The 56,440-nt window shown below is 70.9% G+C and carries 50 protein-coding genes, 2 pseudogenes and 5 riboswitches (1 of these 57 cut by a window edge); of the genes and pseudogenes, 29 read left to right on the forward strand and 23 right to left on the reverse strand.

Going from position 1 to position 56,440, the window contains the following annotated elements:
• Positions 1–651: 651 nt before the first annotated feature.
• The 6 genes from kdgD (at position 652) to IEY81_RS10385 (ending at position 7,317) form a co-directional block, all read left to right on the forward strand.
• A complete protein-coding gene (kdgD, locus tag IEY81_RS10360) occupies positions 652–1,566 on the forward strand; it encodes a 5-dehydro-4-deoxyglucarate dehydratase (protein WP_189118411.1) in 915 nt (304 codons plus the stop codon).
• A 55-nt stretch (positions 1,567–1,621) separates the two neighbouring features.
• On the forward strand, positions 1,622–3,115 hold the full coding sequence (locus tag IEY81_RS10365) for an aldehyde dehydrogenase (NADP(+)) (RefSeq protein WP_189118412.1): 1,494 nt from the start codon (positions 1,622–1,624) through the stop codon (positions 3,113–3,115).
• A complete protein-coding gene (locus IEY81_RS10370) occupies positions 3,112–4,449 on the forward strand; it encodes an enolase C-terminal domain-like protein (RefSeq protein ID WP_189118413.1) in 1,338 nt (445 codons plus the stop codon). The genes IEY81_RS10365 and IEY81_RS10370 overlap by 4 nt, the downstream gene beginning before the upstream one ends.
• Positions 4,450–4,486: 37 nt before the next feature.
• Positions 4,487–5,260, forward strand: a complete 774-nt coding sequence (locus tag IEY81_RS10375; RefSeq protein WP_189118414.1) for a sulfite exporter TauE/SafE family protein — start codon at positions 4,487–4,489, stop codon at positions 5,258–5,260.
• Positions 5,261–5,358: 98 nt separating this feature from the next.
• Positions 5,359–6,387: an extracellular catalytic domain type 1 short-chain-length polyhydroxyalkanoate depolymerase gene (locus IEY81_RS10380; protein WP_189118415.1), complete on the forward strand. Its 1,029-nt coding sequence runs from the start codon at positions 5,359–5,361 to the stop codon at positions 6,385–6,387.
• A gap of 75 nt (positions 6,388–6,462) precedes the next feature.
• The gene (locus IEY81_RS10385; RefSeq protein WP_189118416.1) at positions 6,463–7,317 is read left to right on the forward strand and encodes an ion transporter; all 855 of its coding nucleotides are present in this window, start codon (positions 6,463–6,465) and stop codon (positions 7,315–7,317) included.
• Here IEY81_RS10385 and IEY81_RS10390 read toward each other — a convergent pair.
• Positions 7,303–8,469: an ABC transporter substrate-binding protein gene (locus tag IEY81_RS10390; protein ID WP_189118417.1), complete on the reverse strand. Its 1,167-nt coding sequence runs from the start codon at positions 8,467–8,469 to the stop codon at positions 7,303–7,305. The two genes, IEY81_RS10385 and IEY81_RS10390, sit on opposite strands and share 15 nt — an antisense overlap.
• A gap of 105 nt (positions 8,470–8,574) precedes the next feature.
• Positions 8,575–8,778: riboswitch (cobalamin riboswitch) on the forward strand.
• A gap of 57 nt (positions 8,779–8,835) precedes the next feature.
• On the opposite strand from IEY81_RS10390, the pseudogene IEY81_RS24185 reads away from it, so the two are divergent.
• The 5 genes and pseudogenes from IEY81_RS24185 to bluB all read left to right on the forward strand — a co-directional run.
• Positions 8,836–9,030: pseudogene (locus tag IEY81_RS24185) on the forward strand (ferredoxin-like domain-containing protein); the annotation flags it as partial.
• Between the two features lie 738 nt (positions 9,031–9,768).
• Complete coding sequence (locus tag IEY81_RS10400) at positions 9,769–10,377, forward strand: precorrin-8X methylmutase (RefSeq protein ID WP_229787729.1); 609 nt, start codon at positions 9,769–9,771, stop codon at positions 10,375–10,377.
• Positions 10,374–12,101, forward strand: a complete 1,728-nt coding sequence (gene cobJ, locus IEY81_RS10405) for a precorrin-3B C(17)-methyltransferase (RefSeq protein WP_189118418.1) — start codon at positions 10,374–10,376, stop codon at positions 12,099–12,101. The genes IEY81_RS10400 and cobJ overlap by 4 nt, the downstream gene beginning before the upstream one ends.
• Positions 12,098–12,850: a precorrin-4 C(11)-methyltransferase gene (cobM, locus tag IEY81_RS10410; RefSeq protein WP_189118419.1), complete on the forward strand. Its 753-nt coding sequence runs from the start codon at positions 12,098–12,100 to the stop codon at positions 12,848–12,850. The genes cobJ and cobM overlap by 4 nt, the downstream gene beginning before the upstream one ends.
• Positions 12,850–13,479, forward strand: coding sequence for a 5,6-dimethylbenzimidazole synthase (bluB, locus tag IEY81_RS10415; RefSeq protein ID WP_189118420.1), 630 nt, complete (start codon positions 12,850–12,852; stop codon positions 13,477–13,479). Before cobM ends, bluB begins: the two co-directional genes overlap by 1 nt.
• A gap of 25 nt (positions 13,480–13,504) precedes the next feature.
• Here bluB and IEY81_RS10420 read toward each other — a convergent pair whose 3' ends face one another.
• The 4 genes from IEY81_RS10420 to IEY81_RS10435 all read right to left on the reverse strand — a co-directional run bounded on the left by IEY81_RS10420 (position 13,505) and on the right by IEY81_RS10435 (position 16,844).
• Positions 13,505–14,677 (reverse strand): hypothetical protein, encoded by a 1,173-nt coding sequence (locus tag IEY81_RS10420; RefSeq protein WP_189118421.1) that lies wholly within the window; start codon positions 14,675–14,677, stop codon positions 13,505–13,507.
• A 273-nt stretch (positions 14,678–14,950) separates the two neighbouring features.
• A complete protein-coding gene (locus tag IEY81_RS10425; protein WP_189118422.1) occupies positions 14,951–15,355 on the reverse strand; it encodes a hypothetical protein in 405 nt (134 codons plus the stop codon).
• A gap of 114 nt (positions 15,356–15,469) precedes the next feature.
• Positions 15,470–16,090: a hypothetical protein gene (locus tag IEY81_RS10430; protein WP_189118423.1), complete on the reverse strand. Its 621-nt coding sequence runs from the start codon at positions 16,088–16,090 to the stop codon at positions 15,470–15,472.
• 40 nt (positions 16,091–16,130) lie between these two features.
• On the reverse strand, positions 16,131–16,844 hold the full coding sequence (locus IEY81_RS10435) for a hypothetical protein (protein ID WP_189118424.1): 714 nt from the start codon (positions 16,842–16,844) through the stop codon (positions 16,131–16,133).
• A 335-nt stretch (positions 16,845–17,179) separates the two neighbouring features.
• Between IEY81_RS10435 and IEY81_RS10440 the strand changes: the two genes are divergently transcribed.
• Positions 17,180–18,421: a PucR family transcriptional regulator gene (locus IEY81_RS10440; protein ID WP_189118425.1), complete on the forward strand. Its 1,242-nt coding sequence runs from the start codon at positions 17,180–17,182 to the stop codon at positions 18,419–18,421.
• Positions 18,422–18,424: 3 nt separating this feature from the next.
• Here IEY81_RS10440 and cbiE read toward each other — a convergent pair whose 3' ends face one another.
• Positions 18,425–19,726: a precorrin-6y C5,15-methyltransferase (decarboxylating) subunit CbiE gene (gene cbiE, locus IEY81_RS10445; RefSeq protein ID WP_189118426.1), complete on the reverse strand. Its 1,302-nt coding sequence runs from the start codon at positions 19,724–19,726 to the stop codon at positions 18,425–18,427.
• A 58-nt stretch (positions 19,727–19,784) separates the two neighbouring features.
• A riboswitch (cobalamin riboswitch) is annotated at positions 19,785–19,918 on the forward strand.
• A 24-nt stretch (positions 19,919–19,942) separates the two neighbouring features.
• On the opposite strand from cbiE, the gene IEY81_RS10450 reads away from it, so the two are divergent.
• Genes IEY81_RS10450 through IEY81_RS10465 form a run of 4 tightly spaced genes read left to right on the forward strand, consistent with a single transcriptional unit; the run spans position 19,943 to position 26,215 of the window.
• Complete coding sequence (locus IEY81_RS10450) at positions 19,943–22,042, forward strand: VWA domain-containing protein (RefSeq protein WP_229787668.1); 2,100 nt, start codon at positions 19,943–19,945, stop codon at positions 22,040–22,042.
• Entirely contained in the window at positions 22,042–22,656 is a 615-nt protein-coding gene (cobO, locus tag IEY81_RS10455) for a cob(I)yrinic acid a,c-diamide adenosyltransferase (RefSeq protein ID WP_189118427.1), read from the forward strand. The genes IEY81_RS10450 and cobO overlap by 1 nt, the downstream gene beginning before the upstream one ends.
• Positions 22,650–25,226: a bifunctional hydrogenobyrinic acid a,c-diamide synthase/histidinol phosphate aminotransferase CobBC gene (gene cobBC, locus IEY81_RS10460; protein WP_189118428.1), complete on the forward strand. Its 2,577-nt coding sequence runs from the start codon at positions 22,650–22,652 to the stop codon at positions 25,224–25,226. Before cobO ends, cobBC begins: the two co-directional genes overlap by 7 nt.
• Complete coding sequence (locus IEY81_RS10465) at positions 25,223–26,215, forward strand: cobalamin biosynthesis protein (RefSeq protein ID WP_189118429.1); 993 nt, start codon at positions 25,223–25,225, stop codon at positions 26,213–26,215. The genes cobBC and IEY81_RS10465 overlap by 4 nt, the downstream gene beginning before the upstream one ends.
• A 189-nt stretch (positions 26,216–26,404) precedes the next feature.
• On the opposite strand, the gene IEY81_RS10470 is transcribed toward IEY81_RS10465, so the two are convergent.
• Genes IEY81_RS10470 through IEY81_RS10480 form a run of 4 tightly spaced genes read right to left on the reverse strand, consistent with a single transcriptional unit; the run spans position 26,405 to position 29,605 of the window.
• Complete coding sequence (locus tag IEY81_RS10470) at positions 26,405–26,773, reverse strand: hypothetical protein (RefSeq protein WP_229787672.1); 369 nt, start codon at positions 26,771–26,773, stop codon at positions 26,405–26,407.
• A complete protein-coding gene (locus IEY81_RS24460) occupies positions 26,761–26,892 on the reverse strand; it encodes a hypothetical protein (protein WP_268244494.1) in 132 nt (43 codons plus the stop codon). Before IEY81_RS24460 ends, IEY81_RS10470 begins: the two co-directional genes overlap by 13 nt.
• Before the next feature lie 17 nt (positions 26,893–26,909).
• Complete coding sequence (locus IEY81_RS10475; RefSeq protein ID WP_189118431.1) at positions 26,910–28,607, reverse strand: ribonucleotide reductase barrel domain-containing protein; 1,698 nt, start codon at positions 28,605–28,607, stop codon at positions 26,910–26,912.
• Positions 28,607–29,605 (reverse strand): ribonucleotide-diphosphate reductase subunit beta, encoded by a 999-nt coding sequence (locus IEY81_RS10480; protein WP_189118432.1) that lies wholly within the window; start codon positions 29,603–29,605, stop codon positions 28,607–28,609. Before IEY81_RS10480 ends, IEY81_RS10475 begins: the two co-directional genes overlap by 1 nt.
• 155 nt (positions 29,606–29,760) lie before the next feature.
• A riboswitch (cobalamin riboswitch) is annotated at positions 29,761–29,975 on the reverse strand.
• 88 nt (positions 29,976–30,063) lie between these two features.
• Positions 30,064–30,247: riboswitch (cobalamin riboswitch) on the forward strand.
• 45 nt (positions 30,248–30,292) lie between these two features.
• Here IEY81_RS10480 and IEY81_RS10485 point away from each other — a divergent pair.
• From IEY81_RS10485 to IEY81_RS10515, 7 genes and pseudogenes are all read left to right on the forward strand, one after another.
• Positions 30,293–31,327, forward strand: coding sequence for a FecCD family ABC transporter permease (locus IEY81_RS10485; protein ID WP_189118433.1), 1,035 nt, complete (start codon positions 30,293–30,295; stop codon positions 31,325–31,327).
• The gene (locus tag IEY81_RS10490; RefSeq protein ID WP_229787674.1) at positions 31,327–32,208 is read left to right on the forward strand and encodes an ABC transporter ATP-binding protein; all 882 of its coding nucleotides are present in this window, start codon (positions 31,327–31,329) and stop codon (positions 32,206–32,208) included. Before IEY81_RS10485 ends, IEY81_RS10490 begins: the two co-directional genes overlap by 1 nt.
• Positions 32,205–33,308, forward strand: a complete 1,104-nt coding sequence (locus IEY81_RS10495) for an ABC transporter substrate-binding protein (protein WP_189118434.1) — start codon at positions 32,205–32,207, stop codon at positions 33,306–33,308. Before IEY81_RS10490 ends, IEY81_RS10495 begins: the two co-directional genes overlap by 4 nt.
• Before the next feature lie 74 nt (positions 33,309–33,382).
• Positions 33,383–34,006 (forward strand): superoxide dismutase, encoded by a 624-nt coding sequence (locus tag IEY81_RS10500; RefSeq protein WP_189118435.1) that lies wholly within the window; start codon positions 33,383–33,385, stop codon positions 34,004–34,006.
• Positions 34,003–34,269 carry a superoxide dismutase gene (locus IEY81_RS10505; protein ID WP_189118436.1) on the forward strand — a complete coding sequence of 89 codons (267 nt, stop codon included), beginning with the start codon at positions 34,003–34,005 and terminating at the stop codon, positions 34,267–34,269. Before IEY81_RS10500 ends, IEY81_RS10505 begins: the two co-directional genes overlap by 4 nt.
• A gap of 157 nt (positions 34,270–34,426) precedes the next feature.
• Positions 34,427–34,645 (forward strand): CbtB domain-containing protein, encoded by a 219-nt coding sequence (locus IEY81_RS10510; protein WP_189118437.1) that lies wholly within the window; start codon positions 34,427–34,429, stop codon positions 34,643–34,645.
• A 17-nt stretch (positions 34,646–34,662) separates the two neighbouring features.
• A pseudogene (locus IEY81_RS10515) lies at positions 34,663–35,433 on the forward strand (CbtA family protein); the annotation flags it as partial.
• 105 nt (positions 35,434–35,538) lie between these two features.
• Here the strand turns inward: IEY81_RS10515 and IEY81_RS10520 are convergent.
• The 11 genes from IEY81_RS10520 to pcaH form a co-directional block, all read right to left on the reverse strand.
• Complete coding sequence (locus IEY81_RS10520; RefSeq protein ID WP_189118439.1) at positions 35,539–36,204, reverse strand: (2Fe-2S) ferredoxin domain-containing protein; 666 nt, start codon at positions 36,202–36,204, stop codon at positions 35,539–35,541.
• 50 nt (positions 36,205–36,254) lie between these two features.
• Entirely contained in the window at positions 36,255–37,007 is a 753-nt protein-coding gene (locus tag IEY81_RS10525; protein ID WP_189118440.1) for a cobalt-precorrin-6A reductase, read from the reverse strand.
• Entirely contained in the window at positions 37,004–38,443 is a 1,440-nt protein-coding gene (locus IEY81_RS10530) for a cobyric acid synthase (RefSeq protein ID WP_189118441.1), read from the reverse strand. Before IEY81_RS10530 ends, IEY81_RS10525 begins: the two co-directional genes overlap by 4 nt.
• A gap of 73 nt (positions 38,444–38,516) precedes the next feature.
• Positions 38,517–39,299 carry a precorrin-6A synthase (deacetylating) gene (gene cobF / locus IEY81_RS10535; RefSeq protein WP_189118442.1) on the reverse strand — a complete coding sequence of 261 codons (783 nt, stop codon included), beginning with the start codon at positions 39,297–39,299 and terminating at the stop codon, positions 38,517–38,519.
• Positions 39,296–42,964 (reverse strand): cobaltochelatase subunit CobN, encoded by a 3,669-nt coding sequence (cobN, locus tag IEY81_RS10540; protein ID WP_189118443.1) that lies wholly within the window; start codon positions 42,962–42,964, stop codon positions 39,296–39,298. Before cobN ends, cobF begins: the two co-directional genes overlap by 4 nt.
• Before the next feature lie 34 nt (positions 42,965–42,998).
• Positions 42,999–43,116, reverse strand: a riboswitch (cobalamin riboswitch).
• Complete coding sequence (locus IEY81_RS10545) at positions 43,116–43,676, reverse strand: GNAT family N-acetyltransferase (protein WP_189118444.1); 561 nt, start codon at positions 43,674–43,676, stop codon at positions 43,116–43,118. Its footprint overlaps the riboswitch before it by 1 nt.
• Positions 43,677–43,724: 48 nt before the next feature.
• Positions 43,725–45,149, reverse strand: coding sequence for a phytoene desaturase family protein (locus tag IEY81_RS10550; RefSeq protein WP_189118445.1), 1,425 nt, complete (start codon positions 45,147–45,149; stop codon positions 43,725–43,727).
• 18 nt (positions 45,150–45,167) lie between these two features.
• Positions 45,168–46,319 (reverse strand): bifunctional 3-oxoadipate enol-lactonase/4-carboxymuconolactone decarboxylase PcaDC, encoded by a 1,152-nt coding sequence (pcaDC, locus tag IEY81_RS10555; protein ID WP_189118446.1) that lies wholly within the window; start codon positions 46,317–46,319, stop codon positions 45,168–45,170.
• Between the two features lie 136 nt (positions 46,320–46,455).
• Positions 46,456–47,724 carry a lyase family protein gene (locus IEY81_RS10560; RefSeq protein ID WP_189118447.1) on the reverse strand — a complete coding sequence of 423 codons (1,269 nt, stop codon included), beginning with the start codon at positions 47,722–47,724 and terminating at the stop codon, positions 46,456–46,458.
• An 8-nt stretch (positions 47,725–47,732) separates the two neighbouring features.
• Positions 47,733–48,281 carry a protocatechuate 3,4-dioxygenase subunit alpha gene (gene pcaG, locus IEY81_RS10565; RefSeq protein WP_189118448.1) on the reverse strand — a complete coding sequence of 183 codons (549 nt, stop codon included), beginning with the start codon at positions 48,279–48,281 and terminating at the stop codon, positions 47,733–47,735.
• Positions 48,278–49,066, reverse strand: coding sequence for a protocatechuate 3,4-dioxygenase subunit beta (pcaH, locus tag IEY81_RS10570; RefSeq protein WP_229787676.1), 789 nt, complete (start codon positions 49,064–49,066; stop codon positions 48,278–48,280). The genes pcaG and pcaH overlap by 4 nt, the downstream gene beginning before the upstream one ends.
• A 70-nt stretch (positions 49,067–49,136) precedes the next feature.
• Here pcaH and IEY81_RS10575 point away from each other — a divergent pair, with 70 nt between their 5' ends.
• The 3 genes from IEY81_RS10575 (at position 49,137) to cobS (ending at position 52,154) form a co-directional block, all read left to right on the forward strand.
• The gene (locus IEY81_RS10575) at positions 49,137–49,883 is read left to right on the forward strand and encodes an IclR family transcriptional regulator (RefSeq protein WP_189118450.1); all 747 of its coding nucleotides are present in this window, start codon (positions 49,137–49,139) and stop codon (positions 49,881–49,883) included.
• A gap of 442 nt (positions 49,884–50,325) precedes the next feature.
• Positions 50,326–51,378, forward strand: coding sequence for a nicotinate-nucleotide--dimethylbenzimidazole phosphoribosyltransferase (gene cobT / locus IEY81_RS10580; protein WP_229787678.1), 1,053 nt, complete (start codon positions 50,326–50,328; stop codon positions 51,376–51,378).
• Complete coding sequence (gene cobS / locus IEY81_RS10585) at positions 51,378–52,154, forward strand: adenosylcobinamide-GDP ribazoletransferase (protein WP_189118451.1); 777 nt, start codon at positions 51,378–51,380, stop codon at positions 52,152–52,154. The genes cobT and cobS overlap by 1 nt, the downstream gene beginning before the upstream one ends.
• Here the strand turns inward: cobS and cobU are convergent.
• A complete protein-coding gene (cobU, locus tag IEY81_RS10590; protein WP_189118452.1) occupies positions 52,151–52,690 on the reverse strand; it encodes a bifunctional adenosylcobinamide kinase/adenosylcobinamide-phosphate guanylyltransferase in 540 nt (179 codons plus the stop codon). The two genes, cobS and cobU, sit on opposite strands and share 4 nt — an antisense overlap.
• A 100-nt stretch (positions 52,691–52,790) precedes the next feature.
• On the opposite strand from cobU, the gene IEY81_RS10595 reads away from it, so the two are divergent.
• Entirely contained in the window at positions 52,791–53,579 is a 789-nt protein-coding gene (locus tag IEY81_RS10595) for a metallophosphoesterase family protein (RefSeq protein WP_189118453.1), read from the forward strand.
• 18 nt (positions 53,580–53,597) lie between these two features.
• On the opposite strand, the gene IEY81_RS10600 is transcribed toward IEY81_RS10595, so the two are convergent.
• Positions 53,598–54,377: an SGNH/GDSL hydrolase family protein gene (locus IEY81_RS10600; RefSeq protein ID WP_189118454.1), complete on the reverse strand. Its 780-nt coding sequence runs from the start codon at positions 54,375–54,377 to the stop codon at positions 53,598–53,600.
• A 112-nt stretch (positions 54,378–54,489) separates the two neighbouring features.
• Between IEY81_RS10600 and IEY81_RS10605 the strand changes: the two genes are divergently transcribed.
• Together IEY81_RS10605 and IEY81_RS10610 are read left to right on the forward strand one after the other, a co-directional pair.
• Positions 54,490–55,164, forward strand: a complete 675-nt coding sequence (locus tag IEY81_RS10605) for a response regulator (RefSeq protein ID WP_189118455.1) — start codon at positions 54,490–54,492, stop codon at positions 55,162–55,164.
• Positions 55,161–56,440 carry the 5' portion of an ATP-binding protein gene (locus tag IEY81_RS10610; protein WP_189118456.1) on the forward strand. 163 nt of this gene lie beyond the right edge of the window, so only the first 1,280 of its 1,443 coding nucleotides appear in the window; its start codon is at positions 55,161–55,163; its stop codon lies off the right edge, out of view. Before IEY81_RS10605 ends, IEY81_RS10610 begins: the two co-directional genes overlap by 4 nt.

Genomic DNA, 56,440 nt, shown 5'->3' on the forward strand with positions numbered 1-56,440 from the left:
GTGGGTGGGGTGGTCTCGACAGGCTCGACCTCCGGTGGGCGCCACCGAGGGCTGGCGGCGCGGGTCGAGGGCCTCGTCGAGCTCGACCTCCGAGGACTCAGTTCTCCGCGCCACACTCGGGCCGCCGCCCCGATAGCCAGTCAGATTTTTTCTCGACGTGTCCCGGTGTCCAGGACCGCGAAGCGGCCGGCGAAGCCGGCGGCCGTAGGCCGTCCTTGACTCCGGGGCAGGTCGAGAAGACCCTCAGGAAAGGGTCGGCGGCCCAGACCAGCCTCGGCGACACGTTTCCCGCAGGGAGGTCTCGACAGGCTCGACCACCGGTGCTCACCGGAGGTGGCGGGTGTTGTGGGCGGGGTGGTCTCGACAAGCTCGACCTCCGGGGGTCACTGCCGGGGGCTGGTGTTCCGAGTGGGGTGGTCTCGACAGGCTCGACCACCGGTGGAGGCCACCGGGGGCTGGCGTCGGGTCGAGGGTCTCGACAAGCTCGACCTCCGGTGGGGGTTGGTGTTCCGAGCCAGGGGTCTCGACAGGCCCACCGGGGCCGATACTCCCCACGCATCACGAGATTCAAATTCGGGCTTGGACAGGCATCGCTGAACGTTCCTACCGTGATGGTCACCACCTCGCATCGACATTTGAAGGACGTGTCTCGTGACCGAGTACAGCCCGACAGACCTGGCCGCCCAGCTGAAGAGCGGGCTTCTCTCGTTCCCGGTCACCCACTTCTCTGCGGACCTTCAGTTCGACGAGGAGTCCTACCGCAAGCATCTGAGCTGGCTGGCGCAGTATCCGGTCGCGGGGCTGTTCGCGGCGGGCGGGACGGGGGAGGGGTTCTCGTTGCGGCCGGAGGAGACCGACCGGGTCGTACGCGCTGCGGTCGACGAGGTCGCGGGGGCGGTGCCGGTGCTGGCGCCGGCGACGGGGAGCACCTCGAATGCGATCGCCCAGGCGAAGGCGGCCGAGGCTGCGGGGGCGGACGGGGTGCTGCTGATGCCGCCGTACCTGACCGAGGCGGGCCAGGACGGTCTGGTCGAGCATGCGAGCCAGGTCTGCGAGGCCACCGGGCTGGGGGTGGTCGTCTACAGCCGCGCCAACGCCATCCTGCGTGACGAGGCCGTCGCTCGCCTCGCCGACCGGAACCCCAATCTGATCGGCTTCAAGGACGGCGTCGGCAACATCGAGCAGATGACGCGCACCTACGCGCGCGTCGGCGAGCGGCTCATCTACATCGGCGGCCTGCCGACGGCGGAGACCTTCGCGCTGCCGCTGCTGCAGCTCGGGGTGAGCACGTACTCCTCGGCGCTGTTCAACTTCGCGCCGAAGTGGGCGATCGAGTTCTACGACGCCGTCCGTGCCCAGGACCGCGACGAGGTCTACCGTCGTCTCAACGAGTTCGTGATCCCCTACCTCGACATCCGGGACCGTACGGCCGGCTACGCGGTCTCCATCGTCAAGGGTGGGCTGGCCGCGATCGGGCGGCCCGCCGGCCCGGTCCGGCCGCCGCTGACCGACCTGCGCGAGGACGAGATCGACGAGCTGCGTGACCTGATCAGCCGGATCTCCTGACGCCGATCCGATCCGGAACAGCACCCGAGACCGACCGACCCGATAGGAACGGACCATGAGCTACCGATCGATCATCGCCGGAGCCGACGCCGATCAGCCCGACGTCGCCGCAGCCACCACCGCCGCGGCCGAGGCCTTCGCCGGCTACCGCGCCACCACCCCCGACGCCCGCGCCGACTTCCTCGAGGCCGCCGCTGCCGAGATCGAGGCGGCGCGCGAGGAGATCGTCGAGGCGGCCGTCGCCGAGTCCCACCTGCCCGAGGGCCGCATCAGCGGTGAGGTCGGCCGCACCACCGGCCAGCTGAAGATGTTCGCCGGCGTCGTGCGGCGCGGTGACCACCTGGGCGTACGCATCGACCCGGCCCTCCCGGACCGGACCCCGCTCCCGCGGGCCGACATCCGTCAGCGCCACATCCCGCTCGGCCCGGTCGCCGTCTTCGGCGCCAGCAACTTCCCGCTCGCCTTCTCCACCGCCGGCGGCGACACCGCCTCCGCGCTCGCGGCCGGCTGCCCGGTGGTCGTCAAGGGCCACCCCGCCCACCCGCTCACCGGCTACCTGGTTGCCCAGGCCATCACCCGCGCGGTCGAGAAGGCCGGGCTCCACGCCGGCACCTTCTCCTTCCTCCTCGACACCGATCCGCAGACCGGCATCGAGCTCGGCCAGACCCTGGTCACCGACCCGCGCATCAAGGCCGTCGGCTTCACCGGCTCCCGCGGCGGCGGCCTCGCGATCGTCGCGGCCGCCGCGACCCGCCCCGAGCCGATCCCGGTCTACGCCGAAATGTCCTCGATCAACCCCGTCGTCGTGCTCCCGGGCGCGCTCGAGAACGACACCGACGCCCTCGCCACCGCCTACGTCGGCTCGCTCACCCTCGGCTCCGGCCAGTTCTGTACCAACCCCGGCCTGCTCTTCCTGCCCACGGGCGAGGCCGGCGACGCCTTCCTCGCAGCGGCCGGCCGCGCGACCGCCGAGGCCGTCGGCACCACCATGCTGACCAGCGGCATCGCCAGCGCCTACGAGAAGGGCACCGCCGCTCTCCGTGAGGTCGACGGTGTCACCGTCGTCGGCGAGGGCACCCCCGGCGACACCGACGCCCCCGCGCCCCAGCTCGTCGAGGCCGTGCGCCTCGACGGCGTCACCGACGAGGTCTTCGGCGCCTCCGGGGTCGTCGTCCGCTACGACTCGGTCGAGGAGCTGCTGCCCAGCCTCGACTCCCTCGAGGGCCAGCTCACCGCCACCGTCCACGCCACCGACGCCGACAACGAGGCTGCCGCCCGGGTGGTCGGCGCGCTCGAGCTCAAGGCCGGCCGCATCCTCTTCAACGGCTGGCCGACCGGCGTCGAGGTCGGCCACGCGATGGTCCACGGCGGCCCGTTCCCGGCCACCTCCGACTCCCGCTCCACCTCGGTCGGCAGCCTTGCGATCGAGCGCTTCCAGCGCCCGGTCGCCTACCAGGACGTACCTGCCGCGCTCCTCCCGGAGGCCGTACGCGACGACAACCCGTGGCAGCTCGTCCGCCGCATCGACGGAGAGCTCCAGCTGCCATGAGCGCGCCCACCAACGCGCCCACCATCGGGAAGATCGAGGTCGTCCCGGTCGCGGGCCACGACTCGATGCTGCTCAACCTCAGCGGCGCGCACGCGCCGTTCTTCACCCGCAACATCGCGATCCTCACCGACTCCGAAGGTCGCGAGGGCGTCGGCGAGGTACCCGGCGGTGAGCCCATCCGCCGCACCATCGAGGAGGCCGCCGAGCTCCTCGTCGGCCAGCCCGTCTCCCGCTACCGCAGCCTCCTGCGCCAGGTCGCCGACCGGTTCGCCGACCGCGACGCCGGCGGCCGAGGAGTGCAGACCTTCGACCTGCGTACGACGGTCCACGCCGTCACCGCGATCGAGTCCGCACTCCTCGACCTCGCAGGTCAGGAGCAGGGCGTGCCGGTCGCCGAGCTGCTCGGCGAGGGCCAGCAGCGCGACCGGGTGCCGATGCTCGGCTACCTCTTCTACGTCGGCGACCCCGGGCGCACCGACCTGCCCTACCTCCGTGAGCCGGACGCCGCCGACGACTGGTCCCGCATCCGCCGCGAGGTCGCGCTGACTCCCGAGTCGGTCGTACGCCTCGCCGAGGCCGCCCAGGCCCGCTACGGCTTCGCCGACTTCAAGCTCAAGGGCGGCGTGCTCCCTGGCGAGGAGGAGGTCGCCGCGGTGACCGCCCTCCACGAGCGGTTCCCCGAGGCCCGGATCACCCTCGACCCCAACGGCGGCTGGCTGCTCGCCGACGCCGTCCGGCTGCTCGCGGGCAAGGACGACGTGCTCGCGTACGCCGAGGATCCCTGCGGCGCCGAGGGCGGCTACTCGGGCCGCGAGGTCATGGCCGAGTTCAAGCGCGCCACCGGGCTGCGCACCGCGACCAACATGATCGCGACCGACTGGCGCCAGCTGGCCCACGCGATCCGCACCGACGCCGTCGACATCCCGCTGGCCGACCCGCACTTCTGGACGATGTCCGGCTCGGTCCGCGTCGCCCAGCTGTGCCACGACTTCGGACTGACCTGGGGCTCCCACTCCAACAACCACTTCGACGTCTCGCTGGCGATGTTCACCCACGTCGGGGCCGCGGCGCCGGGGGAGATCACCGCGCTCGACACCCACTGGATCTGGCAGGACGGCCAGGGGCTGACCGAGTCGCCGCTGCAGATCCGTGACGGTGCCATCGAGGTGCCCACCGAGCCCGGCCTCGGCATCCGGCTCGACCGGGAACGGCTCGCCGCCGCCCACGATCTCTACCTCGAGCACGGCCTGGGCGTACGCGACGACAGCATCGCGATGCAGTACCTGGTGCCGGAGTGGACCTTCGACCCCAAGCGGCCGTGCCTGGTCCGTTGAGCAGACCGTTCGGCCCGGCCTCGCGCGCGGCCGCCCGGTGAGCGCCGACCTCGCCTGGCTGCTGCTCGCCGGCATCGGCGCGGGCCTGACCGGCTCGGTGGCCGGCCTGGCCTCGCTGATCAGCTACCCCGCACTGCTCGCCGCCGGCCTGCCTCCGGTCATCGCCAACGTCACCAACACGGTGGCGATGTTCGGCAACACCGCCGGCACCATCGCGGGGTCGCGCCGCGAGTTGCGTGGGCAGGGCCGCCGGATCGCGGCGCTCGCCATCGCCTCGTTCCTGGGCGGCGCGGTCGGCGCCGCGCTGCTCCTCACCACGCCGGCCGAGGCCTTCGAGGCGATCGTGCCCTGGCTCGTCGGCGCCGGTGCGATCCTCCTGCTGCTCCGCGACCGGATCTCCCAGTGGTCGAGCCTGTCGAGACCTCCGAAGAGAGAGGGTGATTCGCGGCGTACGCTGGCTCGCGGGTTCGGCTGGGGCGTGGTCGTCTTCGCCCTCGGCATCTACGGCGGCTACTTCGGCGCCGGCGTCGGCATCATCGCGCTGGCCGTGCTCGTGCTCGAGCGCACCGAGGCGTACGCCGTCACCAACGCGGTCAAGAACGTCGCCACCGGCGTGGCCAACGGCACCGCTGCGGTCGCCTACATCGTGTTCGCACCCGTCGACTGGTCCGCCGCCGTGGCCCTCGGGGTAGGGGCCGTGGTGGGTGGATATCTGGGCCCGGCGATCGTCCGGATCGCCCCCGAGCGGCCGCTGCGCTGGCTGGTCGGGATCGCCGGGCTCGGCCTGGCGCTGCACCTGGCGACCAGCTAGCCCCACCCGGAGCACAGCAAGGGTCCCTTGACAGTCCTGTCATTGTCCTATTGGCTAGTCCACTGACAAAATCAGATATCGGTAGGAAGCAGGAGATCATGGCTCCTCGGAATCGCCTTCTCATGCAGACCGTGCTCGCGGTCGCCACCGTCTCCGCCCTCGCCTCCGGCTGGGCCGCCTCCGCCGCTGCCGTCGGCGACACGAGCCCAGCCACCAAACCGAAACCGCGCGCGGAGCAGTGCGCGACCACCGTCGCCCCCGGCACCACCTGGATCGACATCGACTTCGAGGGCCAGGCCTATCCCGTCCGCGTCCACCGCCCCGACGGTGTCGCCCAGGACGACCCCGCGCCGCTCGTCCTCAACCTGCACCCCAGCGGCGGCAACGCGGACACGATCGCCGCCTACAACGAGTTCGACGCGACCGCCGACGCCAACGGCTTCCTCACTGTGGCACCCAACGCGGTCATCCCGGCCGCCGGCCCCAACCCCGACCAGGTCTGGCTGTGGAACGTCCCGGGCGTACCGACCACCGCCGGCTCCTACCCGCCACCGGACTCGCGCGACGACGTCGCGTTCCTGACCCGGGTCATCGACACCTTCATCGAGCGCGGCTGCGCCGACTCCGACCGGGTCTACCTGACCGGTCACTCGGGCGGCGCCCGGATGTCCTCCGCGTACGCCTGCGCCCACCCCGAGAAGGTGGCCGCGATCGCGCCCGTGGCCGGTCTCCGTGCGGGCCGTCCGTCGCCGGACGCACCGCACGCGATCGAGCTGCAGAGCTGCGCCCCGGGCGAGCCGGTGCCGGTGATCACCTTCCACGGCGACGCCGACACCGTGAACCCCTATGCGGGCAACGGCGACAAGCGCTGGGGCTACACCACCGAGCTCGCCGTGCAGACCTGGGCGCGCTTCGACGGCTGCACCACCGGACCCGAGGTCGCCCAGGTCACCGAGCACGTCAGCACCGAGACCTACTCCGGCTGCGCCGACGGCTCCGAGGTGCAGTTCTACAAGGTCGCCGGCGGCACCCACAGCTGGCCGGGCAGTCCCGTCGACGGCACGGCCACCCAGGAGGTCGAGGCGACCGAGCTGATCTGGGACTTCTTCGCCCGGCACGGCCGCTGAGCCGGGTCACGTGCTCGGAGCCTGCCCCACTAGGCTCTCGGCGCTCTCACAGCGCCACAGGAGGACACCGCGAACATGGTTTCGAGCACGCCCGGCTCCGACACGACCGACCTCGAGAACGCCGGCCTTCGCGGCCGGGTGCGCACGCTGGTCGACAACGAGACCTTCCAACGGATCATCATCGGGGTGATCATCCTCAACGCGGTGGTCCTGGGTGCCGAGACGGCGGTGCCCGCCGGCCTCGCCCATGAGCTGGCGGTCTTCGACAACGTGCTGCTCGGCGTCTTCGTCGTCGAGCTGGCGCTTCGGCTGGTGGCGTACGGACCGCGGTTCTTCCTCGACCCGTGGAACGTCTTCGACACCGTGATCGTGGCGATCGCGCTGGTGCCGGCGACCGGGCCGCTCTCGGTGCTGCGGGCGCTGCGGATCCTGCGCGTGCTGCGCCTGGTCAACTCCGTCCCGTCGATGCGCCGCGTCGTCGACGGGCTGATCGCGGCCATGCCGGGGATGGGGTCGGTCGCGGCGCTGCTGGTGCTGATGATGTACGTCGCGGTGGTCATCTCGACCAACCTCTACGGCACGATCGCGCCGGAGTACTTCGGCGACCTCGGCACCAGCGCGTTCACCCTCTTCCAGACCATGACCGGCGAGGCCTGGCCCGACATCGCCCGCGAGGTGATGGCCGAGGACCCGTCGGCGTGGATCTTCTTCGTCGTCTTCATCCTGGTGATGACCTTCGCGGTCCTCAACCTCTTCCTCGCCGTGGTCGTCTCCGGCATGGAGAGCGTCGAGACGCTCGCCGAGCACGAGGAGGAGTCCGACGCCGAGATGATGGCCATCCTGGTATCGCTGCGCGAGGAGCTCGCAGTCATACGCGACGAGCTGGCCGCCACCCGCGCCGAGCTGCGCGACGGCTCAGGTCCCCGCTGAGGCGATCTTCGACACCACCACGTTGCGCGGCCCCTCGGGGGTGCCCTTGACCACGCGCAGGAAGTAGGACTGCGCGGGGTTGTGCTTGGGGTCGAAGGACCAGTTGCCGCGGGGGCTGATGATGGTGCCGATCGAGCCGAGCGAGTCGGCGATCTCCTCGCGGGTGACGTCGGGGGAGAGGGCGAGCGCCTTGTCGAGCGCGGCGGCGGCGTCGTAGGCCTGGACGGAGTAGACCGTGGGCGTCGAGTCGTACGCCTTGCGGTAGTCCTTCACGAACGCGTCGTTCATCAGCGAGTCCATCGTGTCGCTGTAGTGCAGCGAGGTCCGCACCCCGGTCGCGGCGCCGCCGAGCCCGGTCAGCGCGTCGCCCTCGGTCAGGAACCCGGGGCCGTAGAGCGGGATCTTCCCGGCGACGCCGGACGCGCGGTAGTGCCGCACGAACGACACCGCGTCCGTCCCGATGTAGGCGGCGTAGATCGCGTCGGCCCCCGACTCCTCAGCCTTCTCGAAGATGCCCGACCACTCGTCGGTCACCCCGGCCGGGGTGTAGCTCTGCCCGGAGACGCTGCCGCCGGAGGCCTCGAAGGCGATCATGAAGCTGTCGGAGAACTCGTGTCCTGAGGCATCGTCGGAGGCGATGACGTACGTCTCGCCCAGGTCGGTCTCGCGCGCGACCGCCTTGCCGAGCGATCCGCCGATGCGGGCGTTGGTCGAGGACGTACGCCACAGGTAGTCGGAGCCGTCGGCGAGCCCGTCGGCGCTGGCGCCGGTGATGACCAGCGGGGTCTCGTTCTCCTCCGCGACCTTCTTGGCCCCGGCCGCCGTCTCCGAGCTCAGCACGCCGACGACAGCGTGGACCTCGTCCTCCTCGATCACCTTGGTCACCGCGGGGACCCCGGTCTTGGCTCCTTCGCCCTCGTCGGCCCGGACGAGGTCGACGGTGCGACCGCCGAGCATCCCGTCGTGCTGGTCGAGATAAAGGTCGAAACCGCGGGCCATGTCGGAGCCGATCGACCGGTAGGGGCCCGAGGTGGGCACCACCAGACCGATCGAGACCTCCGTGTCGGAGGCGGTGCCGCAGGCCTCGAGGCCGAGGAGGAGCGCGGAGATGGTTGCGAGTACGGACAGTTGACGCCGAGCCGAGACGGTCACGGGTACTCCATGGTGTGGGAGACGAGTAGTGAGATTTTTCGAGTCACGAACATTGGCACAATCTCGCGCCGGGCGGGGAGTAATTCGGTGACATCTTCGCCAGTGGGTAGTCTCGCCCTGCCAGTCGTACTCCATGCCTGATGGGGTCAGGGAACCCGGTGAGAGTCCGGGACTGACGCGCAGCGGTGAGGATGACGGGCGGGGCACGCTCCTCCTTCGGGAGGGCAGCCACTGGAGCCTCGGCTCCGGGAAGGCGCTCCGCACCGGTCGATTCCGAGTCCGAAGACCTGCTGGCTCTGGCGGCGCCCGCCGCCAGGTCCCCACGTGCCCCGCGGAAGGGCACATGACGCAAGAGCAGGTGTGCTGATGGCGCGAGTCCGAACCGACCGGTGCCCAGGTGTCGGTCGTCCCTGGCCGGCAGAGGACGGGCTGCTGGTGCGGCTGCGGCTGATCGGCGGGTCCGTCTCGACGGCCTCGCTGCTCTCGCTCGTCGAGGTCGCCGAGACCTACGGCGACGGCCGCGTCCACCTCACCGGCCGCGCCAACCTGCAGGTGCGCGGCCTGCCCTCGGACTCCGGGGAGCTGCCGCGGGAGGTGCACGCCGCGCTGGAGGCGACCGGTCTGGTGCCGTCGCAGACCCACGAGCTGGTACGCAACGTGATGGTCTCCCCGCAGACCGGGCTCGCCGGGGGACGGGCCGACCTGCGCGGCGTCGCCGCCGCACTGGATCGGCTGCTCTGCGCCTCGCCCCGTCTCTCCGCGCTGCCCGGCAGGTTCCTCTTCGTGCTCGACGACGGTCGCGGCGACCTGGTCTCGCGCGAGTGCGATCTCGGGCTGGCCGCTCTGTCCGACTGCGAAGGTCAGCTGCGCGTCGGCGACGGCTGGGGGCCGGTCGTGCCGCTCGCCGAGGCGGCTTCGCACCTGGCCGCGCTCGCTGCGCGCTTCCTGGACGTACGCGGCGAGGGGCCGTCGGCTCCCTGGCACGTCTCCGAGCTCCCGTCCCCGGCGCAGGTCGAGCTGACGTCTCCGGTGGTCGAGCCGAAGTCTTCGGTGGTCGAGCTTGTCGAGACCCCAGCAGCCGACCCGCGAGTCCCGCCACCCGTCGAACCTCTGCCATTCGGTCCGGTGCCGGGTGGCGAGCACATTGCCGCCCCCGACGGATCCCTGGACCGCGCCGCGATCCTGGCGCTGGCCGAGCGGGCGCCGACGGTCGTGGTGACACCCTGGCGCGGCGTACTCGTGCCTGCGGAGCAGCCCCGCCCGACCCGTCGCTACGACTACATCGACCAGGGACCGGCGATCTACGTCGACTCCTTCGCGACCATCCGGCGCGAGGCCGACCTCTCCGCGGTGCCGGCCGACGCCGAGCGGCTCGCGGTGCGGATGATCCACGGCAGCGGGCAGGTCGATCTCGCCTCCGACCTGGTCATCCACCCCGGTCTGGTGAAGGCCGCGCGCAGCGCGCTGGAGGGCGGGGCGCCGATCCTGTGCGACGCGACGATGGTCGCGACCGGGGTCACCCGCAGCCGGCTGCCGAGCGACAACGAGGTGCTGTGCATGCTCGGCGACGAGCGCGTCCCGGCGCTGGCCAGGCGGTGGGGGACGACCCGCACCGCGGCCGCGGTCTCGTTGTGGGAGCCCCATCTCGACGGTGCCGTGGTCGCCATCGGCAACGCTCCGACCGCGCTGTTCCATCTGCTGGAGATGATCCTCGACGGCGGCCCGCGACCGGCAGCGATCGTCGGCTGCCCGGTCGGCTTCATCGGCGCCGCCGAGTCGAAGGAGGCGCTCGCTGCCTTCGCCGCCGACCACGGGATCGACATCCCGTTCGTGACCGTACGCGGCCGCCGCGGCGGCTCGGCGATGACCTCGTCCGCCCTCAACGCACTCGCCCAGGAGCAGGAATGAGCGTCCCGACCCCCGGCAGCTTCACCGTCGTCGGCATCGGCCCCGGCGACCCCGAGCTGATCACCCTCAAGGCCGCCCGGCTGATCGGTGCGGCCCCGGTCGTCGCCTACCACGCCGGCGTGCGCAAGCAGTCCCACGCCCGCCGGATCGCCGCCTCGCTGATCCCCGCGGACGCGATCGAGGAGGAGCTGCGCTACCCGGTCACCACCGGGACGACGTCTCACCCCGGCGGCTACGTCGGCGCGATGGCGGAGTTCTACGAGTCCTGCGCGGTGCGGCTCTCCGCCCACCTCGACGCCGGCCGCGACGTGGTCCTGCTCGCCGAGGGCGACCCGCTCTTCTACGGCTCCTCGATGTATCTCCACGACCGGTTCAAGGAGGTCTACCCGACCTCGGTGGTCCCCGGCGTACCCGCCTTCGCCGCCGCCACCGCCGCCGTCTCGACGCCGCTGGTGCGCCAGACCGACGTTCTCACCGTGCTCCCCGGCACCCTCCCCGAGCCCGAGCTCGCCCGCCGCCTAGCCGACACCGAGGCCGCGATCATCATGAAGCTCGGCCGCACCTTCCCGGCTGTACGCTCCGCGTTGGCTGCTGCCGGGCGGCTGGAGGGGTCCTGGTACGTCGAGCGCGCCTCGCAGCCCGAGGAGCGTTGGCTCCCGGTCGCTGATGTCGACCCCGCCTCGGTGCCCTATTTCTCGCTCATCGTGGTTCCGGGAGACACGGCGCCACCCGTCGGTCGAGCCGCGAGCGCCAGCGAGCGTGTCGAGACCAACACGGTCCCCTCGGCGCTCGATGGCGATGTGTTGGTCTCGACACGCCTCCGCCTAGCGGCTCCGGCGGCTCGACCAGCGGGGGAGGTCTCGACAGGCTCGACCACCGATGGCCCACCGGAGGTCGAGCCTGTCGAGGCCCCAGTCTCACCGGAGGTCGAGCTTGTCGAGACCCCCATGGATGTCACAGCAGCAAAGCTCTCGACAGGCTCGACCGCCGTGACCTCCGAGCTCCTCGTCGTCGGTCTCGGCCCCGGCCCCGACGCCTGGCTGACCCCCGAGGTGAGCCAGGCCCTGGCCGAGGTCGACCACGTCGTCGGCTACGCCCCCTACGTCAACCGCGTACCCCAGCGCGAAGGCCTGCGGCGGCATGCCTCGGGCAACACCGTCGAGGTCGACCGGGCCAGGCTCGCGCTGGACCTGGCGCTGGCGGGGGAGCGGGTGGCGGTCGTCTCCGGCGGCGACGCCGGGGTCTTCGGGATGGCCTCGGCCGTCTTCGAGGCCGCCGCGGACCCTGCCTACCGAGACGTACGCATCCGGGTGCTCCCCGGCGTCAGCGCCGTCCAGGCGGTGGCCGCCCGTGCGGGCGCGCCGGTCGGCGCCGACTTCGCGGTGATGTCGCTCTCCGACCGGCTCAAGCCGTGGTCGGTCATCGAGGAACGGCTGCGCGCGGTCGCCGCCGCAGACCTGGTGCTGGCCGTCTACAACCCGGCCTCGCGATCGCGCACCGAGCAGATCGCCCGGGCCCGCGACGTACTCCTCCAGGAGCGCAAGCCCGACACCGTCGTCATCGTCGGCCGCGACGTCGGCCGCGCCGGGGAGTCGCTGACCGTGACCACCCTCGGTGAGCTCGACCCGGCGTCCATCGACATGAAGTGCCTGGTCATCGTGGGGGCGAGCTCGACCCGGGTGACCGAGGCCGGCCAGGTCTGGACGCCGAGGTATGTCCGATGACAGCCCAGCCGACCGTCCACTTCGTAGGCGCCGGTCCCGGTGCGGCCGACCTGCTCACCGTGCGCGCGACGCGGATGCTCGCCGCCGCCGACGTGGTGCTCTTTCCAGGCACCTACCTCGACCCCGAGGTGCTCGCGCACTGCAGCCCCGACGCCGAGCTGGTCGACACCCAGCAGCTCGACCTGGAGCAGATCATTGCCACGATCGTGACCGCCCATCACGACGACAAGCAGGTCGTCCGTCTCGTCTCCGGCGACCCCTCCGTCTACTCAGCCGTCGCCGAGCAGACCCGGCGGCTCGACGCGGCCGGCGTGCCGTGGGACGTGACCCCCGGCGTACCCGCCTATGCCGCGGCCGCCGCGCTCGTCGGGCGGGAGCTGACCGTGCCGCTGGTGGCGCAGTCGGTGGTGCTCACCCGCACCCAGGCTCGCTCCACGGCGATGCCGGCGGGGGAGTCGCTGGCGGCGTACGCGGCCACCGGGGCGACGCTCGTGCTCCACCTGGCGATCCGGCGCACCCGCGAGCTGATGGCCGAGCTGCTGCCCCACTACGGACCGCAGTGTCCGGTCGTGGTCGTCCACCGCGCCAGCCAGCCCGAGGAGCAGATCCTGCGCGGGACCGTCGCGACCATCGCCGACGCGGTCGAGGCGGCGGGGATGCGGCAGGCTGCGGTCATCCTCGTCGGGCCGGCCCTGGCCCGCGACGGGGGAGAGTCCTTCCTCTACGACGCCACCAGAAAGCGTGCCTGATGCATCTCTACGACGCCATCAACCAGCGACGGGACACCCGCTCCGAGTTCACCGGCGAGCCGGTCGCCCCCGAGGTTCTCGAGCGGATCCTCTCGGCCGCCCACGCCGCGCCGAGCGTCGGGATGTCGCAGCCGTGGGACTTCGTGCTCGTCCGGGACCCCGACAGCCTCGAGCGCTTCCACTCCCACGTCGCCACCGAGCGCGACACCTTCGCCGCCACCCTGTCGGGTGAGCGCGCCGAGACGTTCTCGCGGATCAAGATCGAGGGCATCCGCGAGTCCGGTCTGGGCATCGTGGTCGGCTACGACCCGACCCGCGGCGGCCCGGACGTCCTCGGCCGCCACGCCATCGCCGACGCCGGTCTCTACTCCGTCGTCTGTGCCATCCAGAATCTCTGGCTCGCCGCCACCGCCGAGGGCCTCGGCGTCGGCTGGGTCAGCTTCTACCGCGAGGACTTCCTGCGCTCCCTGGTCGGCATGCCCGAGCACGTACGCCCCGTCGCCTGGCTCTGCGTCGGTACGGTCGCCGACCTGCCCGAGGTCCCCGACCTGGAGCGCTTCGGCTGGCGCCACCGTTCCGCCCTCTCCTCGGTGATCCATGAGGAGAGGTACGCAGCGGGGGCGCCGTGATCGGGTGATCGACCGAAGCCGCTACTTACCAGTCCTGGTCCGGCGGCGGGTTCGAAGGCGTAGCGGTATCCGGCGTCTCGGGGGCGGGTAGCGGACACCGTCCTGCAAAGCACAGCGCCAGGTCATCTGGATCAAACGTGAATCCTGGTGTTCCTTGGTGGACGCGCAACGGGTTGTTTGGGCCAGACGCCATCGCGGTAACGAGCGGGTCGAGATCTTCGGCAGCACCGCATCCTTCGAAGGGAGGAATGTCCACGCCCGTCGAGTCCGGCAGCGTTCTGCCCTCATCGTCGTGGTACGGAGACACGAACTGTGTGGGATCGAAGGGCGCCCGCAGAGGAGTGATTGTCCCGCCGCCCTTCTCGTGACCGTCTCGCTGACTGAGGTACCCGCCAGCGAGCGCTTGGTAGCCCTGTTCTCCCCACAGCGCGATGTCGACCGGACGGGACGTCCGACAGTTCGGACCGAGGTCGACAGGCTGGCCGTCGACTTCAAGGTCGTCGAGCCGGATGTCGACCTGCCCTTCGAGCAAGGTGCGGTAGAAGACCGCACAGTTTTTTCCCGGCGGACCCTTGTATCCCGTGGGGTTCCATACGTGCACGGTCCATGGCGGGATCGTCTTCCCTTGCCTGGTCATCGACATCTGTAGTGTGACCGTCGCGGGGATGGACCCGAACGCCAGCAGGTTGACCTCGACTGCCGGGAAAGCGCCGACATTTCCCAGCGGATAGGTGGTGCCCTCCGGTGTGTCCTGAGGTTCAGGGGAGAGAATGACGAACTGGGACCTGACGTATTGGGTGCGCTCCTCCGGCGGCCTGTTGGGAACGCATGAGTCCGGCAGAGGCTCGAATGGCCAGGGCACTCGGAGGAGCCCGCCGTAGACTTCGGGTTCTTGCCCGATCGGGCACCATGCGACGGCGCTGCCACCTTTGCAGGCGTCGAACATCCCGTAGTACAAAAGGCCCCACATCGGATTGTCTGGCCCGATTGTGATGTTCATTTTTGCGCGCTGCGCTGCGATGATCTGGGTCGAGGTGACGGGCCCGCTAGCACTGTGCTTCGTCCGGTCAGGAAGGTTGTCTTCGGGCGCCGCCGCCCCGGTCGGCACCGTCGCCAGCAAGCAGACGACAGCCAGCGCGGCGATCTTCAAGCTCCGGCGACGTCTGACCGGATCGCTGCCGGAGTGCAGTGGGCTCACAGGATCACCTCTGATCGTGCGGGCCCATGAACGACAACTGCCAGCAGGAGGACGTCGACGGCCGCTCTACCGGCGCGTGCTCCGGAGGTGAGGTGCGGGATGCGCATGAACAGTTCCTCAGGTGATCGGGTCCGGCGAAGGACCGTACGGGTGTCCTCCATCAGTAAAGATGGTGGTTGTGGCGACCGCCACAGATCGGGGGAATGACCGAGTCGGCAGCGCAGGAACTTGTCATGCCCGTGACAAATTCCGCGACGTTCATCGGTTTGGCGATCAGGGGTTTGTGATCGAGAGACCAGCGCCACTGAAGGTCCCGCTCATGACTACGGCATCGCCACCTGTGAAGCCGAAGACAGGACAGATGAAACCTGATGGTTCGTCAGCGATAGTCAGATTCGAACCCGTGGGCGTGGAGATGCCGCTGGCATCATCGAGTTTCCCGCTCACCTCGCCTGCAACGTTTAACTCACATCCGGCCATCTGAACGAAGAGCCCCACGTCGGTGAGCCTCGCGGGTGAGACCGAGCCCACCTCGGGTCCGGTGATCGTCAGCGCCCACTCCCCGGTCCCGTCGAACCAAGTTTCTCCCTGGGCCGGGATGGGCATCGCTGCGACGGTCGCCATAGCGAGAGCTCCGGCGGCGAGACTTGTGGGTAGGCGGCTGATGAGTTTTTTCATGACCCTTTTCCTGGGGTGGGTTGATGTCCGAGCAAACCAAAAGGGTTGGGGTCTGTGTAAGTGGCGGATGGCCACCCACACAGACCCCGTGGTGAAACGGTCAGTGCCGGTCGATCACGGGTTGGTGATCGTCAGGCCCTGAGCCGTCCAGCTCCCGGTCACTGAGATGCTCTGCCCCTTGGCGATGCCGAGAAGCGTGCAGATGAAACCCTGCGGGTCGTCGGAGATGACCAGGGTCGACCCGGTGGGCGCGAACACCCCCGTGGAGTCATCGAAGTCACCGGTGACCGTGCCGGCGACGTTGAAGTCACAGCTCGCCGCGGAGACGGACGCGGTCACGTCCCGGAGCACGGCAGGGGAGACCGAGCCGACCTCCGCTCCGGTGATCGCGACGTCCCAGGTGCCGGTCGGCTCGACGACGGTGTCCCCGGCGATCGGGTTGGTGCAGTTGTCGGACGTGAGGTCAGGCAGCGTTCCCGCCGACTCCCCGAAGGCCCGGCTCGTACCGGAGTTCGAGATGCTGCCCGAGAGGTCGAACGTCTCGCAGGTCAGCGTCTGGCCGGCCTCATCGGCGGTGAAGGCCACGTCGTTGCCGACGAAGACGACCGGGTCGGGGCCGGTGGGCGTGTAGGTGTCGGCGGCCGCCTGAGCAGGCGCAGACATCGCGGCGACGGTGGCGCTGGCGAGCGCTCCGGCGGCGAGACCGGTGAGCACGCGGCTGGTGAGTTTCTTCATGACACTTTCTCCTTGGGTGGTGGGTTGATCCCCGAGCGGATCAATCAGTGCCCGCGCGGGGGTTGGAGATCTGAAGGTCAAGGGTGTTGTCGCTGCCCGGCACCAGTGCGTTGACCGCGACCGAGCCGAACCAGGGGAAGAAGCCGGGGATGTCGAAGAAGTTCAGCGGTGCGCACCCGGTGAACTCTCCGATCGTGTAGGTCGAGGTGACCCGGCCACCGCCGTTGACGGTGAAGTACTCACCCTCGGGAGTGCTGGCGGTGATGTTGACCGGCTCCGCGGTGTGGCAGCGGCTGCCGACGGACAGCGGCCACCAGATGCCGAAGATCTTCGCCTCGATGTCGCTGAGCTTGATGTCGTAGGCGACGGTCGAGGTGAGGGTCGACTTGCCGAGCTGATCGGTGGGCACGAGGGCGCCGGTCAGCTCTCCGACCTGGGTCATGGTGACCTTCGCCCGGGCAGGGATCCCGAAGATGTCGAAGGCCATGGTCTGGGTCGGGATCGCGAGGGAACCCCCGACGATGGCGCCGTCGGTGAGGTCCAGGGTCGACTTGAGCACTGAGGGTCCGAGGTCCATCGACGCGTCGACCTGGGCACCGATGTGCGTCGTACCGACGGCGTCGTAGTCGACCTTGAGGGTCGGGTTGTCGCTGGCTTGTGCAGCGGGGGTCCCCGCGAGCATCGCGGTGGCCAGGAGCGCGGTGAACGCTGTGGCGACCCACGTGCGGCGACGGGGTAGAGGCTGGGTTCTCACGGTCTCCCCTTGGGTTCAGGTGGACGTGATCGAGTCGGTGTGACGTCGACCACAACTGCGTTGACGCACCTATTGAGGCGGTGGGCGCCGATCGCTGGCAACCGAGTCGGCCCCGGGAGGTCTCGGAGCGGGTGAAAATTGTCAGATCGGTGACAACTTCGCCTCAGTCCCCAAAAGTTGTGAGGGTCGTCACAACTTTTCACCCTTGTCTCGGCTCGTGCGCAGATCGCTCTGGACGACGGGTCGGCGGGGCCCTTCACTACAGGTGGGATGACGTCCCCCGCGCGGCACCCCACGTCGCGGCAGAGCGAGGGACGGATGTGGAGGAGAGTTACGTGACTTCGACGACACGACCGAACAGGGACACGTTCACGGGCCTGATCCCGAGGAGGCCCCATCCGACGCTGCGGATCAACCTGTCACCGCCACCGAACGCGATCGCCCGGGAGATCGTGGTGGCCTGCCGGCCGCGGGCACGGCGCCTGTCGAACCGCATCGCCGGCCGCATCTGCCACGAGGTCGCCGCTTTCGGCGACCCGCGGGTGCACGACCTGATCGAAGAGGCGCTGGGCGAGGCGGTCGCGCTGTTCATCGACGCGATGGCCGGCGCTCCCGTACGAGGCACCACCGTCGCGGACATCTATCAGCGGCTGGGCAACCGGGAGGGGCGGGCCGGGCACAACCTCGACGCCATGCGGGCCGCCCACCACATCGCGACCCAGGAGTCGTGGCGGGAGCTGTCCAAGATCGCCGAGGAGCTCGACCTGCCGGTCGCCGCGGTCGGCTATCTCGCCGAGGCGCTCCTCGACTACCAGCACCAGCTCCTCGAGCACGCGATGCGGGGTTTCGCCGAGCCCGCGCCGCCCGCCGACCCTCGCTTCCAGCTCTTCGCGTCGCTCATCGGTGCCGTGCCGACCACCGACCTGGCGGCCCTGGCCGAGCGGGCCGGCTGGACGACCACCGACCGGGTGGCCGTCGCGGTCGTCCCCGGCGAACCCGTCTCCGCCGACCTCACCGCCCCCACCGCCCGGCTGATCACCGGCCGCAGCGAGGACGCCACCATCCTGATCGGCCCCGCCTCCGAGCTGCACCCGCGCGCCACCGCGATCGCGGCGGCCACCGACCGTCCGGTCGCGGTCACCTGGGAGGTACGCCTCGCCGACACCCACCACGCCGTACGTTGGGGTCAGCGCGCCCTCGCCCTGGTCGCCGAGCAGGTCATCCGCCCCGCCGAGGACGGCGTCGTGTGGTGCGCCCAGCACCAGTCGGAGCTGTGCCTGTACGCCGACCCGAAGCTGCGCCGCTTCGCCGACGAACAGCTCCTCGCGCCCCTACTGGACGAGACCCCGAAGCGCCGTCTGGCACTGGCCGAGACGATGCTCGTCTGGCTGCGTACCCGCCCCAGCGCTCCCGCCGTCGCCGAGCTCCTCGCCGTCCACGAGCAGACCGTCCGCCACCGCCTCAAGCGCATCAAGGAGCTCTTCGGCGACCGCCTCAGCGACCCCGCCGAGACCGTCGGCCTCCTCGCCGCGCTGGAGTCGACCACTCCCCGGTGGCGCCGGGAGATCGCGTGTTGACCCTCACCGAGCCCACTGCACGACCGCGCGCTGGGGCGCCCAGCCGCGGAAGGTGCCGATCGAGTCGACGGACTCGACCGAGATCCGGGTCAGCTCGCCGCCTCGCTCCGCGTGCTGCCGCGCCAGGAGCTGCTCGGTCTCCAGGGTGACGCCGTGGACGACGATCCGGCCGCCGGGGCGGAGGGCGGCGAGGCAGGCGTCGAGCACGCCGGGGCGGGTCGCGCCGCCGCCGATGAAGATCGCGTCGGGTGGTCGGAGGTCGGCGAGTGCGTCGGGGGCTCGTCCTTCGACGATCCGTAGTCCTGGGGTGCCGAGCCTCGCCGCGTTTCGGGCGATCCGGGAGGCCCGCTCGGGGTGGCTCTCGACGGCGGTGGCGGTGCAGGTCGGGTGGGCCCGCATCCACTCGATCCCCACCGATCCGGCACCTGCGCCGACGTCCCAGAGGTGCTCGCCGGGGGTCGGGGCCAGCCGGGCGAGGGCTGAGGCGCGGAGGTCTCGTTTGGTCAGCTGGCCGTCGTGCTCGAAGGCGTCGTCGGGGAGGCCGGGGGTCCAGGAGGTGGGGAACGACTGTGTTGGTCTCGACACGCCTCCGCCTAGCGGCTCCGGCGGCTCGACCGGCGTGGAACCCTCACCCCCGCTGGTTGAGCCGGACCCGCGAGGAACGAGCGGGTCCGTGTCGAAACCAACACGGTCGCGTACGCATTCGATCGCCACGATGTTGAGCTTCGGCGACTCGGCGGCCCACGCCTCAGCGACAGCCGTACGCCTGCTCTCCGAAGTCGCTCCGAGGTCACCCAGAACGGTCATCACCGAGGCTCCGAAACCGGTTCTGACCAGGAGCTCCGCGATCTCGGCCGGAGTCGACCCGTCCGACGAGAGAGCCAAGATCCGACGCCCCGGCGCGAGCTCCCGAGCGACCAGCGCCACATCCCGACCGACCACGCTGACGACCGTGCACGACTCGGCCGCCCACCCCATCCGCGCACGAGCGAGCGAGACGGAGGAGACGGCCGGCTCGATGCGTACGTTCTCGCGACCGAGCAGGTCGATCAGGGTGGTGCCGATGCCGGAGACGAGCGGGTCTCCTGAAGCCAGTGCCACCGCGTCGCCGAGGCCTTCGAGCAGGTCGGGAAGGCCCTCGCGCAGCGGCGACGGCCACGGCTCCCGCCGCTGCCCAGGCACGTCGGGGACCAGGGCGAGATGGCGCTTACCCCCCAGCAGGACCGAGGCTTCCCGGATCAGCTGCTGGTGACGTACCGGAATCTCGTCCCAACCCCCGGCACCGATGCCCACCACGACGATCATGGGGCCAGACGCTACAGTGACCGCACAGACGCGAGGTGCCCTGACTGCCCAGCCATCGCCAGACGGTGAGGACGGTGGGACGGGAGAATCTGGGAAGCCGGTGAGATTCCGGCGCAGGCCCGCTGCGGTGAACCGAGCCCCATCACGGGGACTCGGCAAGTCCGAAGACCGGCCCCGCGTCCGCCCATTGAACGCGATAGGGAGCGGGAGCCTCTCATGCCGGTGCACTACCCATTTTCTGCTGTCCTCGGCTGCGCAGCCGACTCGGCCACAGACCTCGACGACATGGGCCTCGCGCTCGTGCTCACCACGATCTCGCCGGAGATCGGCGGCGTCCTCGTCCGTGGCGAGAAGGGCACGGCGAAGTCGACAGCCGTACGTGGCCTGGCGGCCGTGCTGCCGTCGATCTCGGTCTACGCGGGAGACCGGTTCTCGATCGATCCCGACGACCCGTCCGCGGAGTCGCCGGACGGTCCGTTCGGGCCGGGCGTTGCGGTGGAGAGCCGCCCGGTGCGCCTGGTGGAGCTCCCGGTGGGCGCCACCGAGGACCGGGTCGTCGGCTCGCTCCACCTGGAGAGCGCACTCTCGCGCGGCGCGATCGAGTTCGAGCCGGGGCTGCTGGCGCGCGCCCACCGCGGGCTGCTGTACGTCGACGAGGTCAACCTGCTCCACGACCACCTCGTCGACCTGCTGCTCGACGCCGCCGCGATGGGCCGGGTCTCGATCGAGCGCGACGGTGTCTCGATCGAGCACGCCTCGCGCTTCGTGCTGATCGGCACCATGAATCCGGAGGAGGGCGAGCTGCGCCCGCAGCTCCTGGACCGCTTCGGGCTCACCGTCGAGGTCGCCGCGCCTCGGGACCCGGCGCTGCGCGCGGAGGTGGTACGCCGCCGGATGGCGTTCGACCTGGACGCTGCCGCTTTCGCCGAGGGCTTCGCTTCTGCCGAGCGGGAGCTGACTGCCCGGATCGTCGCCGCGCGTGGGCTGGTCGGGAAGGTGCGGCTCACCGAGCCCGGGCTGCTCAAGATCGCCGAGGTCTGCGCGGCATTCGAGGTCGACGGGCTGCGTGCCGACATCGTCACCGCCCGCACCGCCGTCGCCCACGCGGCCTGGGCCGGCCGCTCCGAGGTCACTCGTGCTGACATCCGGCGGGCTGCGCTGCTGGCTCTGCCGCATCGGCGTCGGCGGAATCCGTTCGATGCGCCCGGGCTCGATGAGGAGCTGCTCGATCGGATCCTCGGGGATGACGAGCTGCCGCCTGATCCGCCGGAGGGGCCGGACGACCCGGAGGTCGAGCCTGTCGAGGCCGCTCCTCAGGAGACCTCGACCACGGACGAGGTCTCGACAAGCTCGACCAGCGATGACGCCCCGTCGGTCGAGCCCGGCGAGCGCCAGCGAGCCGGTGTCGAGACCAACACAGACGCTTCCGAGGACGATCAGCCCGGGGTCTCGACAAGCTCGACCTCCGGTGGGGACGGCTCGACCACCGCCGCCGCCCCCGCCTACCGCCCCCGTCTCCTGACGGTCACCGGCGTAGGCACCGGAAGGACCGGTGGCCGCAGCAAGGCGATCGGCACCACCGGCCGCCGGATCGGCGCGGACACCAGCACCCACGGCTCGCTCCACCTCGTCGAGACGCTCAAGGCGGCCGCCGGGAAGCAGAGCGCCCGACCGCGTACCTCTGCGCAGGTCGAGCTCCGACCCGAGGACCTCCGCACCGCGGTGCGCGAGGGGCGGGAGGCCAACCTGGTGCTGTTCTGCGTGGACGCGTCCGGGTCGATGGCCGCGCGCAAGCGGATGGCGCAGGTGAAGGCGGCGGTGCTCTCGCTGCTGCTCGACGCCTACCGGCGCCGCGACAAGGTCGGCATGATCACCTTCCGCGGCGAGGACGCCGAGCTGGTCCTGCCGCCGACCGGCTCGGTCGACCTCGCCGCAGCGCGCCTCGACGAGGTGCCCGCCGGAGGACGTACGCCATTGGCCGAAGGCCTCCTCGAGGCCGCCCGGGTGCTGCAGCGCGAGCGGCTTCGCGACCCCGATCTGCGGCCGCTGCTGGTTGTCGTCACCGACGGGCGTGCCAACTCCAAGGCACACGGCAAGGAGGCGGTCCGACGCTCGCAGCAGGCCGCCGCGTACGTCGCCGGCCTGGGGGTCACCACCGTCGTCATCGACTCCGAGAGCGGGCCGATGCGGCTCGGGCTGGCGCGTGAGCTGGCCGGTCATCTGGGCGCGGAGCACGTGCCGGTCGCCGAGGTGAGTGCCGAGGCGCTGACCTCCGCGGTGCAGAGCCGCACGCAGACCTGGAAGGGAGCGGCCTGATGCCGAAGGGACAGCCGCTCGTCGTACCGGACGACGGGCTCACCACCCGCCAGCGTCGCAACCGGCCGCTGCTGATGGTCCACACCGGGCCCGGCAAGGGGAAGTCGACCGCGGCCTTCGGGCTCGCGCTGCGCGCGTGGAACCAGGGATGGCGGATCGGGGTCTTCCAGTTCGTGAAGTCGGCCAAGTGGCGCATCGGCGAGCAGACGGTGCTGGAACGCCTCGGTGCGCTGCACGAGGAGACCGGCGAGGGCGGGCCGGTCGACTGGCACAAGATGGGCTCCGGCTGGTCCTGGTCGCGCAAGCAGGGCGACGCCGAGGACCATGCCGCGGCGGCCGCCGAGGGCTGGGCCGAGATCAGACGGTGCCTGGCGGACGAGCGTTACGACCTGCTCGTGCTCGACGAGTTCACCTATCCGATCAAGTGGGGTTGGGTCTCCGCCGACGAGGTGGCCTCGGTGCTCGCTTCGCGGCCCGGGCGTCAGCACGTCGTGATCACCGGTCGGGATGCCGATCCGGCGTTGCTCGAGGTCGCCGACCTGGTCACCGAGATGACCAAGATCAAGCACCCCATGGACGCCGGTCAGAAGGGCCAGCGGGGCATCGAATGGTGAGCCTGCCCCGGCTGGTGGTGGCTGCCCCTTCGACCGGGTCGGGGAAGACGACCGTCGCCACCGGGCTGATGGCCGCGCTGCGTACGTTCTCCGGGTTGACGGTCAGCGGTCACAAGGTCGGCCCCGACTACATCGACCCGGGTTACCACGCGCTCGCCACCGGGCGGCCGGGACGCAACCTCGACCCGCATCTGGTCGGCGAGGAGCGGGTGGTGCCGCTGCTGCTCCATGGTGCCGTCGGCGCCGACGTCGCGGTCGTCGAGGGCGTCATGGGCCTCTACGACGGGCGCCTCGGCACCTCCGGGTTCGCCTCGACCGCTCATGTCGCCGCACTGACCTCCTCGCCGGTGGTGCTGGTGCTCGACGTCGCCCGGATGTCGCGCTCCACCGCCGCGATCGCCGCCGGGATGGCGGTCTTCGACCCGTCCGTACGCATCGGGGGAGTCGTGCTCAACCGGTGTCGTCCGGGGAGGAACGCCGACGAGATCACCGGCGCTCTGGAGCACGTCGGGCTGCCGGTGCTCGGGATGCTGCCGCCCGATGACTCGCTCGCCACCCCGTCGCGCCACCTCGGGCTCGTGCCCGTCGACGAGCGGGCGGAGTCGGTCGCGCTGATCGAGCGGCTGGGGGAGCAGGTCGCCGCTCATCTGGATCTTGCCGCGCTCATGGAGGTCGCGCGGTCTGCCCCGGGGCTCGAGGGAGATGCCTGGGATCCGGGGCTGGCGTTGGCAGTGGCCGGGGGCGGGCAGAATCCCGCCATGGCGGGAAAATGGGCCTCCCAGGGTAGCGATGTGGTCCCATTTTCCCGCCATGGCGGGAAAATGCACGGCTCGGCCGGATCACGGCAACGGGAGCGCCCGATCATCGCCGTCGCCGGCGGCCGCGCGTTCACGTTCCGCTATCCCGAGACCGAGGAGCTCCTGGCGGCAGCAGGCTGCGACGTACGCTCCTTCGACCCGCTCACCGACCCCGCGCTCCCCGAGGGCACCAGCGGGATCTACCTCGGCGGTGGCTTCCCCGAGATGTACGCCGCCGAGCTCGCCGCCAACCGGTCGCTGCTCGCCGACCTCCGGACCGCGGTGGAAGCCGGGATCCCGACGGTCGCCGAGTGCGCCGGGCTCCTCTATCTGGCCGAGTCGCTCGACGGCACCCCCATGGCCGGCGCCGTGCCCGCCCACGCCGCCATGAGCGAACGGCTCACTCTGCGCTACCCCGTCGCGACCGCCGCCTCCGACTCCCTCCTCACCCGCGGCGGCGAGGAGGTCACCGGCCACGAGTTCCACCGCACCACCACCTCACCCGCCGCCGGATCCGAGGCTGCCTGGACCATCGACGGCGCACCGACCGGCTTCAGCAGCGACACGGTGCATGCGGCGTACCTGCACGTGCACTGGGCCGGATATCCCCATCTGGCAGCTCGTTTCGCGGCTGCGGCTCATGAGGCGAGGGCGCATTTTCCCGCCATGGCGGGAAAATGCGCCGCAGAGACCGCTGACTCGCCCGCAGAATCCCGCCATGGCGGGAAAATCACCTCCCCCGCACCAGCCACCCCCGACAGCCCGCCGAACGACCCGCTGCGACATCACGGAGATGTCGAAGTCGGCGACGACCTGCTCGACTTCGCGGTGAACGTCTACCCGGGCGAGCGGCCGAGCTGGCTCGACGAGGCGCTCCACGAGTCGCTCGCCTCGGCCGCCTATCCCGACGAGGAGCCCGCCCGCGCTGCGCTGGCCAAGCACCACGGCCGCGAGCGTGCCGAGGTGCTGCCGACGGCGGGGGCGGCGGAGGCATTCACTCTCGTCGCGCGAGCACGGCCGTGGCAGAAGCCTGTCGTCGTCCATCCCCAGTTCACCGAGCCGCACGCGGCGCTCGAGCAGGCCGGCCACCAGGTCACCGAGGTGCGTCTGAGCGCCCGGGACGGATTCTCACTCGACCCGGCCGCGGTGCCCGACGACGCGGACCTGGTCATGATCGGCAACCCGACCAACCCCACCGGCGTGCTCCACCCGGCCACCGCCATCCGAAAGCTCCTCCGCCCAAGGCGGCTGGTCGTCGTCGACGAGGCGTTCATGGATGCGGTGCCCGGCGAGCCGGAGACGCTCACCACCACCCGCGACGACGGCCTCCTGGTCATCCGCAGCCTCACCAAGCACTGGTCGATCCCGGGCGTCCGTGCCGGCTACGTCGTCGGCGACTCCGGGGCGATCAACGACCTCGAGGCCGTGCGTACGCCCTGGTCCGTCTCGTCCACGGCAGCCGCCGCAATGCTCGCCTGCGCCACCGAGCGCGCGAGCGCCGAAGCCCGCGAGCGCGCGGACCGGATCGGCGCCTGGCGCGACCACCTCGAGGCGGGTCTCAGAGCGCAGCAGATCGAGCACGTCCCCTCGACGGCCTCCTTCGTCCTCGCCCGCCCGGGAGTAGGGGTCCGCGAGCTTCTGCGCGACGAAGGCATCGCCGTACGCCGCGCCGACACCTTCCCCGGCCTGGGCCCGGAGTGGGTGCGGATCGCCGTACGCCCGGTGGAGCAGACCGACCGACTGCTGTCGGCGCTGAGAAGGTGCAAGCGATGACGCCGTGTGCTGCCCAGCGTGCGCCCAGGCGCACCTCTGGCAGCACACCGCGAGCGGTCGGGATTCTTCTTGGGTTTGCAATCGATCGTCTTGTCGGGGATCCGCGTCGGTTTCATCCGGTTGCTGGGTTCGGCACGGTGGCGGATCGGGCCGAACGGGCCTGGTATGCCGACTCTCGGGCTCGAGGCGTCCTCCACACCGTCACCATGGGCGGGGGAGCGGTGGTACTCGGCGCCGCGGCCGAGCGGGTTGTTCCCGGCCGGGGCGGACGGATGTTGCTGACCGCCGCCGCGACCTGGGCGGTGCTGGGCGGGCGCTCGCTGGAGCGGGAGGCGTTGGCCGTCCATGCGCATCTCGCCGCCGACGACCTGCCAGCGGCGCGCGAGCAGGTGACCCGTCTGGTGGGTCGCGACACCGCCGCCCTCGACGCCTCCGAGGTGACCCGCGCGGTCGTCGAGAGCGTCGCCGAGAACACCTCCGACGCGGTCGTCGCGCCGCTGGTCTGGGGAGCGATCGGGGGAGTCCCCGGCCTGCTCGGCTACCGCGCCGCCAACACCCTCGACGCCATGGTCGGGCACCACAACGAGCGCTACGAGCGCTTCGGCTGGGCCAGCGCCCGGCTCGACGACCTGCTCAACCTGCCCGGCTCCCGGCTGTCGGGCGTGCTCGCGATGGCTGCCGCGCCGAGCAGTGCGGGCGATGCCGTACGCGCCTGGCGCCGTGACGCCGCCCGGCACCCCAGCCCCAACGCGGGCGTCGTCGAGGCCACCTTCGCGGGCACGCTGGGGGTGCGGCTGGGCGGCACCAACACCTACTACGGCAATCGCATCGAGCACCGCGCCGTCATGGGCGACGGCCGCGCGACCGAGCCCGCCGACATCCCCCGCGCCACCCGGCTGGCCCGCCGGGTCGGCATCGGTGCGGCGCTGGTCGCGGCGGCGTACGCAGTGTCCGGCCGGATCCGCTGGTCGAGCCGCCGGAGCCGCTAGGCGACCGAGCGAGGCCGGCTGGCGAGCTTGCTCGTCCGGTTGTGCCGAGCGTGGGAGCCCCGAGCGAAGCGAGGGCGGCGGAGGCGTGTCGAGAGCAACACAGTCCTATCGAGCGCGGCAGGGGACTGTGTTGGTCTCGACACGCTCGGCCGCGGGCGGCCTCGCGGCTCGACCAGCAGTGGCGGTTGCTCAGCGTCCGTGACGGAAGGCCCGCGCCAGCACGGCGGGCGGGGCATCAGCGATGCCTGGTCCGCCGTCGCCGGCCCAGCGCGCCAGGGCGTCGGCGACCCGTGCCGTGCCGACCCGGGCGACCCAGACGGGCCGGGCGCCGCGCCGCCGGCCCTCGGGCGAGGGTCCGACGACCACGACGTCGGCCTTCTCGCAGGGGCCGAGGCAGTCGGCGACGCGTACGGTCGCCGACTCCCCGGCCACCTCGTTCAGGGTCGCCAGCACGCCCTCGTGGTCGACCCCGGGCGACTTGCGCTCGGTGCCGCAGCAGCATCCGCGGCAGACCGTCAGCGTCGGCCTCCCAGCAACGGGGCGGGTCACCCCTCGCACGCCTCGCAGTCTGGCCCGTTCTCGATCGCGCAGACCTCGGCGTCGCTCCAGTCGTCCCAGCTCAGGTCGTCGATGGCGTCGGTGGTGGTCGTGGTGGTCGGGTTCTCGTTCATGGTCATGCCTCTCGTGAGCCGGATCAGTTCTTGGGGGTCTGCTTGCTGGCCTGGATGCCGGCGCGCGAGCGCAGGTAGTAGAGGCTCTTGATGTTGGGGTCGAGCAGCGCCAGCTTGTGGATCTTGCTGATGTACTGCGGGGTCGCGTCGGCCTGGAAGAACAGGTTGAGCGACTGCGACTGGTCGATGTAGACCTGCCGGTCGGAGGCGCGAGCGAGCAGGATCTTCTGGTCGATCTCGTAGCCGGTCTTGAAGACGTCCTTCTCGTGCTCGTCGAGCCAGTCCACATGGGCCACGGAGCCGCCGTGGTCGATGATGTCGTCGATGTGCGCCTGGTCGTAGACCCCGCGCTCGGTCATCACCTCGACGAGGTTCTGGTTGGCCCGCGGCATCTCGCCGGCCGAGGTGGTCTGGTTCCAGACGTTGGCGACGTACGGCTCGATGCCCTGGCTCGTGCCGCCGACGATCACCGCCGTGCTCATCGTCGGCGCGATCGCCATCAGGTGGGAGTTGCGGCGGCCGACGCACCACTCCGGCACGCCGGCGACCGAGCCCATCCACCGCGACGCGGCGTCGGCACGCGCGGAGATCCGCTCGAAGATGTCCTTGTTGAGCGCCGCCGCCTTGTCGGACTCGAACGGCACCCGCTGCTTCTGCAGGTAGTCGTGGTAGCCCATCACGCCCAGGCCCAGGCTGCGCGCCTTCTCGGTGTAGCGCACCGCCCGCTCCAGCCCGCGCACCGTGCGGGCCTTGCGCAGGAACGCCTCGGCGACCGCGTCGAGGAAGACGGTCGCGACGTACGCCGTGTCCTGGTCCTTCCACTCGTCGTAGGTCGAGAGGTTCAGCGAGGAGAGCACGCAGGTGTAGGAGTGGTGCTCGTCGGAGAAGAGGGTGATCTCCGAGCACAGGTTGGAGGCCTTGTTCTCCAGCCCGTTGGCCTTGTACGACGCGGTCTGGGCCGCGTTGACGGTGTCGACCTTCCAGATGTAGCCCTTGCCGAGCACCACCCGGATCTTCAGCACCCGCTGGTAGCGCTCGAGCGCGTCGCGATCCCCGGCCAGCATCCGGTCGATGAAGGCCTGGCTGAAGATCCAGCCGATGTTCTTGTTGGCCGGCTCGCGGAAGATCAGATCGGCGAGCTCGTAGAAGTCGGGGTGGTCCACCGGCAGGTAGCCAGCCCAGGAGCCGCGGCGGGTCGCACCCTGGCTGATCTGGTTGGTCATCTCGACGAAGTTGCAGAAGACCGGCACGACACCGTTGGCCTTGCCGTTGTCGGAAAACTTCGCGCCGCGAGGGCGTACGTCGCCGAGGTAGGCCGAGGTGCCGAACCCGTTCTGCGACAGGATCGCGGCCTCCTTGAGGGTGTCGTAGAAGCCCCACACGGAGTCCTCCACGTACGAGCCCTCGCAGGAGACCGGCAGGCCGCGGTCGGTGCCCAGGTTGGAGAGCACCGGGGTCGACGGCGAGAGCCAGCCGTTCCAGATCGCGTCGAAGAACATCGACGTCCACGAGGTGCCGTCCTCACGGGCGTACATCTCGTCGGCCAGCCCGCCGGCGGTGGCCGCGATGGTCTCGTAGCGCTCTCGGACGCTCTGACCCTCGACGGTGTATTTCGCCTTGAACATCGCGTAGCCCGCGGTGGTCATGAACGCAGGCACGGTGCCCGAAGCCTGCAGCGCCTTGCGCTCGGCGGACAGTGCTTCCCAGCTGTTGCTGCCCATCAGAACTCAAACTCCGTCTCGCCGATGTTGCGGTTGTATTCGTTGCCCGTGACCTGGAAGAAGTCGTGGAACTGGGTGCCGTTGATGCCGTTGTAGAACCACTCGGCGATCGGGTTCGCCTCCTCGCCGAAGAGCGGCTCCATCCGCATGTTGGCGAGCGTCATGTCGACCCGCGACCTCACGAACGCCTCCAGGTCGGCCTGGTCGATGCCGGGGATCGGCCCGTCGGCGAAGAGCATCTCCACGATGCGCGCCTCGTGGGCGTAGAGGTGCTCGGCGACGCCGCGCACGCGGGTGAAGAGGTCGTCGCGCTCGGCCTCGAACTTGTCGGCAGGCACGGTGGCGGCGTACTCGTCGAGGGTGGTGTTGAAGAGCCAGGCGCCGCCGGTGGCGTGCAGGTTCTCGTCGCGGGCGGAGAAGTTGATCCCGCTGATCACGTTCTGCAGCAGGTTCTTGCCACCGGACTGGAAGTGCTTGAGGAAGGCGAAGTTGGAGTAGAGGACGAAGTTCTCCATCAGTGTGAATACGCTGAGCGCGTAGAGCAGGTCCTCGTCGGCGATGGCGTCCCATACGAACGCGATCCGCTCGGCCAGCACCGGGTCGTTCCTGTAGGAGTCGTAGAACTCCTCGGTGTCGATCATCAGCGTCTTGTTGAGCTTCGCGTAGAACGGCGCGTGCATGTTGAGCTCGGCGAACGAGAACGCGTTGGTCATCATCTGGATCTCGGGCCGCGGGAAGGCGTGGAAGAGCCGGTCGCCCCACACCTCGCCGCCGAGGATCAGCTCGTAGATGGTGAACAGCTTCAGCGTCGTCTTGACCGCGGCCTGCTCGGCGTCGGTCATGTTGACCAGGAAGTCCTGCTTGTCGTTCTCGACCGGGATCTCCTCGGCAGTCCAGAAGATGCTCCGCTGCTTCTTGGCGAGATCCTCGGCCATCGGATAGTCGAAGACGTACGCCGACTTCTCGGTGCGGATCGGTAGACCCTCGGTGTCGATCATCTCGTGCCCCCTTCGTCCACGGGCCGACCCGGCCCGCTCGGATGTGTTGCTCGTCCGCGCATCGAAGAGGAGAGGAGGTCGGTGTCGTGCCGGGCTGACCGGCAGCGAAGACCTGATCCCCTGACCTTCCCTCGAGGTCGCGGACCACCGCACCCGGCGGGTGCGGCGCGCTGGCAGGTCTTCGGACTCGTGGGCGTCGTACGCGGTCCTAGTGGCCGTCGCTTCCCAGGAGACTGGCTTGCTCCCAGTGCTGTGTGACGGCGGTCGTTCCCACTCACCGCTGCGGGGCAGTCCCGGAGTCGAACCGGGTTCCCTCTTGCCTCTCCCGCCCCGTCGCCGAGGAGGGAGAACCAGCTGCGGGCACCACTATATGCGGGAACTACAGCAATGCAACTTCCTAGATCTAGTGTTTCGCCGGGCCGCTGACAGGGCAGCCGAAAGGCCTCGAACCGCCGTGCTAGCCTCTCCTGCGAGTCGAACGCATCCTGATGGATGCCAGGGAACTCCGGTGAGAATCCGGGACTGGCGCGCAGCGGTGAGGGAGACGACGACGCTAGGAAGCCACTGGGGCCCGAGGCCCTGGGAAGGCGGCGCCGTCGGTTGATCCCGAGTCCGAAAACCTGTCGGCTCAGATGTACGTCACGGCCCTCGCGATCTGGGGCCAGAGGACCTGAGAGGCCGAGAGCCGTGCGAACCACCCGCCGTGTCCCGTTCGTGCCGCTGGTCGTCGCGCTGGTGCTGGCCTGGGTGCTCAGCGCCGTGGTCTCGCTCGCGTTCGGGTCGGAGCGGATCCCGGTCGGCGAGGTCGTCGCGGCGGTCGCCGACCGGCTCCAGGGCGTCGAGCCCGGGAAGTGGGACGTGATCATCTGGGAGCTCCGCATGCCCCGGGCGCTGATGTCGCTGGTCGTCGGCGCGGGCCTCGCGGTGGCCGGCGCCGGCATGCAGACGCTGGTGCGCAACCCGCTCGCCGACCCGTTCCTGCTCGGGATCAGCTCCGGCGCCTCGGTGGGGGCGACCGCGGCGATCACCACGGGCGCGCTGGCTGGCTTCGGCATCTACGCCGTCTCCACCGGAGCGCTGCTCGGGGCGATCGGCTCGGCCCTGCTGGTCTGGCTGGTGGCGACCGCACAGGGCGGGCTGACCCCGATCCGGCTGGTGCTCTCCGGCGTGGTGCTCTCCTCGGGGCTCTCCGCGATCGCCTCGTTCCTGGTCTTCATGAGCGACGACCCCCGCGCGGCCAACTCGGTGATGTTCTGGATGCTCGGCAGCGTCGGCGGAGCCACCTGGGAGAAGCTGTGGCTGCCCGCCGCCATCACCCTCGTGCTCGGCGTCGGGATGCTCGCTCTGCACCGCTGGATGGACGCCCTCGCGGCCGGCCCCGAGACCGCCGCCTCGCTCGGCGTGAACGTCGCGGCGCTGCGTACGACGCTGTTCGTCGGGTTGGCGGTGCTGGTCGGCGTGCTGGTCGCGGTCAGCGGAGGGATCGGGTTCGTCGGGCTGATCGTGCCGCACGCCGCGCGGCTGCTCGTGGGGGCCAGACATCGGGTCGTCATCCCGGTCGCGGCGCTCGGTGGCGGGCTCTTCCTGCTCTGGGTCGACGTGGTGGCCCGGCTGGTGGCGCGACCGCAGGAGATCCCGCTCGGCGTGGTCACCGGCGTGGTCGGGGCGCCGCTGTTCCTGCTGTTGCTGGGCCGCGGTCGCTACCGGTTCGGGGGCCAGTGATGAGCCCAGCGATGAAGGGTGGCGGCCTCCGCCCCGTGCTGCGTCTGCGTGGCGTCGGGGCCCGGCTGGGGGAGCGCGAGGTGCTCCGCGACATCGACCTCGACGTGCCCGCCGGCACCAGTCTCGGCATCGTGGGGGTCAACGGCGTGGGCAAGTCGACGCTGCTGCGCATCATGGCCGGTGTGCTCCGCCCGACCACCGGCACGGCCGAGCTGGCCGACACCTCCGGCCAGCTCCACGAGATCGGGCGGGTCGGCTCGCGCGAGCGCGCCCGCCGGCTCTCCTACGTGCCCCAGGAGGAGGTCGCCTCCGCCGAGCTGCTGGTCGGAGAGATGGTCGCGCTCGGCCGAGTGCCGCGCACCCGGCCGTGGTCGCGCGGCGGCACGCAGGAGCGCGAGATCGTACGCAGCGCCCTGGATGCGGTCGGGCTGGCCGACCGCATCGACGACCCCTGCGAGCGGCTCTCCGGTGGTGAGCGGCGGCGCGCGGTGCTGGCCCGTGGCCTGGCCCAGCGATGCCCGGTGATGCTCCTCGACGAGCCCACCAACCATCTCGACGTCGCCTGGCAGCTGAGGCTGCTGCAGACCGTCGCCGACCAGGCCGAGACGCTGGTGGTCACCATCCACGACCTCGATCTCGCGCTCCGCTCCTTCGACCGGCTGGCGGTGCTGGGCCGTCACCCGGGCAGCGACCCCGGCGGCGACGCCGCCGGCGATGAACAGAGCGGCCCGGCCACCGTCGTCGCCCACGGGCCGCCGGCCGAGGTGCTCGACACCATCGGCGTCGACCTCCACTTCGGCGTCGGCTCCGTCCAGGTGCCTCATCCCCACCTGGAGCAGCCCCATCTGCTCATCCACCCGCGTAAGGACCACTCGACATGACCGCCCCCATCTCCCTGCGCCGCGCTCAGGTCACCGCTCTCGCGGCACTCGCCTTCGGCGCCACCGTTCTCACCGCCTGCGGCGCCGAGGAGACCAGGTCGGCGGGCGTGGCCGGAGACGGCGCGATCACCGTCGAGAACTGCGGCGAGACGCTCAGCGTCGACGCGCCGATCACTGATCTCTACGCCTACGACGGCGGGATCATCTCCATCGCGCTCGCGGTGGGTGCCCGCGACGAGCTCGCCGCGGTGACCGGGATCGCCCGGGACAAGCAGCTGCTCGAGCTCGCCTATCCCGAGGACCGGGTCGACGAGCTGAAGGTCGTCGGCGACGACCAGCCGACCCTGGAGACCGTCCTGGCGCTCCAGCCGGAGCTGATGTTCGCGGGCTGGAACTACGGCTTCAGCGAGGCGCGCAACCTGACGCCGGCGAAGGTCGAGGAGCACGGCATCGAGACCTACCTGCTCAGTGAGTCCTGCCGGCAGAAGGACGGGGCCCGAGGCACGATGGAGCCGTGGACGGCGCTGCGTACGGACCTGCTCAACATCGGTGAGCTGACCGGCCACGGACCGCAGGCGAAGCGGGTCGCGGCCGACATCGACGAGCGGCGCAAGGCACTGAAGAGTGCGCCGAAACCGGCGAAGAAGCCGACCGCGTTCCTCTTCGACTCCGGCACCGACGCCATCTTCACCTCCGGCTCCTTCGGCGCCCCGCAGGCCATCTTCGACACGGCCGGTGTCACCAACGCGACCGCCGACGTCGAGGACACCTGGACCGAGGTCGGCTGGGAGCGGTTCGCCGCGGCGAAGCCCGACGTCATCTACTTCGTCGACTACCCCGGTCAGTCCTACGCGGAGAAGGTCAAGGTCTTGAAATCCAACCCGGCCTCGCGCGACCTGCCCGCCGTCAAGGAGAACAGGTTCGTGAACCTGCCCTACGCGATGTTCGTCTCCGGCCCGCTCAACATCGACGCAGCCGAATGGGTACGCCGCTCGCTGGAGCACTTCGGTCTCGCCCCCGACTCGGGCATCGATCCGAGCCTCGACATCCTCGACATCACGAAGCTCACCAATCTCACCGGCAACGAGTGGATCCGCTGAGGCTTGCCTTACCTCGGCGCTGTCGCGGTAGGTGCGTTATTGCAAATTACTCGCAATAATGAGGAGCCCGACCCGTGTCCGTGTACGCACTTCCCGATCTGCCCTACGACTACGCGGCGCTGGAGCCCTACATCTCCGGCGAGATCATGGAGCTTCACCACGACAAGCACCACGCGACGTACGTCGGCGGGATCAACACCGCGGTCGAGCAGCTCGAGGAGGCGCGGGAGGCGAAGTCCTTCGGCACCCTCTCGACGCTCGAGAAGAACCTCGCCTTCCACCTCGGCGGCCACGTCAACCACTCGGTCTTCTGGCCGAACATGTCCCCCGACGGGGGTGACAAGCCGACCGGCGAGCTGGCTCAGGTGATCGAGGAATACTTCGGCGGCTTCGACTCGTTCCGTGCCCACTTCGAGGCCAACGCGCTCTCCGTGCAGGGTTCGGGCTGGTCGGTGCTGACGTGGGACATGGTCGCCCAGCGGCCCTACATCATCCAGCACTTCGACCACCAGGGGAACGTGCCGATCTGCATGGTCCCGCTGCTGATGCTCGACATGTGGGAGCACGCCTACTACCTGCAGTACAAGAACGACAAGGCGTCCTTCGTCAAGGGCTGGTGGAACATCGTCAACTGGGCCGACGTCCAGGACCGGTTCGAGAAGGCGCGTACGCAGACGACCGGGCTGATCGTCCCGTGACGGGGGAGAGCCAAGACCCGCGGCTGGAGATGGTCGACGCCGCGCAGCGCGCCGCTGGTGTGCTGGCGGCGCGGGCGCGAGGCGACTTCGAGGACGCCTCCTCGCTGATGGCCTCCTTCGAGGACTCGATGACCCTCGCCGGCGGCTCGATGCTGCTCGCCGAGCTGGCCCTCGGGCTCTACGAGCGGGAGTCGGGGATCTCCCGCGACGCATGCCTGGCCGAGCTGACTGTCCGCCTGGAGGCCAGTGTGCGTGCGGGCTGAGGCCGGCGTGGGTATGATCCCGTCAACGGGCACGAGGAAGCCGGTGGAACTCCGGCACAGTCGCGCTACTGTGACATCGCCTTGCGGCGGTGGAGTCAGACCCGAGTGTCCGTCCAACCCCAACGAACAGGGACGCACGTATCCCTGAGGAGGACATGTGTCGCAGTCTGCTACCGCGCCCGTCGCCGGAGCCCCCGAGATCCCTTCGATCCCGCTCCGTGAGCTCGCCCCGTGGGCGCTCTTCTTCGGCCTGCTCGGGCTGCTGGTGATCTTCTTCATCAGCGCCGACCAGGGCGCCGTCTCGATCCCGTCCGGCACGCTTATCCACGAGTGGGTCCACGACGGTCGCCACCTGCTCGGCTACCCCTGCCACTGATGAGCGCGCGTGCATTCCTTGTACGCGGCCTGCTAGCTGGACTCCTCGCCGGCATCGTCACCTTCATGGTGGCGTACGCCGTCGGTGAGCCGCAGGTCGGTGCTGCCATCGCGCTCGAAGAAGCCGGCGGCGACGGACACTCCCACTCGCATGCCGAGGGCGGTGAGGAGGGCGGTGACGAGGGCGGTGAGGAGGCCCCTGAGGTCTCCCGCACCAACCAGAGCACCTGGGGTCTGCTGACCGGCACTCTGGCCATCGGTGTCGCGCTCGGCGGCATCGTCGCCCTGGTCGCGGCGGTCGCGCTTGGCAGGATCGGACGGCTCTCACCAGGGCAGTCGACCGCGCTGGTCACGCTGATCGGCTTCGTCGCGTTCGCGCTCGTGCCGTTCCTTAAGTATCCCGCCACGCCACCGGCGGTCGGGAGCGGCGACACCATCGGGCTGCGTACGTCGGTCTACTTCGGCTACCTGCTCGTCTCCGTGGTCGCGGCCGCGCTCGCCACCTACGGTGCCGTGCGGCTGCGGGAGCGCTTCGGCACGTACGCCGCCGTGGTCGGTGGCACCGCCGCCTACCTGGTCGTGGTCGTCGTCGCCGGCCAGCTCTTCGCGACCGTCAACGAGATCGGCGACTTCCCGGCCGACACGCTGTGGTCCTTCCGGCTCGCCTCGCTGATCACGCTCGCCACGATGTGGGGTGTGCTCGGAGTGGCGCTGACCGGCCTGATCGGTCGACTCCACCGCCAGCAGCAGGCCGTCGCCGAGCGCAAGGCGTTCGCCGCCAGCCTCTGAAACCCGCCGAGTCGGCTCGTTCTGACACAGAATCGCGTCGAGTCGGCTCGTTCTGACCAATTCGTACGTCGAGTCGGCTCGTTATAACGAGCCGACTCGACCGGGTCAGCGGGGGAGGCGGTGGGTCTCCAGGGGGTGGCCGTCGGCGAGGTGGTCGTGCACGATCGCTTGGGCGGCGAGGGCGTCGACGTGGCCGTACCAGACGTCGTCGGGCTGCACGTTGACCACCGGCGCCTGGTTGCACGGGAACTGGCAGCCGGTGTGGGTGATCAGCAGGTCGTCGTCGCCGAGACCGGCCTCCATCGCGCCCAGGATGAGGGCCTTCGCGGTCTCCTCCGAGCCCTTGGCGGTGCAGCGCGGTCCGCGGCAGATCAGCACCTGGCGTACGTGGTCGGAGACCTGTTCCCAGGCGGGCGAGGTGAGTCCGGGCTCGGTGCCGGTGAGCGGGCGGGTCTGTGCCCACATCTCGGCCCACAGCTGAGGGAGATCCTCGAGCGAGTTCGCGAGACGGGTCGCGACCTGGATCTCGGGTCGGGTGCCGGCGCGTTCCCGCCACCAGTGCGCGGCGATCCTGCGCAGCCACGAATGGCCGGGCGCGAGCGGGCCGAGGCTGACGCCGACGAGCGTGATCGTCTTCTCTCCCAGGTCTGCCAGGCGGGTCAGCTCGGCCGACAGCGACGGGTCGCCCATCTGGAGGAATGCAAGGCTCGCGTCGTGGCTGCGGGCCAGGGCGAGCAGCTCGTCGCGTCGGTCGACGTCGGTGACGGACATCCCCACCAGGATCCGTGCCTGTGACGGAGGGTCCGACCTGGTGAATCCGTTCACAAGCTCGGACCCTCTGTCACAGTGCCCTCGAACCCCATCACCCAGGTCAGCGCCGCGGAGACGTCGTCGACGGTCCGGACCCCGGCGGGGCTCTGCGGCCGACGTACGACCACCACCTCGATGCCGAGCCGCCCGGCCGCCTGCATCTTCGGCCAGGTGTAAGTGCCGCCGGAGTCCTTGGTGATGAGCACGTCGCTGCGGTGCTCGCGCATCAGCGCGAGCTCGCCGTCGAGGTCGTACGGCCCGCGGCTGGTCAGCAACGTCCACGGCTTTGGCAGGTCGATCTCGGGACGGTCGACCACGCGGGCCAGCGCCTCGTGCCCGGCGAGCGCCGGGACGAACCGGGCCAGCTCCTGACGTCCGACGGTGAGGAACGGACGCTTCCCCAGGGTCGCGGCGAGCGTGGCGGCCTCGTCGTGGGTCTCGACGTAGGTCCAGGCCGGGTCGGCCGGCCAGCCGGTCCGAGCCAGCCGGAGCAGCGGGTGGCCGGTCTCCGCGCAGGCCGCCGCCGCGTTGGCAGAGATGCCCCGGGCGAACGGATGGGTGGCGTCGACCACGGCGTCGAACTCCGCGAGCGCCGAGATCAGCCCGTCGACCCCGCCGAACCCGCCGATCCGCACCGCACCCACCGGCAGCCGCGGTCGCGCGACCCGGCCCGCCAGCGACGAGGTCACCTCGACCCCGGCGTCGATCAGCCGCGCGGCCAGCTCCCGTGCCTCCCCGGTCCCACCCAGGATCAGCAGCCTCATCGGCTCTCCCGGGCGAGGTCGAGCAGCGCGTCGACGTCGAGGTGCTCCTCGACGAGGTCGCCGATGAGATCCAGACGACGTTCGCGCGCGGCCTGGAAGGAGACGTCGGATGGTGCCCGCCCGAGGGTCTCGGCGAGGAACGCGCCGCGCAGGGCGTCGCCCTCCAAGGATCCGTGCCACATCGTCCCGAAGACGTTGCCGGAGCGTGCTCCTCCCAGGAACTCCTCGGCTCCGTCGCCGCGGCTGATCCGGCCGTGATGGATCTCGTAGCCGCTCGCCTCGACACCGAGCGCCGACCCGGTGGGCAGCCGCAGCGCCTTCTCCGGGGCGAAGTCGGTGCGTACGTCGAGCAGACCCAGCCCCTCGACCTCCGCGACCGATCCCTCGACACCGTCGGGGTCTGCGATCACGCCACCGAGCATCTGGAAGCCACCGCAGATCCCGAGGAGCGGGCGGCCGCGGCGTACGTGCTCGGTGATGGCCACGTCGAGACCGCGCGAGCGCAGCCAGGCCAGGTCGCTGATCGTCGAGCGGGTGCCGGGCAGCACGACCAGGTCGGCGTCGGAGAGGTCGTGGGGCGAGGAGGCGAAGACGACGTCGAGGTCGGGTTCGAGGCCGAGCGCGTCGACGTCGGTGAAGTTGGAGATGCGGGGGAGGCGTACGACCGCGACCTTGCGGGTCGCTCCCGCCTCCGCGCGGCGCCCTTCCAGGTCGAGCGCGTCCTCCGAGTCGAGCCACAGCGACGGGTCCCAAGGCAGCACACCGAAGACCTGGCGCTCGGTCAGCGACTCCAGCGAGTCGAGCCCCGGCTTCAGCAACGAGGCGTCGCCGCGGAACTTGTTGATCACAAAACCGCTGATCAGCGCTTGGTCTGCGGGCTCGAGGAGGGCCAGGGTGCCGTACATCGCGGCGAACACGCCGCCTCGGTCGATGTCACCCACGACGATCGTCGGCAGCTCGGCGTGCCGGGCCAGCCCCATGTTGACGTAGTCGCCCGCGCGCAGGTTGATCTCCGCCGGGCTCCCGGCGCCCTCGGCGACGATCACGTCGAAACGCGAGGCGAGATCGTCGTACGCCGCATGAGCAGCCGTCGCCAGATGTCGGCGTCCCGCCTCCCAGTCGCGTGAGGAGACCTCACCCGCGGGCCGGCCCATCAGCACCACGTGGCTGCGCCGGTCGGAGCCCGGCTTGAGCAGCACCGGGTTCATCGCCGGCTCCGGCGTGACCCGCGCGGCCCGCGCCTGGACCCACTGCGCCCGGCCGATCTCGGCCGTCGTCCCGTCCGGGGCCCGGCAGACCATCGAGTTGTTGGACATGTTCTGCGCCTTGTAGGGCGCGACCTTGACGCCGCGACGCGCGAAGGCCCGGCACAGGCCGGTGGTGACGATCGACTTGCCGGCGTCCGACGTGGTGCCGGCGACGAGCAGGCCGCTCATCGGGTGCCCTGGGTGTGGGATACCCGGTCAACCGGGTATCCCTGGGGCGCGCGGGACCACAGTGACTCATGAGTCATCGCGGAGCCCGCAGGAGGTAGATGTCCATGACCCACCCAGCCGCATCGCGCAGCCGGGAGCGGGCCTCCTCGATCGCCGGGAGCACCTCGCCGACGGTGCCGGCGACGAGCTCCTCCTCACGGGTGCCGAGGTTGCCGCCCCACCAGATCCTCCAGTCGTCGAGCCCGGGCAGGTCGACGACGCGGTTGAGCATCACCACGATGTTGTCGTGGCCGGCCTCGACGGCGTCGAGCGCCGCGCGGCCGGTGGTCACGTAGAGGGGCCGGCCGACCTCGTGGAGGACGATCCGGTGGCGGGCCGCGAGCAGCTGCACCGAGGAGATGCCGGTGATGACGTCGACCTCCACCTCCCGTTCGGCGGCGATCTGGTCGACGACCCGGATCGTGGAGTCGTAGAAGGCGGGGTCGCCCCAGACCAGGAAGCCCACGTCGCCGGGGTGCTCGTCGAGGATCGCGAGGTAGCGCTCCACCCGGGCGCGGTGCCAGTCGGCCACCGCTTTCTGGTAGTCCGCGTCGGTGCCGGTGAACTCCGCGCGCCGTTCACGAGGAGCGTCGTCGACCTTGACCACCCGCGCCGGAGCGGAGAGGTGTCGGTCGAGCAGCTCCTCACGGGCCCGCACCAGCGGATCGGGCATCCCGCCCTTGACCGTGCCCGACTTGTCGGTGACCAGGAAGTAGTCGACCGATCGCATCGCGGCGACGGCCTCCAGGGTGACCTGGTCGGGGTCGCCGGGACCGACGCCGATGATCTTGATGCGGCGCTTGCCAGAAGTCGTCATTCCTCCTCCAGGTCACCCTCGATGTCGAGATAGATCTCCTGCATCTTCGCCATCACCTCGGGGTCGGGTTCCTCCCACAAGCCGCGCTCGGCCGCCTCGTGCAGCCGCTCCACGATCCCACGCAGCGCCCACGGGTTCGAGGCCCGCATGAACTCCTGGTTGGTCTCGTCCAGCACATACTCGTTGGCGAGCTTCTCGTACATCCAGTCGTGCACCACGCCGGCGGTGGCGTCGAAGCCGAAGAGGTAGTCGACGGTCGCGGCCAGCTCGAAGGCGCCCTTGTAGCCGTGGCGCTGCATCGCCGAGATCCAGCGCGGGTTGACCACCCGGGCGCGGAAGACGCGGTTGGTCTCCTCCTGCAGCGTGCGCGTCTTGATCGCGTCGGGCGAGGTGGAGTCGCCGACGTACGCCTTCGGCTCGCTGCCGGTCAGCGCGCGGACGGTCGCGACCATCCCGCCGTGGTACTGGAAGTAGTCGTCGGAGTCGGCGATGTCGTGCTCGGCCGAGTCGACGTTCTTCGCGGCGACCTTGATCCGGCGGTAGTTGGCGCGCATGTCGTCGGCCGCCGGGGCGCCGTCGAGATCACGGCCGTACGCGAACCCGCCCCACGCCGCGTACACGTCGGCCAGGTCCTGGTCGGAGCGCCAGTTGCCGGCCTCGATCACCTGCAGGATCCCGGCACCGTACGAACCGGGCTTGGAGCCGAAGATTCGCGACGTCGCGCGGCGTTGGTCGCCGTGCTCGGCCAGGTCGGCGAGCGTGTGCGCGCGGACGAAGTTGACCTCGGCGGGCTCGTCGAGATCGGCCACCATCCGCACCGCGTCGTCGAGCATCGAGACGACGTGCGGGAAGGCGTCGCGGAAGAAACCGGAGATGCGTACGGTCACGTCGATCCGCGGCCGGCCGAGCTCGTCGAGCGGCACGACCTCGAGGTGGGTGATCCGCCGCGACGCCTCGTCCCACTCCGGTCGCACCCCGAGCAGCGCGAGCACCTCGGCGACGTCGTCGCCGGAGGTACGCATCGCCGACGTCCCCCACACCGACAGCCCGACCGAGGTCGGGTAGTCGCCGGTCTCGTCGAGGTAGCGCTGCAGCAGCGAGTCGGCCATCGCCTGCCCGGTCTGCCACGCCAGCCGCGACGGCACTGCGCGGGGGTCGACGGTGTAGAAGTTGCGCCCCGTGGGCAGTACGTTGACCAGCCCCCGCAGCGGCGAGCCCGACGGCCCCGCGGGGACGAAGCCACCGTCCAGCGCGTGCAGGACGGCGGACAGCTCGTCAGTCGTCCGCGCGAGCCGAGGGACGACCTCGGTCGCGGCGAACCTGAGGACGCTGCGTACCTCCTCGCTCTCGTGGAGGCCGTCGACAGCGGCGACGTCCCAGCCGGCCTTGTCCATCGCCTCGACGAGCGCCCGAGCCTCCGCCTCGAACGTGTCCGTCTCTCCGGTGGTCGAGCCTGTCGAGACCATCCCGAGCGCCGCCCGCAGCCCCGGGACCGCCCCACCGACACCACCCCACACCTGCGCGGCCCGCAGGATGGAGAGGACGAGGTTGACCCGCGCCTCACCCTCCGGCGCCGCTCCGAGGACGTGCAGTCCGTCGCGGATCTGGGCGTCCTTGATCTCGCAGAGCCAGCCGTCGATGTGGAGCATGAAGTCGTCGAACTCGTCGTCCTCGGGCCGTTCCTCCATGCCGAGGTCGCGGTGGAGCTCGGCGGCCTTCATCAGCTGCCAGATCTCGCCGCGGATGGCGGGCAGCTTGGCCGGGTCCATCGAGGAGATCCGGTCGTACTCCTCCATCAGCGACTCCAGCCGCGCGATGTCGCCGTAGGACTCCGCGCGCGCCATCGGCGGCACCAGGTGGTCGACGATCGTCGCGTGCGCACGCCGCTTGGCCTGGGCGCCCTCGCCGGGGTCGTTGACCAGGAACGGATAGATCAGCGGCAGGTTGCCGATCGCCGCGTCCGGGCCACAGCTCGCCGACAGCGCGGCGTTCTTGCCGGGCAGCCATTCCATCGAGCCGTGCTTGCCGAGGTGGACGACCGCGTCGGCGCCGAAGCCGCCGTCTTCCTCGGCAATGCCGAGCCAGCGGTAGGCGCCGATGTAGTGGTGCGACGGCGGCAGGTCGGGGTCGTGATAGATCGCGACCGGGTTCTCCCCGAACCCGCGCGGCGGCTGGATCAGGATCACGATGTTCCCGGCCTGGAGCGTGGCCAGGACCAGCTCGCCCGACTCGTTGACGAAGAGGTTCCCCGGCGCCGGACCCCACGTCTCCGCCATCTGTTCGCGCAGGTCAGCGGGGAGATCGGCGGTCCAGCGGTCGTAGTCATCCGGCGAGATGCGTACGTGGGCGTCGGTGAGTTGCGCGTTGGTCAGCCACTCCTCGTCCTGCCCTCCGGCCGCGATCAGCGCATGGATCAGCGCATCCCCCGCAACCGTGTCGGCACCCCCGGTGGTCGAGCCTGTCGAGACCACGTCAGAGGACACATCCCCGGAGCCCGCGTCGAGAATCCGTATGACCTCGTTGTCCACCCCCAGGTCGTACCCCTCCTCCCGCAACCGCCGCAGCAGCCGGATCGCCGAGACCGGGGTGTCCAGGCCGACCGCGTTGCCGATCCGGGAGTGCTTGGTGGGGTAGGCGGAGAGCACCAGCGCGAGCCGCTTCTCGGCATTGGGCTTGTGGCGCAGCCGGGCGTGGTTGACCGCGATCCGGGCGACGCGGGCGGTGCGCTCGGGGTCGGCGACGTAGTGGGGGAGCCCCTGCTCGTCGAGCTCCTTGAACGAGAACGGTGCGGTGATGATCCGGCCGTCGAACTCCGGGATCGCGATCTGCGAGGCCGAGTCGAGCGGGGTCACACCGTCGTCGGAGGCCTCCCACTCCGCACGGGACGAGGTCAGGCAGAGGCCCTGCAGCACCGGGATGTCCAGCGCCGCCATCCGCTCGACGTCCCAGGCCTCGTCCTCGCCTCCGGCGGAGGCCGACGCCGGCACCGAGCCACCGGCGGCGAGCACGGTGACGACGAGGGCGTCGAGGGTGCCGAGCGCCTCGTAGAGGTCGTCGGGTGCGGAGCGGAGGGAGCCCGCGAAGACGGGTACGCCGGTGGCCTCTCCGGTCGCGTCGATGGCATCGGCCAGCGCGTGCGCGAAGGCGGTGTTGCCGCTGGTCTCGTGGGCCCGGTAGTAGAGGATCCCGATCCTCGGCCGGGTCTCGACAGGCTCGACCTCCGGGGTGCGGTCCGCGAATCCCCACGCAGGTACGGAAGCCGGTGGCTCGAACCCGAACCCGGTCAGCAGGACGGTGTCGGAGAGGAACGCATGCAGCTGCGCGAGGTTGGCCGGCCCGCCCTCGGCGAGGTAACGGTGGGCCTCGGCCGCGACCCCCATCGGGACGGTGGAGTGCTCCATCAGCTCCGCGCTCGGCTGCTGCTCACCGCCGAGGACGACCACCGGGGTTCCGCGCTCCGCGACCGCGGCGAGGCCGTCCCACAGGTCGTGAGGCGAGCCGAGCAGCCGGAAGACGACCAGGTCGGCGTCGGCGACGACGGCCTCGAGATCGGTCGCCCGGGACGGGTTCGCCCAGGCGTAGTCGGCGCCGCTGGCACGAGCCGAGAGAAGGTCGGTGTCCGAGGTGGACAGAAGCGCGATGCGTACGCGGGCAGGGTCGGCCATGCCGGGTTCCTCCTAGGGGTTCTCGCCCCATCGATCGGTCGGATCGCCCGCGGCCAGTGTCTGGCTGTGCCCGCGCGGGTGCGCGAACATCACAGTGGCGGAACCGCCCCGGAGTCTCACCGGGTTCCTGCACCGCGAACGTGCTCGAAGCCTACCCCGCTCGCCGACCGAGCCAGGTCTCGCGGGTGATCTCGTACTCCACCTCACCCTCCGCGTGCCCGGCGAGCGGCTCCTCGAACTCCTCCTGGAACGCCCGCACGAAGCTCATCCCGACCGACGTCATCGTCGCCCGCGACCCCTCGTTGACCGCCATCGTCTGCGCGATCACCCGGCTGAGACCGAGGTCTTCGAAGGCGTGCCGGAGCAGCTCCAGCGAACCCTCCTTCGCGAACCCCTTGCGCCAGTGGCGCCGCGGGAGCCGGTAGCCGAGCTCGGCGGCGTCGTCGTCCGTCGGGTGGGAGGGAGGCTCGAGCATGAAGAGGGCGACCGGCTCCCCGTCCGCGAAGCCGATCCACTTGCCCTGCTCCGGTGTCGCCTCCGCCTCGCGGATCCACCCGCGCGCCCGCTTCTCCGTCTCCTCCGCGGTCAGCGCGCGGGTGTAGAGATAGCGGACCACCTCCGGGTCGGAGTTGAGGTCGACCAGGAACGGCAGATGCTCCTCGGTCAGCGGGACCAGATCGAGACGTTCGGTGCGCAGTCGTGCTTGGGGCATGCTGCGACGTTAGCCAGGACGTACGCCGGCTGGCACCTGGTTTCTGCTCTAGCCGGTCTCGTCCAAGTGACGCAGCGCCCGGCGGGCGGCGTGATAGCCGCACATGCCGTGGACGCCGGCGCCGGGCGGGGTGGCGGCGGAGCAGAGGTACATCCCCGCGATGCCGGTGTCGTAGGTGGCCAGCGAGGGTCGGAGGATGAGCTGGCGCAGCGTGTTCTCGCCGTTGGAGATGTCGCCGCCGACGTAGTTGCGGTTGTAGGCCTCGTAGCCGGCCGGCGAGGTGACGTGGGTGGCCACGATCCGGTCGCGGAAGCCAGGGGCGAACCGCTCGATCTGGTCGAGGATCGCATCCGTGGCGTCACCGTCGTAGGCGTGCGGGACCTGGGCGTAGGCCCAGACCGGATTGAGGTCGCCGGCCGAGCGGGAGGGGTCGGCGACGTACTGCTGACCCAGCAGCACGAACGGCCGCTCCGGCATCCTGCCCGCGGTGATCTCCCGCTCGCTCAGCGCCACCTCGGCGAACGTCCCGCCCAGATGGACGGTGCCGGCGCGGCCGATCTCCGGGTCGCGCCACGGGATCGGACCGCGTACCGCCAGATCCAGCTTGTACGCCGCGGGCCCGTGCTTCCAGCGCCGCATCGCCCGCCGCTGGCGGCGGGGGAGGTCCGAGCCGACGATGTCGGCGAAGCCGCCGGGGCTGGTGTCGAACATGGTGATGTCGGACTCCGGCAGGTCGGCGCGGCTGCGCACGGTCGTGCCGGTGACGATCGTGCCGCCGAGCTCTTCCAGCAGCCCTGTCATGGCGTCGGTGATCGCCTGGGTGCCGCCCTCGGCGACGGGCCAGCCGTGGGTGTGGCCGCTGACCGCGAGCATGGTGCCGACCGCGGCGGTGCCCGGCTTCTCCAGGGGCCGGAACGCGTGCGCCGCGCAGCCGCCGAAGAGCGCTTTCGCCCTCTCCCCGCTGAAAGCGCGGGCGAGCAGGGCGGCGGGCGGCGCGGCCCGCATCCCGAACGAGGCCAGCAGGAACGGGTGTCGCGGAACCCGGATCATCGGCCCCAAGATGTGGTCGGCGATCGAGTCGAAGTGACGGGCGACCGGGCCGAAGACCTGTCGCCAACGCCGGCCGTCCTCGCCGAGCCCGTCGGCGGTGGTGTCGAGGGAGCGGTAGAGCAGTGCGGTCGGCTCGTCGTCGAGCGGATGGGCGAGGCCGATCTCGGGATAGAGCCAGTTCAGGCCGTACTTCTCCAGCTCCAGCGAGCGCAGGAACGGCGAGGAGACCCCGAGCGGGTGGATCGCCGAGCAGACGTCGTGGCGCAGGCCGGGCAGGGTGAGCTCGGCGGTGCGAGCACCACCGCCGACCGTGTCCGCGGCCTCCAGGACGGTGACCTGCACGCCCTGCTGCGCCAGCGCGATCCCCGCGGCCAGGCCGTTGGGCCCGCCGCCGACGACGGTGGCGAGATGTGGTCTGGGCAAGGTCGGCCTCCGAAAGGGCTATTCGTTCAGGACACGATTCGCGACCGCGAACGCGGTGTTGGCAGCCGGTACCCCAACATAGATCGAAGCTTGCAGCAGCACCTCGATGATCTCCTCGCGGGTCAGCCCGTTGGTGAGGGCGGCACGCAGGTGGAACTCGAGCTCGTCGAAGTGGCGCCCCGCGACCAGGGCGGTGAGCACGCCGATCGAGCGGTCGCGGCGGGCCAGGCCGGGCCGGGTCCAGATCGAGCCCCAGGCGTAGCGAGTGATCAGGTCCTGGAAGTCGCGGTTGACGTCGGTGATCGCGGCGGTGGCCCGGTCGACGTGGGCGTCGCCGAGCACCTCGCGGCGGACGTTCATCCCCGCTGCGTACGCCGGGTCGGCCGCGGTCACGTGCGCGGTGATGAGGGTGGCGACCGCGTGCGGTGCCTCGGCGGGCGCGAGATGGCCGACGGCGTCGAGCGCGACGAGGCGGCCGTCGCGTACGCCCGAGGCGATCTCGGCCAGCAGCGAGGGCGGGGTGGGGCCGTCGTCGACGCCGGCGATCGCCAGGACCGGCGCCGCGATCTCGGCGAGCCTGCCGCGTACGTCGTGGGCCGCCAGCGCGTCGCAGACCAGCGCGTAGCTCTCCGCGTCGGCGTCGCGCAGCGAGTGGAGCAGGGTGCCGCCTCGGGCCGGCTCGCGCTCGAGGAAGCCGGGGGAGAACCAGCGCTGGCTGGAGCCGGCGATCTGGGAGGCGGTGCCGGCGCTGCGTACGGTCGTGGCACGGTCGTTCCAGCCCTCCGGCTCGCCGATCTTGGCGCCGGTGTTGGTGAGCACCGCAGCGCTCACCCGGCTGGGCGCGTCGAGGAGGAGCTGGAGGCCGACGGCGCCGCCGACCGAGTCGCCGGCATAGGCGAAGGTGCCGTGCCGCTCACCGCGGTCGGTGAGGATCCGGTCGACGCAGGCCAGCACGCCCGCGGCCAGGTCGGCGATCGTGAACGCGTCGGTCGTGGGCGTGCCGTGCCCGTGCCCGGGCAGCTCCCAGCCGACCACGTGGAAACTGTCCGCGAGCAGCTCCGCGGTCGCGCTCCACAGCGCGGTCACCGAGGTGCCGAGGGACGGGCCGACCACCAGGATCGGCTTGCTCGAGTCCCCGGCCAGCTCGACAGGGGTGATCCTCGGCGTCATGACAGGTCCTTCCAGATGTTGGTGGTCGAAGTTGGGGGTGTGGGATACCCGGTCGACCGGGTATCCCTGGACTTGACGGGCACTGAAACACCCGTCAAGTCCACAAAGTGCCCGTCAAGTACCGCCGATACGTCCATCAGTCGAGACGCTTCCGCGTCTCGCGCGCCCGGGCGATGGCGGTGTCGATGAGTGCGTCAGCGGCGCCGAGGTAGCCGTCGAGGCCGGAGACGGCGTCAGTGAGTACGCCACCCCCGAGCCCGCTCACGAACTCGGCCAGTGACCTCTGCTCAGCGAGCAGGCCGGCCCCCGCGGCCTCGGCAGTGGCCCGCATCCGGGCTCCATCGACCCGCAGCCCGGCGAGCAGCTCGGTGACCTGCGAGGCGGCGACGACGCTGCGGCGGGCGAGGATCTGCAGGGTCTCCCACTCGACGTGCCAGGCGCCGTCGGGGCGCTCGTCGACGTAGCTCGCGGCGGCGGTGTGCAGGGTCGCGGCGAGCAGGGGAGCGGCGAGGGCGTGGCGCCGGATGAGCACCGAGAGCACCGGGTTGGATTTGTGCGGCATCGTCGAGGAGCCGCCCCGACCCTCACCGGCCGGCTCGGCGAGCTCGCCGATCTCCGGACGGGTGAGCGCGGCGACGTCGGAGGCGAGAGACCCCCAGCCGTCGGCGGCCCCGACGAGCGCGTCGGCCGCGGCCACGAGCGGAGACCGGCTCGTGTGCCAGGGACTACGGGAAGCCAGCCCGAGGGCGGTCGCAACCGCCGAGGCCGCAGCCTGCGCGACCGCGACCGGATCGTTGAGACCCCGCAACCGCGCCAGCTCCACGATCGCGGCCAGCGTCCCCGCAGCGCCACCGACCTGGGCCGGCAGAGCAGCCCGCGCGCGGCGCAGCGCCTCGGCGGCATCGACGACCCCGGAGAGCCAGGTCGCGGCCTTGAGCCCGAAGGTGATCGGCACCGCGTGCTGGGTCAGCGTGCGGCCCGGCATGACGGTGGAACGGTGCTCGCGCGCGAGCCCCACCAAGGAGGAAGCCTGCGCCCCGAGCTCGTCCTCGACCCGGTCGAGCACGTCGGCCAGACAGAGGACGAGCGCGGTGTCGACCACGTCCTGGCTGGTCAGCCCCTTGTGCAGCCAGCGGGCGGCGTCGGGCCGGTCGTTGAGCCGGTCACGCAGCAGCTTCACGAGGACGATGACCGGGTTGCCCCCGCCCTCCGCACCCGAGGCCAGCGCAGCGACGTCGGCCTCGGAGACGAGGCCGCCCAGCTGCGTACCCGCCTCTGAGGGGGCGATCCCGGAAGAGACCAGCGCGGCCAGCCACGCCTCCTCGACCCGCACCATCGCGGAGAGGAAAGCCGACTCGGAGAAGAGGTCCCCAGCACGCTCCGCGCCAGGCCACAGCAGCGACATCGCTCTCCTCAGCTGTAGGTGAGAAAGGTGGTCTCGCGGTCGCCTTGGAGATGGATGTCGAATCGCAGCCCGGTCGCGTCCGCAGTGGCCACCAGCGTCGCACGTTCGTCATCCGACAGCGACACCAGCAGGGGGTCGCCGGCGTTGGCGGCGTGTTCGGGCAGGTAGATCCGGGTGTGCAGCTTGTCGAGCAGGCCACGGGCGAAGAAGGTGAGCGCGAAGAACGGCGCCTGCCCCTCGGACGCAGACCCGGGAAGCACCGTCGAGAACGAGTAGTGCCCGTTCAGGTCGGTGGCCGCACGGCCCCAGCCGGTGAAGGTCCAGCCGTCGCGGTGCAGCGACCCTTCGGTCTGCGGGACGTTGCCGTCGGCGTCGGCCTGCCAGATCTCCAGCAACGCGTCGGGGATCTGGTTTCCGGCGCCGTCGTAGACCCAGCCGTGCAAGCGGATCGCGTCCGCGCGCCCGGGCGGCACGAGGTCGGCGTCGCCCTCGTAGGGCAGCGCATAGCCGAAGAACGGCCCGATCGTCTGACCGGGCGTGGGCAGCGGGGTGGTCACAGGTCGCCCTCCTCGGGCTCGGTCCAGGTGCGGCTCGGGCCGGTCAGGACGATGTCCCAGCGGTAGCCCATCGAGTACTCGGGGACGGACAGGTCGTGGTCGTACGTCGCGACCAGCGCGTCCCGGTCCTTCTGCGACGTGATCGACTGGTAGATCGGGTCGAGCGCGAAGAGCGGGTCGCTGGGAAAGTACATCTGCGTGATCAGCCGCTGCGTGAAGGCGCGGCCGAAGAGCGAGAAGTGGATGTGCGCGGGGCGCCAGGCGTTGAGGTGGTTGCCCCACGGGTACGGTCCGGGCTTGATCGTCTGGAACCGGTAGCGCCCCTCGGAGTCGGTGATGCAGCGGCCGACGCCGGTGAAGTTGGGGTCGAGCGGTGCCGGGTGCTGCTCGTGCTTGTGGATGTAGCGGCCGGCGGAGTTGGCCTGCCAGACCTCGACGAGCTGGTTGCGCACCGGCCGGCCCTCGCCGTCGGTCACCCGCCCGCTGACCGTGATCCGCTCGCCGATCGGCTCGCCGCTGCCGGCGATCGTCAGGTCGGCCTCGAGCGGGTCGACGTCGGAGTGGCCGAAGCACGGCGCCCACAGCTCGATCGTCTCCGGATCGGCGTGGCGCGGGTCCTTGGTGGGGTGGCGCAGGACGCTGGAGCGGTAGGGCGGGTAGTCCAGCAGAGGCTGAGGTACGTCCCCGCCCTCCGCGGCCGCCTTCGCGCTGCGCGTCTCGAGGTCGGCGATCTCGGCCGAGAGGTCGGCCTGGGTCTCGACTGGTTTCGGAGTGGGCGCTGTCACGTCCCGAACGCTAGGTGTCGAGGGCATACGATGAAAGCGCGAACTTCCACTGAGCGAAAGGGGTTGCGGAATGGCAGGAGGCAGCGGCGGCCGTACGGTCACCTCCCGGGTCCTCGGGCTCATCGGCGCCTTCGAGGCCTCCCACCGCCGACTGACGCTCAGCCAGCTGGCCGCTCGCGCGGACCTCTCGCTCCCGACCGCCCATCGTCTGGTCGGTGAGCTCGTCGAGTGGGGCGCGCTGGTGCGCGAGGAGGACGGGACGTACGTCATCGGCCGCCGTCTCTGGGACGTCGGCCTGCTCGCGCCCGTCGCCACCGACCTGCGCTCGGTCGCCTCCCCGTTCCTCCACGACCTCTACGGCGCGACGCTGGAGACGGTCCACCTGGCGGTCCGCGAGGACGACCACGTCCTCTACCTCGAGACCCTGCGCGGCACCCGCAACGTACCGATTGTCTCCTCGGTCGGCTCCCGCCTCCCCATGTACTCCACCGGCGTCGGCAAGGTCCTTCTCGCGCATGCGCCCGAGGCCGTACGCAGCCAGGTGCTCTCCGCGCCCCTCAAACCCTTCACCCGCCACACCATCACCCGCCCGGGCCTGCTCCACCGCCAGCTCGATCGTGTGCTCACCGACGGCTACGCGACCACCGTCGAGGAGATGACCCTCGGCGCCTGCTCCGTCGCCGTCCCCATCGCCACGTCGGACGGGACCGTCGTCGGCTCCCTCGGCATCGTCGTCTCCGACCTCCGCCGCCACCGCCTCCGCCTCGTCTCCGCCCTCAAGGTCGCCGCCCAAGGCGTCTCCCGCGCCCTCTCCTGACCCCGTACCCCCCCCGGAGGTCGAGCTTGTCGAGTCCCCTCGCCCCCGAAGACCGAGCCGGCCGACCCCCGCAGCCACCGGCGGTCGAGCTTGTCGAGACCCCTCGCCCCCGAAGACCGAGCCGGCCGACCCCCGCAGCCACCGGCGGTCGAGCTTGTCGAGACCCCGCTGGGAGGACCAACCAACTGCCCCGCTGGTCGAGCCGCCGGAGCCGCAAGGCGGAGGCGTGTCGAGACCAACACGGTCCCATCCCCGCTCGATGAGACTGTGTTGGTTTCGACACGCTCGCTGGCGCTCGCGGCTCAACCAGCGGGGGCCATGAGCAGCAGCCTCCGGTGGTCGAGCTTGTCGAGACCCCCTTTCCGAAGTCCGATCACCCCCGCCGCTCCTCGAAAGTGGTCTCGACAAGCTCGACCACCGGGGCGTGGGGTACCTTGCCGAAGTGACGATCCAGACCCCCGACGCCGACGTACGAGCCCAGGCAGCCGACAGACTCGCCGCTCTGGCCACGCCTCCAGGTGCACTTGGCCGTCTGGGCGACATCGCCGTCTGGGTCGCCGCGTGCCAGGGCGAGGTCCCGCCGCGGCCGCTCGACAACGTACGCCTGGTGATCTTCGCCGGGGACCACGGCGTCGCACAGCACGGCGTCTCGGCGTTCCCGTCCGCGATCACCGGCGCGATGGTGCGCACGTTCCTCGGCGGCCGTGCCGGCGTCAGCGCGCTCGCCAAGGCCCACGGTGTCCAGGTCCGGGTGCTCGACCTCGGTGTCGACGAGGAGTTCGCCGACCTCGACCCGAAGACCCGGGAGGCGCTGACCAGCCACAAGGTCCGTCGGGGGAGCGGTGCGATCCATCTCGAGGACGCGCTCACCGCAGCAGAGACGAGCGCCGCCCTGGAGGCCGGCGCTGCCGTCGCCCGCGAGGAGATCGCCTCCGGCGCCCAGCTGCTGATCAGCGGAGACATGGGGATCGGCAACACGACCCCGGCCGCCGCGATGGTGGCCGCCGGGCTCGGCCTGCCCGCGAGCGAGGTCACCGGCCGCGGCACCGGCATCGGCGACGACGCGCTGCGCACCAAGACCAACGTGATCACCGCCGCCCTCGCCCGCGCCGGTGACCGCACCGACGACCCGATCCAGACCCTTGCCGCCCTCGGCAGCGCCGACCTCGCCGCGACGACCGGCTATCTCCTCGAGGCGGCCCGCAGCGGCACCCCGGTCCTGCTCGACGGCCTGATGAGCGTCGCCTGCGCGCTCACCGCCGACCGGATCGAGCCCGGCGCCGCGTCCTGGTACGCCGCCGGCCACCGCTCCACCGAGCCCGCCCAGTCGATGGCCCTCGAGAAGCTCGGCCTCAGCCCGCTGCTCGACCTTGACCTCCGCCTCGGCGAGGGGTCGGGTGCGGTCGCGGCCGTCCCGGTCGTACGCAGCGCCGTCGCTCTGCTGCGTGACGTCGCGCTGCTCTCCGAGCTCGGCGGTCCGGGGGACCCTGCCTGATGCTCGTGCGGGACGCGTGGCGTCTCGCGGTCGGCACCCTGACCGCGATGCCCGTACCTCCCCCTGACGTCGTCGACCGCCGACGCGCCGCGCTGGCGATGACCCTGGCACCCCTTGCGACGCTGCCGCTCGGAGTGGCCGCCGCAGCGGTCGTGCTGGTGAGCCGGCTCGCGGGGCTGCCCGGCCTGGTCGCCGCGCTGCTCGCGGTCGGCGTGGTGGTCGCCGGCAACCGCGCACTCCACCTCGACGGCCTCGCCGACACGGTCGACGGGATGGCCGCCTCCTTCGACCGCGAGCGCTCGCTGGCCGTCATGAAGACGGGCACCTCCGGCCCGGCCGGCGTCACCGCGATCGTCCTGGTGCTCGGCCTCCAGGTCGCCGGCCTGGCCTCCGTCCTCGGGGGAGAGAGCGGATGGCGTCTGGCCGTGCTCGCGCTCGTCGCCGTCTGCGTCTCCCGCTCGGCGCTGAGCCTGTGCTGCGTACGCGGCGTCCGACCCGCCCGCGAGGACGGCCTCGGCCGCACCTTCACCCAGACCGTCTCGCCGCTGGTGGCCGCGATCGTGTGGATCGGATCGGCCGCGGTGCTGGCCGCGGCGGCATGGTGGGCCGGCATCGAGTGGTGGCGCGGTGCGGTCGCCGCGTTCGTCGCAGCGGTCGTCGTCGGACTGGTCCTGGCCCGAGCCGTCAAGCGGTTCGGCGGAGTGACCGGCGACGTCTTCGGTGCCGCGGTCGAGGCCGCCCTGGCCGCCGTCCTGGTCGCCCTGAGCAGCAGTTAGAGCTTCAGCACCCGCCCCGCGACGACGAGGTGCACCTCGTCGCACGCCTCGGCCAGCCGCTGGTTGACCATCCCCAGAAGATCGCGGAACAGCCGCCCCGAACGGTGCGCAGGCACCACCCCGAGCCCGACCTCGTTCGTCACGAGCACGACGTCGGTGTCGCCCCGATCGAGCACATCGGCAGCTTCCCCGGCCAACGCTGAGACCACTGCCGAGGCCTCATCGGACGACGCCTCCCACAGCCCCCGCGAGTCCATCACCGCGGTCAGCCAGGTGCCCAGACAGTCCACGATCACCGCATCGCCTTCGGCGGACGCGATCTTCAATGCGCCAGCGAGATCCCGAGACTCGACCGTCCGCCACCCCTCCGGTCGCCGCGCCCGATGCGAAGCCAGCCGAGCCACCCAGTCCGGATCCGGCTCCTCCTCGGCCGTAGGCCCCGGCGCGACGTACGCCACCGAAGCCGCCTCGCTGAGCAGCGACTCGGCATGTCGAGACTTCCCCGACCGCACCCCACCCGTCACCAGAATCTTCACCGCCTCAGCCTAGGTCCCGCCCGCGGCCCTCGGTGGTCGAGCCTGTCGAGACCCGTCCTGCCCGGGCACGGAGTTGATCCGATCCTTTACCCTGCGACCCATGACCCTGGAGCGCATCGCGCTGATCTCGGACGTACACGGCAACCTCACTGCCCTCGAGGCGGTGCTGGCTGACATCGACGCCCGCGGGATCAGCAGGATCTTCAACCTCGGCGACTTCGTCGGCAAGGGGCCGCGGGGACGGGAGGTGGCGGAGATCTGCCGGGAGCGCTGTGAGGTGAACATCCTCGGCAACTGGGAGGACTTCCTGCTGGCCCCGGAGCCCGACTTCGGCCGCGAGGCTGTCGGATTGATGTGGTGGCGGCTGCAAGCGTGGGAGCAGGCCGAGTGGCTGCGTACGCTCCCGTTCCACCACGACTTCACGATGTCCGGGCGGCGGATCAGGCTCTTCCACGCCTCGGAGGAGACCGTGCACCGCCGGGTCAGGTTCGACCACGACGAGCAGGAGTTCCTCGGGCTGTTCCAGAACACCGAGGCGACCGGGTTCGACAGCCCCGAACCCGACATCGTCGGCTACGCGGACACCCACGACCCCTACTACGAGACCGACCGCGGCAAACGCACCGTCTTCAACACCGGCAGCGTTGGCAACTGCATGAGCGACCCGACGCCGGTCTACGTCATCCTCGAGGGCGAGATGGACAGCGAGGAGGAGGCACCGTTCGGCATCCAGTGGGTGCGGGTGCCGTACGACGCCGAGGCCGAGATCGCGTACGCGGCGGAGGTCGGCATGCCCGAGCTCACCGAGTACATCTACGAGCTGCGCACCGGCTTCTACCGGGGCAACCTGCGGGAGGGCGAGGAGCCGACCTACCACCGCAAGCGGTGAAGCCGGCCCCACGGACCCTCAGCAGCCGCGGAAGTTCTTGTTCGAGGTCCATCCCGTCTCAGCCCACTCCGAGGCCTCGGCAGGCTCGAAGGCGGGCTCGAGCTCGGCGAGCTCGTCGAGCAGCCACGCGGTGAACCGGGCCGCACCCTGCGGGCAGGTGTGGATGCCGTCCTTGCTGCGATCGATCTCGCCGTCGCGTACCCGCTGATAGCGGTCGCCCCAGACCTCGCCCGCATCCAGGAACTCCACGCCGTCGGCCTCCTCGGCGACCGACCGGGCGACCTCGGCGGCCCTGGCGAGCTCGCTCATGTGGGGCTTGTAGAACGAGTCGGGCCTGATCGGCGGCATCGTGACGAGCACCAGGTCGGCGTCCGCCTTCTCGGTCTCGGCGGCCAGTCGTTCGTACGCTTCGCGCTGCTCGCTCTCGCTGCCCCAGTCGTACGTCGTCAGCTGATAGATCACGGTGCCGCCCTCGGCCTTCGCCAGGGTCTTCGGGAGCCGTTTCCACTGCGCCTTCGCGTTCGGGCCGGTGACGTTGCCGCCGCCGGTCGAGGTCGCGTCGACGAACTTGGCCCCGCTGGCGGCCACGGCCTGGGTGAGCGGCGCGGCCTCGCCGGCGGCGACGGAGTCGCCGAGGAGGACGATGGGGGAGAGGCCGGCCTCGACCGCGGCCTCGGACTCGTGCCAGCCCTTCTCGGAGGCGGCCGAACCGGCACCGCACGCGGTCAGACCGAGCGCGAGAAAACCGGTGGTGACCAGCAGGAACGGACGGATTGCGGATGTGGTGAAGATGTTCATGCGACCACCATCCCGACCCGATGTCGCGGCCTCCTGGCGGTGATGTCGCAGTTGTGTCGCAGCCCGGCGCCGTAGGCCCCGAGCCCCGACGAGACGCTCTAAGGTCGTGGTCGTGCCTGAGCTGCTGCTGATCGAGGACGACGCGATGGTGCGCCGTGGCCTGCAGCTCGCCCTGCAACGTCACGGCCATGCGGTCGTCGGCGCCGAGACCGGCGAGGTCGGCCTGGCGACCTTCGCCGAGCGCACCCCCGACCTGGTCGTGCTCGACCTGATGCTCCCCGGCATCGACGGTTTCGAGGTCTGCCGCCGCGTCCGGCAGACCTCGCAGGTGCCGATCATCATGCTCACCGCGCGCGGCGACGACTTCGACGTGGTCACCGGTCTGGAGGCGGGTGCGGACGACTACGTCGTCAAGCCGGTCCAGCCGACCGTCCTCGACGCCCGGATCCGTGCCGTGCTGCGCCGAGCGGTCGGTGAGGAGGAGGGCGTACGCGCCCACGGCGGCCTGCGGATCGACACCGACTCGCTGGTGGTCTCCGTCGACGGCGCGGAGGTGAGCCTCACCCCGACCGAGCTGCGGCTGCTGCTCGTGCTCTCGCGTGCCCCGGGCCGGGTCTTCAGCCGACAACAGCTCCTCGAGCAGGTCTGGGAGCAGGGCTATCTCGGCGACTCCCGGCTGGTCGACAACGGCGTGATGCGGCTGCGCACCAAGATCGAGGCCGACCCGTCCTCGCCGCGCTACGTGCAGACCGCGCGCGGGTTCGGCTACCGGTTCGGTCCGGTATGACCACCCGCCGATCCTGGTTGCGTGGTCTGCGGAGCCGGCTGATCGCGGGGTTCGTCGTGGTGACGGTGCTCGGTGCCGGCGCGGCGGTGTGGGCAGGGGTGCGGCAGGCGAGCGAGGCGCTGGTCGAGTCGAGCCAGTCCCAGCAGGTCACCAGCCTCGTCAGCCAGATCACCGCCACCGCGCCTTCGGTCGCCTATCCGCTCACCGACCAGTCCATCGAGCAGCTCCGGGTCGCCGCCGGCACCGACTCGCTGGTCGTCGCCGAGGACCGAGCGTCCGGCGACGGGGTCCTCGCAGACGGCGTCGGAGCGGTACCGGCCGAGCTACGCGACAACGTCCGCGACAGCGACGGGAGGGTCTCCACCCAGCGCATCGAGATCGACGGCACCCCGTGGCTGCTGATCGGCACCCCGGTGATGCTCACCGACCCGAGCGGGTCCCGGAAGCCCTCCGGCGTCGAGGTCTACGTCGCCCGCGACCTGAGGGCCGTCGAGGAGGACGTGCGGGATCTCATCACGAGTGCCGCCGGTGCCGCGCTCCTGGTCCTCCCGCTGGCCGTGATCATCGCGGTGCTGGCCGCGCGCAGCGTCCTGCGGCCGGTCGACCGGCTGCGTACGACCGCCCGGCGGCTCGCCGACGGCGACCTCTCCGCACGCACCGACCCGGCCGGCGCCGACGAGCTCGCCCAGCTCACCGATGCCGTCAACGACATGGCCGAGTCGTTGCAGAGGTCGATGGCCGAGCTGGCCCGGATGGAGGACGACGCGCGACGGTTCGCGGCCGACGTCTCCCACGAGCTGCGTACGCCGCTGACGACCCTCACCGCCACCGTCGAGCTCCTCCACGACGCGCTGTCGCAGGACGCGGGCCCGGTCGACGAGGACGTCCGCGAGTCGGCTCAGCTCGCCGTCCTCGAGACCCGGCGCCTGGTCCGGCTGGTCGAGGACGTCATCGAGATCGCCCGGCTCGATGCCGGCACCGCCGACGTACGCCGCGAGCCGACCGACCTCGCCGACGTCGTCCGTGCCTGCCTGCAGGCCCGGGGCTGGGAGGAGGTCGAGGTCGGCGGCTCGGCGCCCGCCGTCTCGGCCGACCGGCGCCGCGTGGACCTCATCGTCGCGAACCTGGTCGGCAACGCCCTTCGGCACGGCCGGCCGCCGGTGCGCGTCACCCTCTCGAGCACCGCCGACGATGCCGTGGTGACCGTCTCCGACGGTGGCGACGGCATCCGTGACGACGTGCTCCCGCATGTCTTCGGCCGCTTCTACAAGGCCGA

It is taken from the genome of Nocardioides luteus, assembly GCF_014648595.1.
GTDB lineage: Bacteria > Actinomycetota > Actinomycetes > Propionibacteriales > Nocardioidaceae > Nocardioides > Nocardioides luteus.

Coding starts and splice junctions, on each gene's coding strand:
- bluB (WP_189118420.1), top strand. CDS start 12,850: ATGCATCTCTACGACGCCATCAACCAGCGACGGGACACCCGCTCCGAG.
- pcaDC (WP_189118446.1), bottom strand. CDS start 46,319: ATGACGCCGAGGATCACCCCTGTCGAGCTGGCCGGGGACTCGAGCAAG.
- cobN (WP_189118443.1), bottom strand. CDS start 42,964: ATGGCCGACCCTGCCCGCGTACGCATCGCGCTTCTGTCCACCTCGGAC.
- IEY81_RS10425 (WP_189118422.1), bottom strand. CDS start 15,355: ATGAAAAAACTCATCAGCCGCCTACCCACAAGTCTCGCCGCCGGAGCT.
- IEY81_RS24460 (WP_268244494.1), bottom strand. CDS start 26,892: ATGACCATGAACGAGAACCCGACCACCACGACCACCACCGACGCCATC.
- IEY81_RS10365 (WP_189118412.1), top strand. CDS start 1,622: ATGAGCTACCGATCGATCATCGCCGGAGCCGACGCCGATCAGCCCGAC.
- IEY81_RS10475 (WP_189118431.1), bottom strand. CDS start 28,607: ATGGGCAGCAACAGCTGGGAAGCACTGTCCGCCGAGCGCAAGGCGCTG.
- cbiE (WP_189118426.1), bottom strand. CDS start 19,726: ATGATCGTCGTGGTGGGCATCGGTGCCGGGGGTTGGGACGAGATTCCG.
- cobS (WP_189118451.1), top strand. CDS start 51,378: ATGCTCGTGCGGGACGCGTGGCGTCTCGCGGTCGGCACCCTGACCGCG.
- IEY81_RS10450 (WP_229787668.1), top strand. CDS start 19,943: ATGCCGGTGCACTACCCATTTTCTGCTGTCCTCGGCTGCGCAGCCGAC.
- cobBC (WP_189118428.1), top strand. CDS start 22,650: ATGGTGAGCCTGCCCCGGCTGGTGGTGGCTGCCCCTTCGACCGGGTCG.
- IEY81_RS10520 (WP_189118439.1), bottom strand. CDS start 36,204: ATGTCCGTCACCGACGTCGACCGACGCGACGAGCTGCTCGCCCTGGCC.
- IEY81_RS10530 (WP_189118441.1), bottom strand. CDS start 38,443: ATGAGCGGCCTGCTCGTCGCCGGCACCACGTCGGACGCCGGCAAGTCG.
- IEY81_RS10575 (WP_189118450.1), top strand. CDS start 49,137: ATGGCAGGAGGCAGCGGCGGCCGTACGGTCACCTCCCGGGTCCTCGGG.
- cobM (WP_189118419.1), top strand. CDS start 12,098: ATGACAGCCCAGCCGACCGTCCACTTCGTAGGCGCCGGTCCCGGTGCG.
- IEY81_RS10600 (WP_189118454.1), bottom strand. CDS start 54,377: ATGAACATCTTCACCACATCCGCAATCCGTCCGTTCCTGCTGGTCACC.
- IEY81_RS10525 (WP_189118440.1), bottom strand. CDS start 37,007: ATGAGGCTGCTGATCCTGGGTGGGACCGGGGAGGCACGGGAGCTGGCC.
- IEY81_RS10380 (WP_189118415.1), top strand. CDS start 5,359: ATGGCTCCTCGGAATCGCCTTCTCATGCAGACCGTGCTCGCGGTCGCC.
- IEY81_RS10560 (WP_189118447.1), bottom strand. CDS start 47,724: ATGTCGCTGCTGTGGCCTGGCGCGGAGCGTGCTGGGGACCTCTTCTCC.
- IEY81_RS10490 (WP_229787674.1), top strand. CDS start 31,327: ATGAGCCCAGCGATGAAGGGTGGCGGCCTCCGCCCCGTGCTGCGTCTG.
- IEY81_RS10430 (WP_189118423.1), bottom strand. CDS start 16,090: ATGAAGAAACTCACCAGCCGCGTGCTCACCGGTCTCGCCGCCGGAGCG.
- cobO (WP_189118427.1), top strand. CDS start 22,042: ATGCCGAAGGGACAGCCGCTCGTCGTACCGGACGACGGGCTCACCACC.
- IEY81_RS10495 (WP_189118434.1), top strand. CDS start 32,205: ATGACCGCCCCCATCTCCCTGCGCCGCGCTCAGGTCACCGCTCTCGCG.
- IEY81_RS10370 (WP_189118413.1), top strand. CDS start 3,112: ATGAGCGCGCCCACCAACGCGCCCACCATCGGGAAGATCGAGGTCGTC.
- IEY81_RS10465 (WP_189118429.1), top strand. CDS start 25,223: ATGACGCCGTGTGCTGCCCAGCGTGCGCCCAGGCGCACCTCTGGCAGC.
- IEY81_RS10595 (WP_189118453.1), top strand. CDS start 52,791: ATGACCCTGGAGCGCATCGCGCTGATCTCGGACGTACACGGCAACCTC.
- IEY81_RS10385 (WP_189118416.1), top strand. CDS start 6,463: ATGGTTTCGAGCACGCCCGGCTCCGACACGACCGACCTCGAGAACGCC.
- IEY81_RS10480 (WP_189118432.1), bottom strand. CDS start 29,605: ATGATCGACACCGAGGGTCTACCGATCCGCACCGAGAAGTCGGCGTAC.
- cobF (WP_189118442.1), bottom strand. CDS start 39,299: ATGACGACTTCTGGCAAGCGCCGCATCAAGATCATCGGCGTCGGTCCC.
- IEY81_RS10545 (WP_189118444.1), bottom strand. CDS start 43,676: ATGCCCCAAGCACGACTGCGCACCGAACGTCTCGATCTGGTCCCGCTG.
- cobJ (WP_189118418.1), top strand. CDS start 10,374: ATGAGCGTCCCGACCCCCGGCAGCTTCACCGTCGTCGGCATCGGCCCC.